A 57671-nucleotide genomic window follows, 5' to 3' on the forward strand; every position below is an offset into this window, starting at 1 on the left:
CCCGACCAGCGCGAACCCGACCACCACCACCACCGGCACCGGCGCCGCGAGCACGACCGCGAACCCGCCCACCGCCACCACCGAAGCCAGCCGCAGGAACGAAACCGCCCCGGCCCGCGCCACGATCCGGTCCGCGCCCAGCCGCACGACGATCATCGTCACCGAGAACGCGAAATACCCCAGCGCGGCGACCGCCGGCCCGGCCGCCGTCACCTCGCTCAGGTACACCGCACCCCAGCTGTTGACCGCCCCCTCGGCGACGAACCCGCAGAACGCGATCGCCCCGAGCGGCACCAGCGCCCGCCCCGGCCACGCGAACGCCGGCCCGCCCTGGCCGCGGTCGGGCCCGCGCAGGAACCCGGTCCGGACCGCCCGCAACGCGACCGCCAGCAGGACCCCGCCCGCCACCGGGAAGTGCACCGTCACCGGCACGTGCCAGGTCTCCACCAGCGCGTCGGCGCCGGATCCGGCCAGCCCGCCGATGTTCCAGAACGCGTGGAAACCGGCGAAGATCGGCCGCCCGTAGCCGTGCTCGACGCGTGCCGCGTGGGCGTTCATCGCCACGTCGAGCGTGCTGTTGCCGACCCCCAGCACCACCAGCGCCGCGACGAACACCGGCACGCTCGGCGCGATCGCGACCAACGGCAACCCGCCGCACAGCACGACCGCCCCCACGATGGCCGCCACCCGGCTGCCGATCCGCGTGATCACCGCGCCGGCCAGCAGCAACGCGACCACCGACCCGGCCGCGAGCCCGAACAACCCGGCCGCGAGTTGTCCCGTCGTGAGCCCCAGCCGGTCCTGCACCGCAGGCACCCGCGCCAGCCACGTACCGAACGCCGCCCCGCACGCCGCGAACACCACGGACACCGCCCGGCGGGCGCGCACGAGTTCCGCATCCATGATCAGTACGCTCGTACTCCAACCGGACTTGTCGTGCGGGCAACCCGGGGAACTCTATGGTCCAGCTGGAGTTCTGGCCTCCAGGACTGAGGCACTCCGCTGCGCCAGCTCTCTGATGTCCCTGCTGGGATCCCGCTCGGCCATGGCCCTGAGCAGTTCGGCGAAGCGTGGCCAGCCCGCGTGCATGATCGCCTCGATCCCGGCAGCTCGTACCTCCTCCGAGGGATGCTCGGCGGCAGCGAAGAAGGCACGTGCCCACGGCTCGGCGATCTCCGCCGGGGCGCCGAGTCCGGCCCGGATCAGAGCGGTCGCGTGCTCGCCTGGGTCCGACGCGGCGGACACGGCGCCGATCAGCTCCTGATCAGTCCACACGTCAAGTCCAGCCAACTCCAGGCTCGCCTCTGGCAGATGCAAGAAGTGAGCTGCGGCTTCCCGGCCGAGCATGCTCAACACGGCCACGTATGCGAGCTGACGCTCGGGGGCTTGGAACAGGGTGACGAACACCCCGGTGGTGAGCTGCCACGACGACCGTCGCGGCGTGCCCGTCGAGGGCTCGGCGGGCAGTTCTCCAGCGGAGAGCCAACCGACCTCGGCGGCACTCGCGGCGAACCGCTCCACGCAGTCGTACTCCCTCAGGACCAGCCGACGAGACCGGTGCAACCTCATGCCTAGCTCCTCGCTCACCGCCCGGGCGCCGCAAAGCCGTCATGTTCGCAGATTCCCGGTGGTCCGCCGTCATCGCCTCTCCGTCAGCCTCCGGCCGGAGAATTCCTGTGCGGCTGCGGACCGCCCTGACCAGTCGCCGGCCGTGATGAGCAGGACCGGGGCGAGCCAGGAGCAGCTCCGCACGGCTCGATCAGGCACCCCGAACGGAGATCTATTTTTCCGATCCGCGCCGCGAAGCGGAATTGTTTTCGTCGTTTACCGGGAATTGGGCCGGGTAGTCGCGCGGAACCGAGCGGAGGAGGAGGAATGACCCAGCAGACCAGCAGTTCGCCGCCGCAGGCGGTGCGCGAACAGGCCGCGGAATCGGGCAGCCAGGTGACCGGGACCGCTGCCGAACAGGCACGGGAAGTGGCATCCGAGGCGCAGCGGCAGGTGCGGAACCTGAAGGACCAGGGCGTCGATCAATTGCGTGCACAGGCACGCACCAGCCAGCAGAAAGCGGCCGGAAATCTGAATTCGATCGCGGATCAGCTGGACCGGATGTCGGAGCAGTCGGAATCCGGAATCGCGCAGGACATCGTCCGCGAGGTGTCGCAGCGGGCGAAGAAGGTGGCGTCCTGGCTCGATTCCCGCGAGCCCGGGGAACTGGCCGACGAGCTGCGCGGCTTCGCGCGGCGCAAGCCCGGCCTGTTCCTCGCCGGCGCGGCCGCCGCGGGGCTCCTCGCGGGCCGGCTGACCAGGGGCGTCGCCGCGGCGGTGAGCGAGCAGAGCAGCGGCGGCGCGCCGCAACCGCGCACTCCCACAGAGACGACGTATCCCACGGGCACACCGGCGGAGATGACGTACCCCACCGGGACACCGACCGAGACGGCCGTCCACCCGCCGACGACGGCCATGCCGCCGGAAGGCGCGTACCCCGGCGACTACCGCGGGCAGCACCGGGTGGAGCCGTCATGACGTATTCGCAACCGCCGGGACAGCGGCCGGATGTCGGCGACGTGTCGGTGGGACAGCTGATGAGCAACATCTCCCAGGATCTGTCCACGCTGATGCGGCAGGAACTGGAGCTGGCGAAGACGGAGATGAAGGCCGAGGCCAAGCAGGCGGGCAAGGGCGCCGGCATGCTCGGCGGCGCCGGTTTCGGCGGCTACATGGTGATGCTGTTCCTGTCGATCGCGTTGTGGTGGGCGCTGTCCAACGTGATGGACCAGGGCTGGGCGGCGCTGATCGTCGCCGGGGTGTGGGCCGTGATCGCGGCCGTGCTGTTCGCCCTGGGGCGCAACCGGATGCGCCGCGTCGAGCCGGTGCCCGAGCGGACCGTGGACAGCCTCAAGCAGATGCCCGACCAGTTGAGGAGGACGACGTGAGCACGGACCCGGACCGCCTTCGCCGGGAGATCGAAGGCACGCAACGGAATCTGGGCAGCGATGTGGACGCGCTCGCCGAGAAGGTCACGCCCAGCCGCGTCGTCCACCGGCGGGTGCACCGCGCGCGGGGCCTGGCGCGGAACATGAAGGAGCGGGTCATGGGAAGCGCTTCCGGCGGCGTGCGGACCGCGACCGACCGCATGCACCAGGCGACGGACAGCGCGTCGTCGACGGCTTCGTCGATGGCTTCGACGGCGTCCGACGCGGCGTCGTCGGTGGCTTCGACGGCGTCCGACGCGGCGTCGTCGGTGGCCGAACAGGTCCAGGACGCGCCGCGGATGGTGCGCCGGCAGACGGAGGGCAACCCGCTGGCGGCGGGCCTGATCGCGTTCGGCGCCGGATGGCTGGTGTCGTCGCTGATCCCGGCGAGCCGTCAGGAGCGGGAGCTGGCGGGGCAGGTCAAGGAGTCGGCGCAGGACATGGCGGGCCAGATGGGCTCGGTGGCGCAGGAAATGACGGAGAACCTGCGCGAACCAGCACAGGAAGCGGTCCAGTCAGTCAAATCCACCGCGAGCGAGGCCGCATCAACGGTCGCGGACGAAACGAAGTCCGCGGCGCAGGAGGTCAAGGACTCGGCGCAGAGCCGGTGATTCCGGAAGCGGTGCCTGGTGGCTCTCCGGCCACCAGGCACCGCCAGCCTCTACCGCCACCCAAGCAACCACGCCCCCCACACCACACGCCGCGCCAAGCGGCAGCCACCACCGCCGAGCCCGTCAATCCCCTCCTGCCGCCAGCCGGCGCCTACCCCGCTCCATCTTCGGTCGGGAACCACGCCCCCACACCACATGCCGGCCACGGCAGTACCACCCAAGCCGCAGCCAACCCTAGCCGCCAGCCGGCCCCTACCGCCGCCCCAACTCGGTCAGGAACCACACCCCCACACCACATGCCGGCCACGGCAGCGCCACCCAAGCCGCAGCCAGCCCCTCCGAGCTCGCCAACCCCTACCGCCGCTCCAGCTCGGTCAGGAACCGGTCCACCGTGCCGCGCCGCCGCGCCCCGTCGGTCAGTGGTTCGCCCACGATCCGCTCCGCCAGCTCCACCGCAAGCCGCCGCAGTTCGGGGCGCATTTCGGCGATGATGCGGCCCCGCTGCTCGGTCAGGTCGGCTTCGCCCTGCGCGATCAGGCGCCGGGCCTCCTCCTGCGCCTCCGCCCGCAGTTCGGCGCGCACCCGCTCGCCCTCCGCGCGGGCCTCCTCCCGGATCCGTGCCGCCTCGGCACGCGCGTCCGCGAGCTGGGCCCGGTAGCGGGTCAGCGCCTCCGCGGCCGCCGCCTGCGCCTGCTCCGCCTTCTCGATCCCGCCCTCGATCTTCTCCGCCCGCTTCTCGAACAAGGCCTCGAAGCGCGGCACGGCGAACTTCGTGATCAGGAACAGCAGCGCGAGAAACGCGACAAGCCCGAGCGCGAGCTCACGAATATCAGGCTGAACCGGATTCTCCACAGCGAGGACGATCATCGCCCGAACCTACCGAAAAGCCGGCCGCGGCGATATTTCGCCCAGTGGCCATTCACGACCGCCCCTCTGGCGAGAGCGCGTGCCGTCTCCAGTGCGGGCCCGGGGCTCCGAAGTCCAACTCGTTCTCGTCCAAGGCGTTCGCAACGGTCACGGAACCACCTGACGTGAAGGCGAGGTGCACGGCAACCGCACCTGTACCCAGGTCGCGCTGCTCGCCCTGCCATTCCAGCAGTGCCACCGACGAGAGGACCTGCCCATGCAACGCCGTCAACCGGTGGCACATGTCATCCCGCCAGGCGATCTGAAACATCGGGTCGGCCGGCGGGCGCGTGACCTGGATCGAGTTCCACGTGATCGACAGCTCATCGAACTTCCGATGGCTGATCTCGAGCTGCTCCCCGCCGAAGTCGAACACGACCGGGGCGTCGTTCCACCAGCAGTCACCATCGAGCTCCCAAGCGAGCCACGCCGCCGTCAACCGTCGCCCGACCAAAGCAGCGAGCCGGCGGCCGTGTTCCCAGCGAACGGCGGCCAAGCCGGACAACCACCGCGGCTCGAAGCCTTCCATACCCGGATTGTGACGACCCGCCGAATCGGTGTCGTCACCGGCCGGGCCGGAGACAAAAGAACGCCCCGCGGACCTATTTTCTCCAGGTCAGCGGGGCGTTTTCGCTGGTGTGGCGGGTGCAGGATTCGAACCTGCGAAGGCAGTGCCGTCTGATTTACAGTCAGATCCCTTTGGCCGCTCGGGCAACCCGCCATGGCCGGGCGTCCCGGCCGGGGACTAGCTTACCAACCCTCCGGCGGGCCTCCGACGGGGGTGGGGGCGGCGCTATGGTGTGGTCAGCCGACAAGCGAAACGACGAGGTAGGACACGTGGCGGATCCGTCATTCGACGTGGTGAGCAAGGTCGACCGGCAGGAGGTCGACAACGCCCTCAACCAGGCGGCCAAGGAGCTTTCCACCCGCTTCGACTTCCGCGGCGTCAACGCCAAGGTCTCCTGGGCCGGCGAAGAGGCCGTGACGATCGAGGCCGACACCGAGGAGCGCGCCAAGGCCGCGGTCGAGGTGTTCAAGGAGAAGCTGATCAAGCGGGGCATCTCGCTGAAGGCGTTCGAGGCCGACGAGCCCGCCGTGTCCGGCAAGATCTACAAGGTCAACGGCAAGATCCTCCAGGGCATCGCCGCCGACAAGGCCAAGCAGATCGCCAAGGTGATCCGCGACGAGGGCCCCAAGGGCGTCCAGGCCCAGATCCAGGGCGACCAGCTCCGCGTCTCCGGCAAGAAGAAGGACCACCTGCAGGACGTCATCGCCCTGCTCAAGGACAAGGACTTCGGCATCGCGCTGCAGTTCACCAACTACCGCTGACCGTCAGCTCAGCAGCAACGCGGCGTCCCAGGGGGCGGAGTTGCCGGCGTAGGTCGCCAGCGCCAGCGCGACTCCGGCGGCGCCCTGCAACAGGCCGGGGTCGTCCATCCACTCGCCGGTGTGCAGGCGGTGCCGGAAGCCGAACGGGGACGACGGGTCGAACGCGGCCAGGACCCGGTCGGCGATCCGGTCGGCAGGCACACCCATCCGCACGCTGATCTGCAGCAACCCGGCATCGCCGTGACACACGGTCGGGCCCTCCGCCGGGCCCGGCCTGCTCATGGCGGCGGCCGCCAGACCGGCGAGCCCCGCGTCACCCAGCTCCGCCGCGGCCAGGTGCAGCGCGTACGCCACCCCGGCCGTCCCGTAGCACCACGCCGTCCGCGAAGCCGGCACCGCCGAGCCCCGCACCTGCGCATCGAACCCGACGCGCGACGGCCAGCTCACCCCGGACTCGTCCGTCCACGACCACCGCAACAACCAGTCGGCGATCACGCGCATCGCGTCGGTCATGCCGTCGACCCGGTGGCCGTGCCGGTGGGCCAGTGACAACAGCGCGAGTGGACCACTGATGCCGTGTGCCAGGCCGGCGTTGAAATCGCCCCGGGGGTAGCGCTCGCGGTCCGCCTCGACCACGTACCGCTCCGGCGCGCACCACCACCCGGGCACCTCGTGCCCCTCCACCAGGACCGGCCGGGTCAACGCCACCAGACGCTCCAGCACGACCTCCAGCGCGGACAGGCACCGGTCGCCGCCCAGGGCGAGCAGCAGCCGGCCCTTGCCGGCGAGCCCGCTGATCACGTCGTAGTCCGACGCGGCGAGCCGATCGGCCCGGGGCCACGCCTCGCACACCTCGGCCAACGCCGCGCCGGCCTTGCGCAGCAGCCCGTCGTAACCGCCGCCGTGCGCGGCCCGGTGCACCAGGGCCGCGGGCACCACCGCCTCCGGCGCGACCTCGCCCGCGGCGGCCAGATGGGCACGGCTCACCGCGGCCCACGCGGGATCCCAAACGGACAGTGCCGTGTGCAGGAGGGCGATGCCCGGATGACCGTCCAGCAGACCCGGCCCGCGACCCCGCACCGAGCGGAGGCGATCCCCCACCTCGAGCGCGACCTCCCGGGCCCTCGCGCGACGAGCGACGTGCGTGGCCCTCATCGGCCGCGCCTCCTCCGGTCCGCGGACCGCTCCAGCTGTACTCACCGCCGCGCCTCGACTGGCCATACTCACCGCCGCACCTCCTCCAGTCCGCGGATCGATCCGGCAGCACTCACCGGCCGCACCCCCACCAGGCCACACACCGCCCCAGCAGCACTCACCGACCGCACCTCCACCAGGCCACCCACCGCCCCAGCAGCACTCACCGGCCGTGCCTCCTCCGGTCCATGCGCAGCGCCAATCCGCCGTGCACCAGCGCGTACACCTCCTGCTCCCGCGCCCGGTCGATCCCGAACAGGCGGTTGCAGTGCATGTGCGCCAGGCTCAGCGCGACCCGGCCGTGCTGCTCCGGCGCCAGCTTCGTCAGGTACTCCAGGACCGCCTGGCTCCGCTGCCTCCACGGTTGGTCCAGCGACGGACGACCAGTGGCGTCGACAGCGGCCGCGAAGGACTCCCGGCGGTCACGGGGCACGCCCCGCCGCAGGTCGAGGGGCACTGCCGCCGCGAGCCAGTCCAGGATCTCCGGAGGCTGTCCGAAATGCCGGACGAGGTCCAGCACGCTCAACGCCGCGAGCTCATCCGAATCCCGGTCGAGCATCGCGAGCGCGACCAGCGAATCCGCGTGGAACACCCGCTCGGCCCCGCCGATCGCGTCCGGGCCGCCGTACCGCTCGACCTCCGCGTCGTAGCTGTCCAGCACCAGCCGGGACAGCAGCCCCTCCGCCCGGAGCGCCGCCGCCCACGCGTGCAGGCGTGGCAACAACGTCGTCCACAACGTGTCCGGTTTCCCGGCGAACCGGATCCGGAGGTGCGGATCGGGATCGGCATATCGGACGAAGTGCCAGTCCTCCACGCCGGCGACCAGCTCGCCGAGCCGCGACTGGAGGATCTGGCGCTGCGCGGCGTCCCGGGCGTAGAGCTTGGCGTACAGCCAGTCGCCGCCGGGGAGCTGCAGCCGGTCGGACCGGGTCCGGGTGGCCGGAACGGGACGCGCGGCCGGCCGCTCCCCCAGCAGCTGGAACACCACCTCGCACGCGCGCCCGCCAAGCCAGCCGTCGTCCCGCGACAGGACCTCCTGGACCACCAGCCGCGGCGTCTTCCGCAGCTCCGCGCGGAACACCGCCAGGTGCCCGGGGTCGTCGAGGTCGATCGCGATCCGGTTGTCCGAGCTGGTCAGCTGCACCCACCTGGGCACGGCCCAACGCTGTCGCCAGTTTCGGACGGCGTCCGACCAGTCGGACGACGGGTCCAGCATCTCGCGGCTGGGCAGCCATCGCGCGGGCGCGAGCACGGTCCGGCCGTACCGGACCCGGGGCAGCACCGGAGCGGTCGACAAATCGCCCCACCGCCACGGCAGGCACGACGGGTTCTCCTGCTCCCCCAGCTCGAGCAGGAACCGCGCGACCGGCGGGACGTGCCCGCTGCGCGGGTTGAGCATCGAGCCGGAAACCGGCACAACGCGCCGCCCGGACGTCAGGTCGACGAGGTACAGCTCGTCCTGCGTCGCGCCGACGGCGAGATCGTCCAGCCGCAGGTCGCTCACCTCTGCGGTCGCCGGGCCACAGCTCACCGGGATGCGCATCGGGAGCCGCTGCGGCACTGCCGCGACGTTCGCCGAGCGCAACGTCCGCGGCCGGCACGCGACCTGTGCCGCTCCCGCCGGGGCACCGTCGCGGACCAGCGCCGTCAGTTCGGCGTCGAATTCGGGCATGAGGTGCGCGAACCGCGCGACCGTCGACCCCGCCTGCGGCGACCCGAAGTTCTCGCCGATGACCAGCCGGAACTCGCCCGCGCGCAACGCTTCCCAGCCGGGCGCGAGAACCTCCGCGCACAACTCCATCGACACCGGGCGGCGCGACGGCGGCTCCTCGGCGAGCAGGCCGACCAGCGACTCGTCGAGTTCGATCTCGTCCCGGCCCGCGCGCACGGCGGCCAGCAGGAGCTCTATCAACGCCCGATGCCCGGGACGATCCGGCCGCCGCGAGAAATCGGGCGCCCCCAGGCCGCGGGTATCGTCGAGCAGTTCCAGCACCGGCACCAGCCGGTCGCTGCCGTACCGCTCCAGAAAGCGCTTCCGGTACTCGTCCAACCAGGACGGTCCGGTCGTGCTCCCCAGGCGCCACAACACCTCCGCCGCGCGGGCGGCTTCCGTCCCGAGGGCGGCCGGCAGCGTGGCCGCGACATCCAGCCGCAGATCGGTCTGGATCACGTCATCCACGTCGTGCAGTGCACGCATCCGGGCCACCACTGCCCGCCGGCGGGACCGCCGGTCCTCGGCAGCCGTGTCGGCGTCCTGCAACTCGCTCAGAATCGCGCTCAACTCCGCGTGCATCGGATGTTCCGCCGGCACTCGGCCGAGCACATGGGCGAGCGGGTCGACGCAGTCCGGCGGCGGGTCCAGGTCGGTGAGCAGGACCCCCACCTCGACGAGCTGCCGCAGCACCCCGTCGAAACCGGTGCGCCGGAACCGCCGGCACAGCTGCTCGACCAGGTCCGGCCAGGCCACCGGCGCGGCCGCCATCTCCCGGACGGCACGCACGAGCGGCGTGAACCGGATCGAGGCTTCGCGACGACTTGCCCCCTCGTACCGCTCAGGCAGCACGAGCCGGTCCCCGCGGACGAAGCTGACGTTGTTGGCGACCAGGACTGTCCTGGTCAGGATCACTGGATCGGTTCGCAACCGTCGCAGGACGCCGTCCAGCCATTCGGCGTCTGTTCGACTGGTCGGACGGTGCTGGTCACCGGCCCGCAACTCGGGCTCGGCGTCCAATCGCACCGGCGCGACCCCGGCGAAGAGCCCGAACGGCGTCGGGCGGCTGGTCATGCGCAGGTGGTACTTCGCGAGGGCGAGCGCGGCGCGGCGGCGAACCTTGTCCCTGACCGGCTCGCCCCGGACCAGGCGGAGGACGTCGCGGGCCAGGCTCGGACTGGCCGTTTCGACCGCTTCCATCAGCGTTTCGTCCGCCGCGAGGACCTCCAGCGGCGGGATCGGCCCCCAGGTGCGGGGTCGCACCGCGGCCCGCAGCAGGGCCGGTCCGGCACACGTGAACATCGGTTCGCCTCCCGGCTGGACGGGTGGCGGGCCCCCGCGGACCCGCCACCCGGAACTCACGTCAGCAGGACGGCCACAGGGTGGCGCAGATGTCGCTGAAGCCGGACTTGTTCGTCAGCAGGTCCCCGTCCTGGGTCGGAGTCGCGATGCGGAGGTCCAGGTCGAAGTCCTCGGGAGCCAGGTTTTCCACGGAAGTTACCTCTCCTTCGTCGTGAACTGTGGCTTGTGCCACTGGTTTCTGAACGTAGGGGATCGTTCAACGATCCATCAAGAGGTTGATTCTCACGGGGTATTGCGCTACAAAGTGGGCTTTTGTCCGCTCGACCGTCACCCTGTGGTCTAATTCCGCTCCTGAGAGTGAGGGGGACGGATGCGCCGGATAGCCGCGCTGATGCTGACGTTGCTGGTCACGACGGCCGCGATGACGGTTCCGGCGCAGGCGGCGCAACGCACCGAGCTGGGCGTGGGCGCGTACCCGCGGGTCATCCGCCTGGAACACGCGCCGTTCCGGCGCGGGCGGATCGTCGCGTCCGTGAACAGCTGGGACGGCAGCGGCGCGTTCGCGCGGATCTACGAGAGCACCGACGAAGGCGCGTCGTTCCGCCAGATCGGCGAGGTCCGCGACCCGGAGGGAGTGCGGGGCGAGTGCTGCGGCAGCATCTACGAGCTGCCGCGACGCGTCGGCAGGCTGCGCGCCGGAACCCTGCTGTGGGCCGCGTCCTACGGGCAGAACGGCGGCGCCGACCGCCGCATGTCCATCCGGGTCTGGTCCAGTTCGGACGGTGGCCGGAGCTGGAGTTTCCTGTCCGAGGCCGTCCGTTCGCACAACCACGGCGGCGTGTTCGAGCCGGAGTTCACAGTGGACTCCGGCGGGACACTGTGGATGCACTACGCCGACGAAACCGAGGCACCGCGCCACAGTCAGGTGCTCAACCGGATCGCGTCGACCGACGGCGTCACCTGGAGCGACAAGCAGAGCACGGTCGCGATCTCACCCGATCGCGTTCGGCCCGGGATGCCGATCGTGCGTCAGCTGCCCGATGGTCGCTACTACTTCGGCTACGAGATCTGCAACTACGGCACGCGCTACTGCGATCCGTACTTCAAGATCTCCTCGGACGGCGCGGACTACGGCGACCCCGCCGATCCCGGCACGCGGGTGGTGACGGCGAGCGGCAACTACTTCCAGCACGCCCAGACCGTCACGGTGTTTCCCGGCGGACCGAATGGCGTTCGGTTGTTGATGGTCGGTCAGATCTACACCGACAGCGTCGGCCGCTCGCTACCGTCGAACGGCCAGGTGCTGCTCGCCAACGACAACTTCGGGGAGGGCAACTGGTACGAGCTGCCCGCTCCGGTGCACGTTCCGGGCGCCTACAACAACTTCTGCCCGAACTACAGCTCGTCACTGTTGCCTGTGGACAGCGGGCGAAACGTCCTCGAACTGGCGGCCGACTACGACGGCGGGGTGTGCAAGATCTACTTCGGCAAGGGACCGGCGTCCTGATACGCCTTGTCCAGCGCGGCGGCGAAGGTTTCGGCGGGCTGCGCGCCGGAGACCGCGTAACGGCGGTCGAAGACGAAGAACGGGACGCCGTTGGCGCCGAGCGCTCGGGCCTGGTCGATGTCGGCGCGGACCTCGTCGGCGTAGGCGCCTTCCTTCAGCACCCGGCGGACCTCGTCACCGTCCAGTCCGGACTCGGTCGCCAGTTCGACGAGCGAATCCTCGTCGAACACCGAACGCCGCTCGGTGAAGTAGGCGCGGAACAGCCGCTCCGCGACGACGTCCTGCCGGCCTCGCTCGCGGGCGAACTGCAGCACGCGGTGGGCGTCGAAGGTGTTGCCGATGACTCCGCCGTCGAGGTGGTACTCCAGGCCCTCGGCCGCGGCGAGGCGGGTCAGGCGCTGCTCGCTAGCGGCGAACTCCGCCTCGCTGATCCCGTACTTCGCGGCGAGGAGCGGCGCCTTCGGCTGCGGCTCGCGCGGGGCGGCCGGGTCCAGCTCGAAGGAGCGGAAGGTCACCACGACCTGGTCACGGTGCTCGAAGCCGGCCAGCGCGCGCTCGAAGCGCCGCTTGCCGAGGTAGCACCACGGGCACACCACATCGGACCAGATCTCCACCTGCACGCCCCGGGCGAACGCCGCCGGACGCGGAGTTATTCCCCGAACCGGCCGATCGGCCGCTTGGTGAGGACCTGCGCAGCGACCAAGCTGGCGGGCCGAGTGCTCGGCGTAAGCGATCATCAGCCACGCCGCCGGGCCCGCGTAACTCCGGTGAAGTAGCCGATCAGCCACGTGGCGAGCACCTGCGCGGCCCGCGCGGGGTTCTTCCTGTGGGTGATCACCAGACAGGGAGCGAACACCCGGCATCGGACCGGCCCTCTGCCCGGTTCTCGGCGTGGCGAGCGCCAGCCACTCCGACCGGGGGCTCTTCCACGAACAAGCCGATCAGCCACGCGGTGAGCACCTGCGCGGCGACCGAGCTGGCGTGGGCCGAGTGCTCGACGTGGTAGATCACCGGCCCCGCGGTTACTCCGCGAGGAAGCTGAACAGCCAGGTGGTGACCACCTGCTCGCATTCGAGTGGGCCTGCGCCGGCTGCTCGGCGTAGGCGATCCAGCCGCGCCACCGGACCCCGCGGCTACTCCACGAACAAGCCGAACAGCCACGTGATGACCACCTGCTCGCATTCGAACGGGCCCGCGCCGACTGCTCGGCGTAGGCGATCCAACCGCGCCACCGGACCCCGCGGCTACTCCACGAACAAGCCGAACAGCCACGTGATGACCACCTGCTCGCATTCGAACGGGCCCGCGCCGACTGCTCGGCGTAGGCGATCCAACCGCGCCACCGGACCCCGCGGCTACTCCACGAACAAGCCGAACAGCCACGTGATGACCACCTGCTCGCATTCGAGCGAGCCTGCACCGGCTGCTCGGCGCCGCAGATCACCAGCCGCGCCGCCGGTCCGCGCGGTTACTCCGCGAGCAGGCCGATCAGCCAGGTGGCCAGCACCTGCTCCGCGTCCGAGCGGGCCTGCGCCGGGTTTTCGGCGTGGGTGATCATCAGCGCCGCCTCGTTCACGGCGCTCAGTACGAGCTGGGCCAGCACCTCAACCGGCAGCGGCTTGATCAGCCCCTCCTCGACCGCCTGCCGCAGCACGGTGATGACCAGGCCGAGCCCGTGTTCGGCCTCGATTTCGCGCCACGTGGTCCATCCCAGCACGGCCGGGGCGTCGACCAGCGAGATCTGCCGGATCTCCGCGCGCTCGCACGCGTCGAGGAAGGCCTTGAGCGCGAAGAGCAGTCCCGTGGTGAGGTCCGGCGCGTCCTTGGTGGCCGCCTCGACCTCGGCGGTGACCTCGAGCTCGACCTGCTCGAACACGGCGCGGAACAGGCCCTGCTTGTCGCCGTAGTGGTGGTAGAGCGCGCCCCGCGTCACCCCGGCGGCCCGCACGATCTCGTCCGCCGGCACGGCCTGGTAACCGCGCTCGGCGAACAGCTCGCGGGCGGCCGCCATCAACGCGGCCCGGGTGCTCTGCGATCGCTCTTCCTGGGTACGGCGCACGCCCCTAAACTGCCATGACGCCCGCGAACGCCAGGATGTGCCGCACCAGCGCGGCCGGCTGGTCCTCCGGGACGAAGGCGTAGGAATCGGCGACCACTTCCAGACGGGCGTCGGGCAGCATGGCGGCGAGGCGCTTGGCCAGGCGCAGCGGGAACGTCCGGTCCTCGTCGGCCCACACGAGCAGGACCGGCTTGTCGAACGCACGCAGCTTCTCCGCGGCCTCCAGCGTGTACCGGGAGCGGACGGCGCGGAGGAACTTGCGCAGGTCACGGCGGATGGCCGCGTGGCGGTGGGCGGGCGCGAGGTAGGACTCGACGACGGCGTCGGGGATGGCGTACTTGGCGACCCGCCCGAAGACGAACGGGGTCCGGTGCAGCGCCTTGACCTGCAGCAGCGCGGCGAGCGGGCGCATCGAGCCGGGGATGCGGGCGTACGGGACGAGCGGTTTGAACAGCGGCGGGAAGAAGTAGTCGAAGCTGTCCGACGGGGTCAGGACGACGCGCTCGACCCGGTCCGGGCGGTGGGACAACATGATCTGGGTGAGGGCGCCGCCGGTGTCGTTCGCGACGAGGACGACGTCGCGCAGGTCGAGGGCGTCGAGGAAGTCCGCGATCAGGTCGGCGACGCCGGACGGGGTCAGGTCGGCGTCCGGGCGCAGCGGGACCTCGTGCGCGCCGAGCGGCATGTCGATGGTGAGGCAGCGGAAGCCGGCGTCGGCGACGTCCGGGACGACGTGCCGCCACAGGTTCGCATTGACGAAGACGCCGTGGACGAACACCACGGGACGCCCCTCCCCGCGTTCGAAGTAGCGAACGTCACCCTGCGGGAGGGTCACGCGCTTTTCCTGGCCGAGTGCTGGTGAGCGAGTCATGCCATGCAACATACATACAGACTGTATGTATGTAAATGCCGGAACACGCTAGGGTGGTTCCGGATCGATCCGGAGGGAGCTGGGGACATGAAGGGCATCGTGCTGGCGGGCGGCAGCGGGACGCGTCTGCACCCGATCACCCAGGCGGTGTCGAAGCAGCTGTTGCCGGTCTACGACAAGCCGATGATCTACTACCCGATCTCCGTGCTGATGCTGGCCGGGATCCGGGAGATCCTGATCATCTCGACGCCGGCCGACCTGCCGAACTTCCAGCGTCTGCTCGGCTCCGGCGACCAGTTCGGGCTGCGCCTGAGCTACGCCGAGCAGCCGAGCCCGAACGGCCTGGCCGAGGCTTTCGTGATCGGCGCGGACTTCATCGGCGATGACGACGTGGCGTTGATCCTGGGGGACAACATCTTCTACGGGCAGGGCTTCTCCAGGCGGATGCAGCAGGAGGTCGCCGCGCTCGACGGTTGCGTGCTGTTCGGGTACCCGGTGAAGGACCCGCAGCGGTACGGCGTCGGCGAACTCGACGCCGACGGCCGGCTCGTGTCCATCGAGGAGAAGCCCGAGCGGCCGAAGTCCAACCAGGCGATCACCGGGCTGTACTTCTACGACAACCAGGTGGTGGAGATCGCGCGCGGGCTCACCCCGTCCAAGCGCGGCGAGCTGGAGATCACCGACGTGAACCTGACGTACCTGCGGCAGGGGCGCGCGAAGCTGGTCGAGCTGGGGCGCGGGTTCGCGTGGCTGGACACCGGGACGCACGACTCGCTGCTGGAGGCCGGGCAGTTCGTCCAGGTGCTCGAACACCGGACGGGGGTGCGGATCGCGTGCCTGGAGGAGGTCGCGCTCCGCATGGGGTACATCGATCCGGAGGAGTGCCTGGCGCTCGGGCTGAAGCTGTCGAAGTCCGGGTACGGGGACTACGTGGTCGCGTGCGCCCGCGCCGCGGGGGCCGTCGGTTAGATGACTGTCAGCAGGCTCGTGCGCGCGGAGCTGGCGCGACACGACTGGGGCCGGCTGCGGTGCGGCTGCGGGGAGAGCGGCGCGCACCTGCCCGGGACGTTCGAGACGATCCTGGAGGCGGCGGAACCGCGCGAAGCCCTCGGCGCCCGGCTCGACAACCACCTGGAGATCAGCGGAAACCTGTTCGAGGTGGCGGTTCCGGCGGTGGAGGTGATCCTCGCCGCGCTGGCCGGGCCGCTGTCGGACTTCGCGCGGGTGGAGCTGCTGGACATGCTGGCGGTGCTCGTGTCCGGCGACTCGTACGCCGGCCAGCCGGCCGATCTCGGTGCGCAGTGCCGGCTCAAGGCGCGCAACGGGTTGTGGACCGTCCTGCAGGTGGGGTACGAGCACGAGGCGGAGACGGTCGCGGACATCCTGTGGGCGGTTGATCCGGACCAGCCGCGGAGCAGTCACCACACGATGGCGCTGGGGAAGCGGATCAAGCGGAAGCGCCGGTAGAACGGGCCGCGGGCTGTCGAGGCAGGCTGGTGCCGGGGGCCGGGCGGCTGGTGCAGTGGGCTTCGGGGTGCGGCGGGGCTGGGCAGAACAGGGCCGCGGCGGGCCGTCGAGGCAGGCCTGTGCCGGGGACCGGGCGGCTGGCGCGGCGGGCTTCGCGATGCGGCAGGGCTGGGCTGACTGAGCCGCGGCGCGCCGTCGAGACGGACCGGTGCCCGGAGCCGACCCGCTGACGCGGTGGGCTTCGACGTGCCGCGAGGTCTAGGCAGAACGGGGGCGCAGCGGGCCGCCGGAACACGGCGGCGCCTGGAGCCGAGTCGCTGGTGCGGTGGGCTTCGGGGGGCGGCTGCGCTCAGAACGGGCCCCGGCGGGCCATCTCCTCCAGGCGGCGGATGCGGTCCGCGATCGGGGGGTGGGTGGAGAACATGCGGGAGAACGTCTCGCCGGGGCGGAACGGGTTCGCGATCATCAGGTGCGACTGCGAGACCAGCTGCGGCTCCGCCACGAGCGGGGCTCGGCGCGTGCCGTAGTCCAGCTTTCGCAGCGCCGAGGCCAGGCCGAGCGGGTCCCCGGTCAGCGCGGCGCCCGACGCGTCCGCCTGGTACTCACGCGAACGGCTGACACCCAACCGGATGATGGCCGCCGCGATGGGACCGATCAGGATGATCAGCAGCGAGACCAGCGGGTTGTTGCCCTCGCGGTCGTTGCCGCCGAACACGCCGGCGAACATCGCGAGGTTCGCCAGCACGCTGACCATGCTCGCGAGCGCACCGGCGACGCACGAGATCAGGATGTCCCGGTTGTAGACGTGCGACAGCTCGTGGCCGAGCACCGCCCGCAGCTCGCGCTCGTCCAGCAGCTCCAGGATGCCGGTGGTGCAGCAGACGGCGGCGTGGCGCGGGTTCCGGCCGGTGGCGAAGGCGTTCGGCGCGGGGGTCGGACTCACGTAGAGACGCGGCATCGGCTGACGGGCCGAGGTCGCCAGCTCCCGGACGATGCGGTACATCACCGGCTGCTCAGGCTCCGACACCGGGCGTGCCCGCATCGCCCGGAGCGCCAGCGTGTCCGACTTGAAGTAGGCGTAGGCGTTCATCCCGAGCGCGAGCGCCAGCCCGATGAACAACGCGCCACGCCCGAACAGTGAACTGATCGCGATGATGATGGCACTCAGCAATCCGAGCAACAGCGCGGTCTTCAGCCCGTTCTGGTGCTTGTGCACGTGCCCTGCGCCTCCTTACCAACACTCGCTTTCCCAACGCACGAAAAGGAAGTGAAGTTCCGTCACGATCTCCGCACGGCCGAGCACGGTGGGTTACCGTGCGACCGGGTACCCGCGGACGCGGTGGGAAACCGGCGGGGATGGGTGGGTGGACAGGCGGCGGGTGGTGTTCGGGCTGGCGAGGGGACCCGGGCACGGCACGTGGGCGACCCGCCCGCCAGGGGGAAGGCCGGGATGGGCGCCGGCATAGCCAAAGCGAGGGGATGTTCCGGCTGGTGAGGGCCGTCGGGGCCTCATCGGCGCCCGGGCACGGCACGTGGGCGACCCGCCCGCCAGAGGGGAGGCTGACGTGGCCAGAGAAAGGGGATGTTCGGGCAGGTGACGCTCGTCAGGGGGCCTCATCGGCACGCGGCGGCATCTGGGCGGCCTGTGACGCCGCGATCAGTCGCCGGTCCATTCCGGGGGCCGCTTGCGTTCTCGACACGGGGCGGGACACCAATGTGATCGCGCCCGCGGTGGGGACGCTGGCTTTCGATTCGGATACATACCGGATGTATGTAGAACGGGCGCCCGGGGCGGGGCGGTTTGTTCCCCGCGGAAACCCCACTACGTAAGCGGTTTTCCGGCCGTCCACCGCCGTAACGATCTCCGACCGTCCGCCGACCTCTGGGTCAAGCCGGTGGCGGCGGGAGGAATTCCATGAAGATCAGCGTCTTCGGGCTCGGCTACGTCGGATGCGTGTCGGCCGCGTGCCTCGCCGGTGAGGGGCACGACGTGATCGGGGTCGACATCAACCCCGTGAAAATCGACCTCATCCGCCAGGGAAAAGCACCAGTGGTCGAGGAACGCATCGGCGAACTCACCGCCGAAGTCGTGGCCCGCGGTGCGCTCCGAGCCACCACCGACGTCGCCGAGGCGATCGCGCACAGCGAGATCTCGCTGATCTGCGTCGGCACCCCGTCGGCCCCCAACGGCAGCCTGTCCACCGCCTTCCTGGAACGCGTGACCGAGGAGATCGGCGGCGCGCTCGCCGGCAAGACCGGTCGGCATACGGTCGTATTCCGCAGCACCATGCTGCCCGGCACCTGCCTCGACCTGCTGGTACCGATCCTGGAGAAGGCCTCGGGCCGCACCGCGGGCGTGCACTTCGGCGTCGCCGTCAACCCCGAGTTCCTCCGGGAAGGCAGCAGCGTCAAGGACTTCTTCGACCCGCCCAAAACCGTGATCGGCGAGCTGGACACCGCCAGCGGCGACGCCGTCGCCGAGCTGTACGAGGGCCTGCCCGGGGACGTCTTCCGCGTGCCGATCCCGGTCGCCGAGATGACCAAGTACGCCGACAACGCCTTCCACGGCCTCAAGATCGGCTTCGCCAACGAGCTGGGCGCCATCTGCCGCGCCCTCGGCCTCGACTCGCACCGCGTGATGGACGTGTTCCTCGCCGACCGCAAGCTCAACGTCAGCCCCGCCTACCTGCGCCCCGGCTTCGCCTTCGGCGGCTCGTGCCTGCCCAAGGACCTGCGCGGCCTGGTCTACGCCGCGCACCGCGCCGACGTGTCGGTGCCGCTGCTCGCGCACGTACTGCCGTCCAACGAGGAACACCTGCGACGCGCGTTCGACCTGGTCGCCCGCACCGGCAAGCGGCGGATCGGCCTGTTCGGACTGTCGTTCAAGCCGGGCACCGACGACCTGCGCGAGAGCCCGCTCGTCGAACTCGCCGAACGCCTGCTGGGCAAGGGTTACGACCTCAAGATCTACGACGCGAACGTGAGCCTGTCCCGGCTGATGGGCGCCAACCGCGAGTACATCGAAAGCCGCCTGCCGCACCTGGGCCAGCTGCTCGCCGGCTCCGTGGACGAGGTGCTCGGCCACGCCGAGGTGTGCCTGATCGGCAGCACCGACCCGGCCGTGCTCGCCGCGCTGTCGAAGGCCGGCGACCGCACGCTGATCGACCTCGTCCGCCTGCCCGACGCGGCCGTGCGCCGCACCGAAGAAGGATACGTCGGCCTTGCCTGGTAAAGCACTGATCCTCGTCGAGAACCTGTCCGTGCCCTTCGACCGGCGGGTCTGGCAGGAAAGCACCACCCTGCGCGACGCCGGGTGGGAGGTGCACGTCATCTGTCCACAAGGGACGAAACGGGACACCGAACCGGAGGTCGTCCTCGACGGCGTGCACATCCACCGCTACCCGCTGACCGCGGCGACCGGCGGGCCGGCCGGTTACCTGCGCGAGTACGGCTCCGCGCTGCGGCACACGTTCCGGCTGGCCCGCAAGATCGGCCCGGTCGACGTCGTGCACGCGTGCAACCCGCCCGACCTGCTCTTCCTCGTCGCCCGGATGCTCAAGCGGCGGGGCGCGAAGTTCGTCTTCGACCAGCACGACCTGGTGCCCGAGCTGTACCTGTCCCGCTTCGACCGCGGCAGGGACCTGCTCTACCGCGGCGTGTGCGCCCTGGAACGCGCCACTTTCCGGGCCGCCGACGTGGTGATCTCGACCAACGAGAGCTACCGCGACGTGGCCCTCACCCGCGGCGGCAAGCGGCCCGAGGACGTGTTCGTCGTCCGCAGCGCCCCGGTCGTGGACCGCTTCCACCGGGTTCCGCCGGAGCCGGACCTCAAGCGCGGCAAGCCGCACCTGCTCTGCTACCTGGGCGTGATGGGCCCGCAGGACGGGGTCGACTACGCCCTGCGCGCGCTCGCGAAACTACGCGACGACCTCGGCCGCACCGACTGGCACGCGGTGTTCGTCGGCTCCGGGGACGCGTTCGAGGCGATGGTCGCGCTGTCGAAAGACCTCCACCTGGACGACCGGGTCGAGTTCACCGGCCGCATCCCGGATGCGGACCTGGTGCGTTATCTGTCCACAGCGGACGTCTGCCTCGCGCCGGACCCGTCGAACCCGCTCAACGACATGTCCACCATGAACAAGATCATGGAGTACATGGCGATGAGCCGGCCGATCGTGTCGTTCGACCTGCGGGAGGCGCGGGTTTCCGCGGGCGATGCGGCCGTGTACGCACCGGCCAACGACGAACTCGAATTCGCCAAGCTCACCGCCCGCCTGCTGGACGACCCCGCCGAGCGGGTCCGCATGGGCGAACTCGGCGCCGCCCGCGTCGCCGGCCCGTTGTCCTGGACCAATTCCGCGCGGGCGCTGCTCGCCGCCTACTCAGCGACCGGTCGGTGAATTGCCGACCGGCACCCGGAAATCCTGGTCGGAAAAACGCCTGGTCGCATTTTGGGAAAGCCGGTAACCAATCCGGGAATCGCCGCGACCTGTTTGTGAAAGGCCATCCATCCCGGCGCCGTCGGCGTCCGTGGTTCGTTCGAGGGGGCCCGCATTGGGTGACGACACCGTCCGCCTGTCCACGATCGGGCGGATCCTGCGCAACCGGTGGCGCGTGCTCGTGGCGCTGGCGGTGCTCGGCGCCCTGGTGGGGGCCGGCGCCTCCATGCTGTTCTCCCCTGGTTACCGGACCACCACCAGCGTTCTGTTGCAGGGCTCGCGGGACGAGAGCGAACTCCTCACCGAGGCGCAGGTCGCCAGCAGCTCGGTCGTCCTCGACCGCGCCGCCCAGGCGCTGGGCTGGGGCGTGAGCGGCGAGGAGCTGCGCGGCACCGTGAAGGCCGGGGCGAACCAGGCCAACATCGTCCAGATCGCGGCCACCGCGAACACCCCGGAGAAGGCGCAGGCTCTCGCCGACGAAGTCGCCGCCGCCTACGTCGCCTACACCGCGCAGCTCTTCGGCGGCACCGCGGACGCGGCGAGCCAGGTGGCCCAGGAGCAGGCGAACGCGCTGCGCCGGCAGGTGCAGGAGACCAACGACCGCATCACCGACCTCGCGGGGTCGGTGCGCACCCTGTCGGTGGAAAGCGTCGACGTCCGCACGCAGCTGGAGCAGCTGCGCAACGACCTGGCCGACGCGATGCTCAAGCTGGACCAGACCGACGAGACGATCAGCCAGACCAAGACCATCGTGATGGGCCCCGCGCAGCGCCCGGTCAGCCCGGCGGCGCCGACGATGGCGCAGTTCGTCGGCGGCGGCGCGCTCGCGTTCTTCCTGCTCGGCGTGCTCGGTCACCTGATCGGCGCGCGGGCGGACCGCCGGTTACGGGACGAGAGCGAGATCGGCGCCGCGGTGGGCGGCCCGGTGCTGGGCAGTGTCGACGTGCCGGTCGAGCGCGGCGGGCACCTGCCGTCCGGCGCCCCGCGGCACCGCTGGTCGCGCTGGCTGGGCACCGACCGGCCGTGGAACGAACCCGACCTGCTGCCGTCCGTCGACCAGGCCAGCCGGGAGATCCGCTACCGGCGGGCGCTGTCCCGCCTGCACGACGAGCCGCTGGTGGTCCTGGTCGTCGCGGACGACGACCCGGCGGGGCGGGCCGCGGCCACGCAGCTGGCGGCGGCCGCGAGCGGACCGGAACTCCGCATCGTCGTGACCAGCGCCCGGCGGCCCACCGTGCCCACCGTCGACGACGCGTCCGGCGCCGTGGTGGTCCAGGGCACCGGCACCCGGACCGGGTGGGAGCTGGTGGCGCTGGCCACCGCGTGCACGGACGCCGGTCTGCGGGTGCTCGGCACGGTCGTCGCGCACCCGGTGCGGGCGTCCCGGCGGCCGGTCGATGAGCTGATCGAGAACGACGCATTGGCAGGTTCGGCATGACGACGACCGACCGTCCACCGGCGGCCCAGCCGCTCATCGACCTCCACCGCCTGCTCACCGCGATCCGCCGCCGTCGCCGCCTGTGGGTGTCGACCGCGGTCCTGGGCCTGCTCGCGGGTGCGGCGTTCGCGTTCCTGACGCCGCAGAAGCCGACCGCGGTGACCCAGCTGATCGTGCTGCACGCGGCCGACCAGCCCAACGACAGCAAGAGCCTGATCCAGACCGACGTCGCCGTGCTGGAGACGAGCCGGATCGCCGGTGCCGCGCTGACGGCGCTGAACTCGACGGCCTCGCCCGAGCAGTTCCTCACGACCTACAGCGGTGAGGGCGTCACGAACAACATCATGCAGGTGACGGTCACCGCGCCGACCTACCGCGACGCGCTCGCACGGGCGCAGGCGCTGGCCGACGCGTTCATCGCCGATCACCGGCAGCGGTTGCAGGCGGCCGCCGACGCCGAGGCGCAGGCGTTGCTCGACCAGCGCGACGATCTGCAGCGCGAGCTGAACCAGGTGGACGTGCAGATCGTCGAGGCGTCCGGCCGCAACAGCCGCGTCGGCCCCGCCGAGCTGCAGTCCCTGTACGCCCAGCGCGCGGACCTGGCCTCGCGCGTCTCCGACTTCACCGGACGGGCCAACGAGGCGCGGATCGGCGAGCCGCAGCTGGGTGCGGGCACCCAGATCGTCGACGGCCCGCGCGCGGTCGGGTCGTCCGTGCTCGCCTCGGCCGTGACCACCGGCGGGATCGGCGGCGGGTTCGGCCTGTTCGCCGGGCTCGCGCTGGCCGCGGTGCTCGGCGTGGTGCGGGACCGCCCGGTGCTGCGCCGCGACATCTCCACCGAGCTGGGCGCGTCGGTCATCGGTGAACTGCCGCAGCCGCGCCGGTTGCGGTACGCCCGGTCGGACGCGCAGCGGGCCCGGGTCGCGGCGACGGTCGCCCGTGCGGTGACCGCCGAGGGCGGTCCGGTGTCGGTGCTCGAGCTGGGTTGTCCCCGGGTGGCCGCCACGCTCGCCCTCGAAGTGGCGAAGTACCTGGCGAAGGACACGAAGGTCGTGCTCGTCGACGACCTCCCCCACCGCGACCTGACCGCGGTGGCGGGCAAGGCACCGGCGGTGCCGGTCGTGGACGGCAGCGAACGACTGGACGACGGGCTGCGCATCGGCGTGGGGTCCGTGTCGCCGGGGACGGCGTGGACCGATCTGCGCCGGCTGGGCGCGGAGACCGTGCTGGTGGTCCGCGCCGGCAAGGCCAGCACGCTCTGGCTGCACACCGTCGCGCGGCAGCTGGCCGATCTGGGCATCCCGGTCATCGGCATCGTGCTCGTCGCGCCGGATCCGCGGGACCGCACCGACGGCACGTTGTGGGACGGCCTGCACACCGCGTTGCGGGGCCGGGCCACCTTCGCCGAGGCACGACGGGTCAACGGCAGCGCGAACGTCGACGACCACCCCACGACCTGGTTCGCCCCGCTGCCCGCGGCCGCCGCCGGCGAGCGGACCGCGACGCTGCAGCCGGTGCACGCCGAGCTGCCGACCAAGGAATTCACCCCGGTCACGCCGGCCGAGAACACGGAGGCACATGTGAACGGCAAGCGGCCCCTCGATCGCGAAGGCTGACCATGTGCGGTGTCGCAGGAACCTTTCGCTGGCCCGACGGCGGCCCGCTGACCGACCGGCTGACCAAGCGCCTGTCCCACCGCGGTCCGGACGGCGAGGGCCGCTACGACCACGGTGACGTGCACCTCGGCCACCGCCGGCTGTCCATCATCGACCTGTCCGAGACGGGCGCGCAGCCGATGGTCTCCGGCGGCCTCGCGCTGACCTACAACGGCGAGCTCTACAACGCCCCCGAGCTGCGGGCCGAGCTGGTGAGCAAGGGCGTGCGGTTCCGCGGCACCTCCGACACCGAGGTCCTGCTGGAGGCGTGGCGGCGCTGGGGTGTGCAGTGCCTGCCCCGGCTGCGCGGCATGTTCGCGTTCGGGATCTTCGACGAGCGCACCGGGGAGCTGTTCCTGGCCCGCGACCAGCTGGGCATCAAGCCGCTGTTCTACGTGCGCCGCGGTGGGGGAATCGCGTTCTCCTCCGAGCTGAAGGCGCTGGCCGGGGAGATCGGCGGGCTGCACGTCGACGAGACCGCGCTGGTCGCGTCGCTGCTGTACTACTGGGTTCCGGACAGCCGGTGCGCGTTCCGCGAGGCGCACAAGCTGCCGCCGGGCACCTGGATGCGATGTCGCGCGGACGGACGCGTCGACACCGGCCGGTACTGGAACCTGCGGGACGTCGCCACCGAGGCGCAGCACGGCCCGCCCGCCGACCTCGCCGCGGTCGTCGAGGACTCCACGGGCAAGCACCTGCTCTCCGACGTGCCGGTGGCGACGTTCCTGTCCGGCGGCCTGGACTCCAGCTACCTGACCGCGCTGGCGGCCCAAGACTCGCCCGGCATCTCCGCCTACACCATCGGGTTCCGCGCCGAGGACGCGAAGTTCGAGGCCATGCCGGACGATCTGCGGTACGCGCGGATCGTGGCCGAACGGTTCGGCGTGGACCTGCACGAGATCGAGATCGCGCCGAACGTGCAGGACCTGCTGCCGCACCTGACCTACCACCTGGACGAGCCGATCGGCGATCCGGCCGCGATCAACAGCTACCTGATCTGCCTGGCCGCGCGCGAGGCGGGCGTCAAGGTGATGCTGTCCGGGATGGGCGCGGACGAGCTGTTCGCCGGTTACCGCAAGCACCTGGCGAACCTGATCGCGTTGCGGTACCAGAAGATCCCGGGCGGGGTGCGGCGGCCGATCGAGTCCCTTGTGGACCGTCTGCCGGTGGCCACGTCCCGGCGCGGGTTCCGGTCCGTGCGCTTCGCGAAGCGGTTCCTGTCCTTCGCCGAGCTGCCCGAGGAGACCGCGTTCCGGCGCAGCTACACGATGTACGACCGCGACGAGCTGGCCGGCCTGGTCGCCCCCGACCTGGCCGGAGCCGTGGACGACGTGCTCACCGAGCACGCCGACACCTACCACGACAACCTGCTCGACGACTTCGTCAACCGCATGTGCCTGGCCGACGCGCGGATGTTCCTGCCCGGCCTGAACCTGACCTACACCGACCGCGCCACGATGGCCGCCTCCACCGAGGTGCGCGTGCCGTTCGTGGACGTCGAGGTGGTCAAGGCCGCGTTCAGCCTGCCCGGCAACCGCAAGATCGCCGGGCGGCAGGGCAAGGCCGCGCTGAAGGAAGCCGCGCTGTCGATCCTGCCGAAGGAGATCGTCCACCGGCCGAAGGGCCTGTTCAGCGCCCCGCTGCGGGCGTGGATGAGCCGCGATCTGGCGCCGCTGGTGCGTGAGGTCGTGCACGACGGCGTTCTCGTGAACTCGGGTTTCCTGCGGCGTGATGCGTTGCAGCGGCTCGTCGACGAGGACGCCGCGGGGCGGGAGGACCGGTCCAAGCACCTCTGGCACGTGTTGACCCTGGAGTACTGGTACCGCGGCGCGACCGAAGCCGGTGCGGCCGAGCGAGCAGCGTGAGGAGCCCTGGTGAAGCAGGTCGTACAGAACTACAAGAGCGGCGAGCTGGCGCTGCTGGACGTCGAGACGCCGGCGGGCAAGCCGGGCGGCGTGCTCGTGCGGTCCGCGTTCTCGCTGATCTCCACCGGCACCGAGATGATGAAGGTGTCCGAGGCGAGCATGTCGATGCTGGGCAAGGCGCGGTCGCGGCCGGACCAGGTCGCGAAGGTCGTGCAGAGCGTCGCGACCAACGGCGTCGGCGCCACCTATCGCAAGGTGATGAACCGGCTCGACTCCTACACCCCGCTCGGCTACTCGCTGTGCGGCGTGGTCGAAGAGGTCGGCGCCGGGATCGATGACGTCACCGTCGGCGACTTGGTCGCCTGCGCCGGGAACGAGCACGCGCTGCACTCCGAGCTGAACTGGGTGCCGAAGAACCTCTACGTGCGCGTGCCGGCCGGGGTCGAGCCGCGGCACGCGTCGTTCGCGACCGTCGGCGCGATCGCCATGCAGGGCGTCCGGCGCGGCGAACCGCAGCTCGGCGACACGGCGCTGGTCACCGGGCTGGGCCTGATCGGGCAGCTGGTCGTGCAACTGCTGGCCGCGTCCGGGGTGCGGGTGGTCGGGGTGGATCCGGACCAGGAGCGGTGCGCGCTGGCCGAGCGGCTGGGCGCGTCCGTGTGCGGGCATCCCGGTTCCGGCGACGTGGCGATCGCCGTCGGTGAGCTGACCGGTGGGTACGGCGTCGACCAGGTGTACCTCGCGGCGGGCGGCAGCACGAACGAGCCGGTCGAGCTGGCCGCGAAGCTCGCCCGCGACCGCGGCCGGGTGATCGACATCGGCAAGTGCCGCCTCGACCTGCCGTGGAACGCCTACTACGAAAAGGAACTCGACGTCCGGTTCTCCCGCTCCTACGGCCCGGGCCGCTACGACCCGGAGTACGAACTGGACGGCCGCGACTACCCGATCGGTTACGTGCGCTGGACCGAGCGCCGCAACCTGGAATGCTTCCTCGACCTGATCGCGCGTGGCCGGGTGGACGTCGAACCGCTGGTCTCGCACGTCGCGGACTTCGCCACAGCGGTGGAGACCTACCGCAGGCTCAACGAGGGCGAGCTCAAGGCCGTCGCCGTGTTGTTCCGGTACCCGGGCGTGGACACCGGCGTCGCCGAACCGGAGCTGACCGCGCGGGTCCCGGCCTCGATTCGCACGTCCCGGCGGATGGGCAGGGTGCGGACCGCGTTCATCGGCGCGGGCAACTACGCGTCCTCGATGCTGCTGCCGCACCTGGCCGAGCGCGAGGACGTCGAGCTGCGCCGCGTGGTCACCACGTCGTCGCTGTCGGGCGCGAACGCCAAGCGCAAGTTCGGGTTCGCCGAGGCGTCCACCGATGTGGACGCCACACTGGCCGACCCGGGCATCGACGCGGTGTTCGTGGTGACCCGGCACAGCTCGCACGCCGAGCTGACCCGGCGCGCGCTGCTGGCCGGCAAGGCGGTGTTCGTCGAGAAGCCGCTGGCGCTCACCGAAGCCGAGCTGGGCAAGGTGCTGGGCGCGGTCGAGGAGTCCGGCAACGACCGGCTGCAGGTCGGGTTCAACCGCCGGTTCGCGCCGCTGCTGCACGAGGCGACGAGCCACTTCGGCAGGCGCATCGGCCCGGCGTCGGTGCGGTACCTGGTGAACGCGGGCCGCCTGGACCACGGCAGCTGGTACAGCCAGGCCGGCTCCGAGGGCACCCGGTTCGACGGCGAGGGCGGGCACTTCATCGACACGGTGAGCTGGCTGCTCGGCGCCGACCCGGTGTCGGTCTACGCCTGCGCCACGCCGGACCAGCAGGACCTGCAGATCCTGTTGCGCTACCCGGACGGCTCGACCGCGGCGATCAGCTACGCCACCAGCGGTCCGGCGAGCTTCCCCAAGGAGACGCTGGACGTCGTCGCCGACGGCAAGGTGCTGAAGTTCGACGACTTCGCCCGCGCCTCGGTGTACGCGCGCAAGCGCTGGACCAGTTCGCGCATCCCGAAGGGCCGCGACAAGGGCCAGCACGCCGAGCTGGACGCGTTCGTCACCGCGGTCACCTCGGGCGGCCCGATGCCGGTGCCGCTGGAGTCGCTGGTCGCGACCACGCTGGCCACGCTCGCGGTGCGGACCAGCCTGGCCACGGGCGCGCCGGTCCGGATCGGGACGTCGGCATGATGGACCCCGGCTGGTACCTGCGGCGGCTGTCGCGGATGGGCCCGCGCGAAGTCGCCGGGCGGGCCGCGGACGTGCGGAACCGGCGCAAGCTGCGGCGCGCGTTGCCGGAGGCGTCCACTCCCCTGCCCGGCCGCCGCTTCACCGCCGTGCTGCCCGAGGACGTGCGGGTGCCGCCGGACGCGCGGGCACGCGTGCTGGAGACCGCGGACCGGCTGTTGGACGGCCGAGCCGAGTACTTCGGGGTGCCGCGCGACGACCTGGTGAACCCGGACTGGTCGGCCGATCCGAAGACCGGGCGGCGGGCGCCTGCCGACACGTTCGCCTTCGACATCCCGTACCGGCACGAGGACGTCGTGGGCGACATCAAGCAGATCTGGGAGCCGTCGCGGCACCAGCACCTCACCGTGCTCGCCACGGCCTACGCGCTCACCGGTGACGACCGCTACGCCGAGCGGGTCGCCGACCACCTGAAGTCCTGGTGGGCGGCCAACGCGCCGATGACGAGCGTGCACTGGGTCAGCGGGATCGAGCTGGGCATCCGGCTGCTGTCCTGGGTGTGGGTGCGGCGGCTGCTGCACGGCTGGCCCGGCGCGGCCGGCCTGTTCGAGGACAACCCCGAGGCGCTGCACCAGATCTGGCACCACCAGCGGTGGCTGGCGACCTTCCCGAGCCGCGGTTCGTCGGCGAACAACCACGTCATCGCCGAGGCGCTCGGGCAGCTGGCCGCGTCCTGCGCGTTCCCGTGGTTCCCCGAGTCGGCCGGCTGGCGATCGGCCGCGCTGCGGTCGCTCGACGAGCACCTGGCCGCCAACACCTTCGGCTCCGGCCTGAACCGCGAGCTGGCCACCGAGTACCACGGCCTGGTCCTGGAGCTGGGCCTGGCCGCGGCGGCCGAGGCCGGGGCGGCCGTGCCGGACTCGCTGTGGCGCACGCTGCTGCGCATGACCGACGCGCTCGCGGCCGTCGTCGACGTCCGGCTGCACCCGCCGCGGCAGGGCGACGGCGACGACGGGCACGGGCTGGTCCTCGACGGCCGCGGCACCGACCGCTGGTCGTCGCTGCTGGCGACCGGGGACGCCCTGTTCGGGCGCCTGGACTGGTGGCCGAGCCCGCGCGGCGGCGACGTTCGCACGCCGCTGCTCGCCGCGCTCGCCGGCCGGTTCGAGGCGGCGGACCGGCCACGCACCCGGCCGGACCACTTCGCCGACGCCGGGCTGACGCTGCTGCGCACCCCGCCCGGCGACGGCCGCGGCGAGATCTGGTGCCGCTGCGACGGCGGCCCGCACGGGTTCCTGTCGATCGCCGCGCACGCGCACGCCGACGCGCTGTCGGTCGAGGTGCGGCACGACGGCGTGGACATCCTCGCCGACCCGGGCACCTACTGCTACCACGGCGAACCGGAGTGGCGCGCCTACTTCCGGTCCACGCTGGGCCACAACACGGTGCAGCTGGACGACACCGACCAGTCCACTTCGGGCGGCCCGTTCCTGTGGACCCGGCACGCGACGACCCGCGTGCTGGCCACGCCCGGCGCCGGCGTGCTGCGGTGGTCGGCCGAGCACGACGGCTACCGCCCGGCCGTGCACCGGCGCACCGTCGAACTCGACCCGGGCGCGCGTGAGCTGCGGATCACCGACGAGATCACCGCCGGCCGGCACCACCCGGCGCGGCTCGCGTTCCACCTGGGCCCCCGCGTCTCGGCCGAACTGACCGGGCACGCGGCCGTGCTGACCTGGACCTCCGGCGGCCGCGAGCAGGCCGCCGTCCTCGACCTGCCCGCCGGGCTCACCTGGACCGCGCACCACGGGCAGACCGCCCCGCCGCTCGGCTGGTACTCGCCCGGCTACGGCCGCCGCGAACCGGCCACGACCCTGATCGGCAGTGGACTGGCCGGGCGCGGTGGCGCGCTCACCACCCTGCTGCGCTTCGCCCACTAGCCGGAGGTGGCAACGCCGTGCCCGCACGAACGACGACCCGACTCCGCCGGGTGCTGCCGGCCCTGGCGCTCCTGGCGGTGCCCGCGTGCACGTCCGGTCCGACCGCGGCCCCCACCGCGCAGGAGGGCGTGCCGAACCAGGTGGCGGCGGTGTGCGGCAACGCGGCACCCGGTCCGGCCACGCCCCCCGCCGGGGCGGTCGTCGTGGACCCGGGCCTGGTCAACGACCTGGCGATCAAGACCGCCGACAACCCGCCGGGCACCACGTTCTGGCTGGCCCCGGGCAAGCACGTGCTCGGCGAGGACCAGTACGACCAGGTCCAGCCGCGGACCGGCAACACCTACCTCGGCGCCCCCGGCGCGGTGTTCGACGGCCGCGGCGTCAACCGGTACGCGTTCGCGGGCACCGCCTCCGACGTGACGATCCGCCACCTGGTGGTCACCGGCTTCGACGCGCCGCTCAACGAGGGCGTGGTCAACCACGACTCCGGCGACGGCTGGATCATCGAGCACAACACCATCGAGGACAACCGCGGCGCCGGGCTGATGGCCGGGGCGCGGCAGCAGGTGCGCGCCAACTGCCTGCGCGCCAACGGCCAGTACGCGATGAACGCCTACCAGGCCGGCGACACCATCACCGGGCTCGTCGTCGAGGGCAACGAGATCACCGGCAACAACACCGACAACCTGGAGGCCCGTTACGAGGGCTGCGGCTGCACCGGCGGCATCAAGTTCTGGGCGGTCAACGGCGCCGACGTGCGCGGCAACTGGGTGCACGGCAACCAGGGCGTCGGGCTGTGGGCGGACACCAACAACAACGACTTCCTGATCGAGGGCAACGTCATCGAGGGCAACGGCGGCGCCGCGATCATCTACGAGACCAGCTACAACGCGGTCATCCGGAACAACGCGATCCGCCGCAACAACTGGGTCGAGGGCCGCTCCTTCGTCGACAAGGGCGACACCTTCCCCGCCGCGACGATCTACATCTCCGAATCCGGCGGGGAACCGCGGGTCCCGGCGCGCACCGACAAGATCGAGATCACCGGCAACGACCTGACCGACAACTGGTCCGGGATCACCCTGTGGGAGAACGCCGACCGCTTCTGCAACAGCGCGGCGAACACCTCGACCGGCTACTGCACCCGGCTGGTCCCGGACGCCGCGACGTGCGCCCAGCCCGCCATCGCCGGCGAACCGCTGTACTCCGACTGCCGCTGGAAGACCCAGCGCGTCGACATCCACGGCAACCGGTTCGCCTTCGACCCGGTGGTGATCGGGTGCCGGGCGATGTGCGGGCGCATGGCGGTGCTGTCCAACTACGGCACCTACCCGGACTGGTCGCCGTACAAGGCCGAGGTCATCCGGCAGGCGATCACGTTCGGGCAGGACAACCGGTGGCACGACAACACCTACGCCGGGCCGTGGAGCTTCATGGCGGTCGACACCGAGGGCGTCCTGGACACCGTGGCCTGGCAGGCGCCGCCCTACCAGCAGGACACCGGCAGCACGTTCACGCTCAGGGCGGGTGGCTGATGAGCATCGACACCGTCCGGCCCCGCGCGGCGCCGGAGAAGCCCGGCCAGGAGGCGTTCCCCCGCCTGCTGCCGGCGATCTGGGCGCTGCTGGTGTTCAACACGCTCGGCTCGCAGGGCGGGCAACTGCTGATCACCCTGCCGCGGACCGTCGTGCAGGTGGTCACGATGGGGGCGATCGTGGCCGCGTTCGGCCTCGCGCTGATCACCAACCCGCGCGTGCGGATCCGGCCGAGCGCGTTCCTGTTCCTGCTCACCCTGCTCCTGGCGGCGAGCATCGCGGGCAGCGCCCGCCTGGAGGCCGGTTACGGCTCGCTGTTCCGCTGCTTCCGGCTGACCCTGTTCGTCGCCACGCTGTGGCTGATCAGCCCGTGGATGGACCACGCGATCCGGTTCGTGCGGCTGCACCTGCGGGCCCTCATCGTGGTGCTGGTCCCGGTCGCGGTCGGCCTGTTCATCTCGCCGGGCAACGCGTTGCCCGCGAGCAACGACGGCCGCCTCAGCGGAACCCTGTGGCCGATGACCGCGCCGCAGGTCGGCGCCTACAGCGCGGTCGTCGCCGGGCTGGTCGTCCTGCTGTGGGTGAACCGCCACACCGACGGCCGCAGCGTGGCGTTCATCGCCGGGCCCGCGTTCGCGATGCTGCTGCTGAGCCACACCCGGACGGCGCTGCTCGGCCTGGTCGCCGGGCTGCTCGTGGCCGGCCTGTCGCTGTTCCTGACCAGCGTCCGGGCCCGCAAGATCTTCACGCTCTGCGCGGGCGCGGTCGCGCTGGCCGCGATCCCGCTCGGCCCGCTGGTGCAGACGTGGTTGCTGCGCGGGCAGGACGACGAGGCGCTGAGCAACCTCACCGGGCGGACGAAAGTGTGGGACGCGCTGCTGCAGGAACCACGCAGCTGGTTCGAGCAGGTCTTCGGCACCGGGTTGTCCAACAAGTCCTTCAACGGGTTGCCGATCGACAGCGGCTGGCTGGCGGTCTACCACGAGCAGGGCTACCTGGGCATCGTGCTGGTGGGGCTGTTCCTGCTGACGCTGGTGATCGTCGCGCTGTCCCGCCCGCCCTCACCGGCCCGGGCGTACGCGATCTTCCTGATCACCTACTGCCTGGTCGCCTCCTACACCGAGGTCGGGGTGGGCGACGCCTCGCCGTACCTGCTGCACCTCTTCGTCGCGGCGGCGCTGCTGTCCGCCCCGCGCGCCGCTCCACAAAGGACGGTTGTGGAATGAGCACTCCACCGGCCGGAAACCGTAACGCGCCCGGGCCCGCGCGCGACCTCAAGTCATCTCAGAGAGGTGGTCGACCGTGAGCCAGCCAGGGGTTCTGCTCGATCGCGACGGCACGATCATCGTCGACAGCGGATATGTCGGCTCGGTCGACCGGGTCGAGTTCATCGACGGGTCCATCGCGGCCATCGCCGCGCTCAACCGCGCCGGCATCCCGGTCGCGGTGGTCACCAACCAGGCCGGGGTGGCCCGCGGGTACTACGGCATCGCCGACGTGGAGCAGGTCCACAAGCACATGATCGCCGAGCTGGCGCGGCACGGCGCGCACGTCGACCTGTGGCTGTTCTGCCCCTACCACCCGGACGGCATCGTGGAGGCGTTCGCGCGGCGCAGCGCCGACCGCAAACCCGGGCCGGGCATGGCGCTGGCCGCCGCGGAGGCGCTGGACCTGGACCTGGCGGCGTCCTGGGTGGTCGGGGACAGCCCGGCCGACGTCGGGCTGGCGCGGGCGGTGGGCGCCAAGCCGCTGCACGTCGGGCCGCCCGGCTCGGCGGTGACGGGTGTCGACACGTTCCCCGATCTCGCTGCCGCCGTGCGGTTCATCCTCGGTGGCAGCACCGTCCCGGCGCCGCATCAGGAGAAGGCGCCGAAGTTCCCGGCCGCGAAGTTCCACCGCGCCGACTCCTACGGCGGCGCCTACGTCGCCGAGCTGGCGCGCGCCTTCGCCACCGTGGACCTGGAACAGGTCAGCCGCGCGGCGACCGTCCTGAACGCCGCCTACGACCGCGATTCGGCGGTGTTCGCGTGCGGCAACGGCGGGTCCGCGTCGATCGCCAACCACCTGCAATGCGACCACGTGAAGGGCATCCGCAACGGCACCGGCGTCACCACGCGGGTGCAGAGCCTGAGCACGAACGTGGAGTTGTTCAGCGCGATCGCCAACGACCTGGGCTACGAGCACGTCTTCGAGTACCAGTTGCAGTCCCAGGCGCGGCCGGGCGACGTGCTGATCGTCATCTCGTCCTCGGGCCGGTCGCCGAACATCGTGCGGGCACTGGACTGGGCGGCGGCGCACGACATGCCGACCATCGCGCTCACCGGGTTCGAGGGCGGGCCCGCGCGACGCCGCGCCGAGGTCTCCATCCACGTCGACTCCGCCAACTACGGCGTCGTCGAAGACGCCCACCAGGCGTGCATGCACCTGCTGGCCCAGTACGTCCGACAGTCGAGGATGACCCCAGATGCCGTTGTCTCGCAGACATTCTGACCGCATGCGCGTCGCGATCAACCTGCTCACCGACGATCCGGTCAACCCCTCGGGCGCGCACTGGTTCTGGACGCGCGTCATCCCCGAGATGACCGAGCTGCTCCGCGACGGCGAGTCGTTCCACCTCATGGTGAGCCCGAAGTCGCGGCCGACGCACGACTACGGGTCGAGCGTCGAGTACATCACCTATCCGTGGTCCAACGAGAAGCGCAACCTGCGCACGCTGTCGGAGCACCTGTACTCGCCGGTGCGGCTGCCGCTGAGCGGGATCGACGTGCTGAACACGCTGATGGCGCCGATCGTGAAGTCGGCGCCGAAGCTCGTCGTGCACATCAAGACGCTGCACGCGTACACCACACCGCACGCGATCTCACCGCCGGCGCGGCTGTACCGGCAGCTGAGCTACCCGCGCACGGCGCGGCTGGCCGACGCGATCATCCTCAACTCCCGCAGCCTGGTCGACGAGGTGCGGCAGTACCTGGACGTCGATCCGGCGAAGATCCGGCTCATCCCGGAGGCGGTGGACCACGACCTGTTCCGCCCCGGCGACCGGGACGAGGCGTTCGCCCACGTGTCCCGGCGCTACGGCGTGACCAGGCAGTTCGTGCTGTTCGTGTCGTCGCTGTGGCCGTACAAGAACTGCGAGGGCCTGATCCGCGCGTTCGCCGCAGCGAAATCCGACCTCGGGGACCGGCAGCTGGTCGTCGTGGGCCCCGGCCGGGACGTGGAGTACGTCGGGCAACTCAAGGCGCTGGCCGCGCGGCTCGGCGTGGCCGGCGACATCGTGTGGGTCGGCGGGGTGCCGCTGGAGGAGACCGTGCACTTCTACCGCGCGGCCGACGTGTTCGTGTACCCGTCGCACAACGAGACGTTCGGCCTGCCGATCCTGGAGGCCATGGCCTCGGCGTGCCCGGTGGTCACCTCCAACGTGACGGCGATGCCGGAAACCGCGGGCGGGGCGGCGCTGCTGGCCGACCCGGCGGACTCCGGCTCGATCGCCGACGCGATCGTCAAGGCCTGCGGCCCGGAGGGCGAGCGGCTGCGCGCCCGCGGACCGGAACGCGCGGGCGAGTTCACCTGGGCGGCCACCGCCGCGCGCACGCTCGACGTGTACCGGGAGGTGCACGCGCGATGAGGATCCTGGTCACCGGCGGCGCCGGGTTCATCGGATCGCACACCTGCGACCGGCTCGTCGAGCTGGGGCACGAGGTGACCGTGCTGGACGTGCTGGCCGCGCCGGTGCACCGCGACGGGAAACCGAACCACCTGACGCCCGGCGTGGAGTTCTACGAAGGCGACGTGCGCAACCGCGATCTGATGCGCAACCTGCTGCGCCGCGCCGACGCGGTCTACCACTTCGCCGCCTACCAGGACTACCTGCCGGACTTCGCGAAGTTCACCGACGTCAACGTCACGTCCACGGCGATGATCTACCAGATCGTGGTCGCCGAGAAGCTGGACCTGGCCCGGATCGTGGTGGCGTCCTCGCAGGCCGCGATGGGCGAGGGGCTCTACCGGTGCGCGGCGCACGGCGAGCAGACGCCGGACATGCGGCCCGAGGCGGCGTTGCGGGCGGGGCACTGGGACCTCGGCTGCGCGGTGTGCGGCGAGCCGCTGGCGATGCTGCCCACACCGGAGCGGATCGCCAACCCGCAGAACGCCTACGGCATGTCCAAGCACGGCGAGGAGGTCGTGGCGGTCAACCTCGGGCGCCGCTACGGAATCCCGACCGTCGCGTTGCGCTACAGCATCGTGCAGGGCCCGCGGCAGTCGGTCTACAACGCCTACTCCGGCGCGTGCCGCATCTTCAACCTGCACTACCTGCTGGGCGGCGCGCCGACGCTGTACGAGGACGGGCAGGCGATCCGCGACTACGTGAACATCCACGACGTGGTCGACGCGAACGTGCTGGTGCTCGCCGACGACCGCGCCGCCGGGCGAGTCTTCAACGTCGGCGGCGGAACCGGCTACACCACGCAGGAGTTCGCCGACATCGTGCGGCGCCAGTACCGATCGGACCGGCCGGGCCGGATCAGCGGCGAGTACCGCTTCGGCGACACCCGGCACATCACCTCCGACATCGACGCGCTCACACAGCTGGGCTGGTCCCCGAAGCGGACTCCCGCGGACTCCGTGGCCGAGTACGCCGACTGGTTGCGGGACATGCCGGGCCTGGACGAAATCCTCGCCGAGGCGGACGCCAAGATGCGGTCGCTCGGCGTGGTGCGCAAGGCGGGGACGTGAAGGCGTTCCTGCTCGCGGCCGGGCTGGGGACGCGGCTGCGGCCCCTCACCGACCACACGCCCAAGTGCCTGGTCGAGATCGGCGGGCGGCCGATGCTGGACATCTGGCTCGACGCGCTCGCCGCCGCCGGGGTGGACGAGGTGCTGGTCAACCTGCACCACCTGGCCCCGCTGGTGCGGGCGCACCTGGCGGACCGGCGCGGTGGCCCGGTCGTGCACACCGTCGAGGAACCGGAACTGCTCGGCAGCGCGGGCACGCTGTGGGCCAACCGCTCGTTCGTCGCGGGCGAGGACATGTTCCTGGCCCTCAACGCGGACAACCTCACCGACTTCGACCCGCGGGTCCTGATCGACGCGCACCGCACCGGCGGGACCATCGCCACGCTGTCGGTGTTCCACGCCCCCGATCCCACGCGGTGCGGGATCCTCACCGTTTCCGGTGGCCTGGTCACGGGTTTCACCGAGAAGCCGGCCACGCCGTCCGGTGATCTGGCGAACGCCGGGATGTACGCGTTCTCCCCCGCCGTGCTCGACCTGATCGGGCCGCCGCCCGCCGACATCGGGTACGACCTGCTGCCCGAGCTCGTCGGGCACGCGCGCGTGGTCTCCCTCGGCGACGCGTGGTTCCTCGACATCGGCACCCCCGCGGCGCTGGACCGGGCCCGCGACGAATGGCAAGGCAGGCGAGCGTCGTGATCATCACCCAGACCCCGCTGCGCATCGGGCTCGTCGGTGGCGGGACCGATCTGCCCGGCTACTACCGCGAGCACGGCGGCCGGGTGCTCAACGCGGCCATCGACAAGTACGTCTACGTCGTGGTCAAGCAGCGCTTCGACGACGAGATCTACGTCAACTACTCGCGCAAGGAGATCGTCTCCCGCGTCGAGGACCTGGAGCACGAGCTGGTGCGCGAGGCCATGCACATGACCGGGGTGCGCAGCGGCGTGGAGATCACCACGCTGGCCGACATCCCGTCGGCCGGGTCCGGGCTCGGGTCGTCGTCCTCGGTGACCGTCGGGCTGCTGCACGCGTTGTTCGCCTACCAGGGCAGGCAGGTGACCGCCGCGGAGCTGGCCGAGCGGGCGTGCGCGATCGAGATCGACCGCTGCCGCAAACCGATCGGCAGGCAGGACCAGTACGCGGCTGCCTACGGCGGGCTGTGCGACCTGCAGTTCGGGCCCGGCGACGCGGTCGGGGTCGAGCGGATCGACCTGCCGCGCGCGGACTGGCGGAAGCTGCAGGACGAGCTGATGTTGTTCTTCACCGGCATCACCCGCAGCGCGAACACGATCCTGGGCGAGCAGAACGCGAACGTCGGCGACCGGCTGCCGCAGCTGGGCCAGCTGCGCGACCTCGCGGGCGAGGCGGCGGACGGCCTGCGTGGCGGCGACCTGTCCGCGCTGGGCACCGCGTTGCGCAAGAGCTGGGAGGCCAAGCGCTCGCTCGCGTCCGGGGTGTCGAACCGGCAGATCGACGAGGCCGTGGACGCGGCACTGGCGGCGGGCGCGTCCGGCGCGAAGGTGACCGGCGCGGGCGGCGGCGGGTTCCTGCTGGTCAGCTGCCCCCTGGAACACCAGCGGGCGGTGCGCTCGCGGCTGGCCACGATGAAGGAACTGCCGATCAAACTGGAGCGGCTCGGGTCCCGGGTCATCTTCAACGTGCACCGCGACATCTGGAGCTGACCCGATGACGAAACCGGCCATCGACGCGCGCGTCGCGGCGGAGCCCGCGGACCGCCGCGACCGGCGACCCTGGCTCTGGCCGGTCGTGACGCTCGTGCTCGTCGCCGGGCTGGGCGGGGTGTGGCTGTGGTCCGGACCGGCGCCGATGTCCGCGCCCTGGGACGTGTTCATCCTGCTCGACGGCGCCTACCGGATGACCGGGGGTCAGGTGCCCAGCACCGACTTCGAGAACCCGATCGGGCCGCTGGTGTACGGGCTGGTCAGCCTGGGGATGAAGGTGCAGGCGGTCCCGTCGCTGACCGCGGTGGTCTACGCCGGTGCGCTCTTCCTCGCGATCACCGCGCCGCTGGCCTGGTTCGTCGCGCGCCGGCGGCTGCCCGCGGTGCACGCGGCCGGGTTCACGGTCTTCCTGGCGCTGCTGGTGGTCACGCCCCGCCCGCTCGGGTATTCGCCGTGGACCACCACGTACGCGATGCTCTACAACCGCTACGGCTGGGTGCTGTACGCGACGCTGCTGCTGCTCGTGCTGATCCGGCCGCGTGCGCCGCTCACCACGCGGCGCGTGGTCGCCGAGGGGCTCGTGCTCGGTTTCCTGCTGGGGCTGATGTTCTACTGCAAGGCCAACTTCTTCGCGGCCGGCGCGGCCGCGGTCGTGGTCGGTCTCGTGCTGGGCACGCTGCCCCGCAACCTCCGGTTCGGCGCCGCCGCGGTCGCGGCCTTCCTCGGCGTCGCGGTCGTCATGCGGCTGACGTTCGGCATCGGGATCGCCGGCTACCTCGCCGACCTCGTGCACGCCGGCGGTTCCCAGGGCGGGCAACGGCTCGGGATGCTGATGCGCAGCGCCGCCTACACCGCCCCGGTGCTGCTGCTCACCGCGGCCGTCGTCGTCGCGTTGATCCTCCGGGCACGCCGGCTGGAGCTGCCTTCGCGCCCGATCCTCAAGACGGCCGTGGCCGCCGGATACGTGTGGGTGTCCAGCGTGCTGGTGGCCTCGGCCAACACCGCCGAGCACGGCGATCTGCCTGCGCTGGTGGTTCTCCCGCTGCTGCTCCTGGTGGTCCTCGCGCCGAAGGTGCGGACCCCGGCGCTGGTGCTCGCGGGGGTGGCGGTGCTGGTGGCCGCGACCGCCGGGCCGATCGCCGGGAAGGACACCCTGGCGCTGGGCCGCGCCGCGAGCGAGCACGGTTACGTGGCGGCTCCGCCGGCGAGCCAGCGCATGGCCGCTCCGGGCCTGCGGGACTTCGTGGTTCCCGCCGACGCGCAGTGGCAGACCGCGTACCGCACAGCGAACGCCGTCCCGGCGATGATCAACGACGGCGTGGCGTTGCTGCGGCGGCACGCCGGGCCCGCGGACACGGTGGCGACGATCGCGTTGGCGAACCCGTTCTCGTTCGCGTTGTCCCTGCCGCCCGCGACCGGCGGCCCGCTGTGGTGGGACGTCGGCATCAGCTTCGACCGCTCCGTGCACCCGGACGCGGACCGGGCCTTCGGCAACGTGGACTGGGTGATGATCCCGCGCCTGACCGAGGGCCAGGGCTGCTGCGCGGAGACCGTCACCGCGCTGCGCGAGGTCTACGGCGCCTACCTCGCCGAGCACTTCACGGAGGCCGAGATCACCGCGGACTGGATCCTGCTGGCCAGGACGCGATGACTGGGCTGCGGAGATCACTCGTGCCGCGGCGGAACCCACCGCTGCTGCCCGCCCCCGCGGCACGGGTGCTGAACCCGGTCGCGGTCGCCGCCGCGCTGGTCGTCGTGCTGCTGGGCGTGCTCTACACCGGCCACAGCGAGCCGGGGTGGTTCGACGCGTGGGTGCAGCCGGCCGCGACCGAGTCGGTCGACGCCGCCTGGTCGGCGGCGATCGCGATCGACTTCTTCGGCGAGCCCAGGGGATCGATGGTCCTGACGGTGCTGCTGGCGGTGACGCTCACGGTGCTCCGGCGCTGGCGCGTGCTGGCGCTCGCGATCGCCGGTCCCGGGCTGACGGTCGCGGTGACCACGCTCGGGAAACCGTTGACGGACCGGACGATCCACGCGATCCACCTGTCCTATCCGAGCGGGCACACGGCGTTCGTCACGGCGGTGACGCTGGTGGTGGCGCTGCCGCTGGCCCGGCGGTGGCGCGCGGGTCCGGTGGTCGTGCTGGCGTGCGCGCTGGTGACCGGCTCCTACGCGGCGTGGGCGCAGGTCGGGCTGAACGCCCACTACGCGACCGACACGATCGGCGGGTTCTGCGCCGCGGTGGCGGTCGTCCCGGCGACGGCGGGGCTGATCGACCGGATCTGGAGACGGATGAGCGGAGAGCCGGATGGGCCGCAGGCTGTGTGACGAACGCGAGTACCCGGCGGCGCTGCTCGCCGCCGCGGCGTATCGCCTGCCGGGGACCGACCGGGCCATGCCGGCGCGACCGGTGCGCGCCGAGGACTGGCCGGGGCTGCTGGCGGCGGCGCGGAAGCACCGGATGACCGGGTTGCTGACCGCGGCGATCGCCGCGGGCGCGTTCCCGGCGACCGGTGCGCAGGCGCGGGAGGCGGCCTCCGCGCACGCCACCAACCAGATGCGGGTGCTGGTGCTGGAGCACGAGCTGCTGCGGATCCTGGACCTGCTGACCGGGGCGGGCATCGAGGCGCGGGTGCTGAAGGGGACGGCCGTGGCGCACCTGGACTACCCCGATCCGGCGCTGCGGTCGTTCAACGACCTCGACGTGCTGGTGCGGGCCGGGGACATCGACCGGACGGTGGCGGTGCTCGCGACGGCGGGTTTCCGGCGGACGCTCGCCGAGCCGCGGCCGGGGTTCGACCGGCGGTTCGACAAGGGCATGACGTTGCGCCCGCCCGCCGGGTACGAGCTGGACCTGCACCGCACGTTCGTGCTGGGCCCGTGGGGGCGGCGGGTCGACCTGGACGCGGTGTGGGACGCGGGGCAGGAGTTCGCGATCGGCGGGCGGGCGGTGCGGGCGTTGTCGCTGCCGAACCGGTTCCTGCACGCCTGCTACCACGCCGCACTCGGGGACTGGCCGCTGCGGCTCGGTTCGCTGCGGGACGTGGCGGAGATGCTGCGGGTGGTGGACGGGAACCCGGAGCCGGTGCGGCGGACGGCCGCGTCGTGGGGTGCAGAGGCGGTGGTGGCCGCCGCGGTGGCCGACACGGTGCGGCTGCTCGGGATCAAGGTCCCGGGCGAGCTGGCCCACTGGGCGGTCGGTTACATACCGTCCGCCCGGGACGAATCGTGGCTCGGCCTGCACACGACACCGGACAAGACGTTCGCGGCACAGGCGGTGGCGACGCTGCGGGTCCTGCCGTGGCGCGACAAGCCCGCGTACCTGCGGGCGCTGGTCTTCCCGGACGCTCGCTACACGGCCGCCCGGCACCGGAGCCCGTTGAGCCGGTTCACCTACGCCCTGCGCGAGGTGCGGAAGGGCTCCCCCACCGGGTCCCGGTGAGTCGGTGAACTCCGCCGGCTGTCGCCGCGCGGGATTCCGCGAGTCAACCGCTGGTCGCCAGCCAGGCCTGCTGCAGCAGCGTCATCGACGGCGCGTGCGGGCTCGGCGCGAGCCAGTTGTCCCGCAGCGCCGCCGGGTCCACCAGCTCCTCGTCCACCCCGCGACCGGTCCACTCGCGCGCGAACGTGCGTGTCCGGTCGGTGAACACCGCGCCCGTGAAGTCCGCTTTGCTGGTGCGTTCCAGGATTTCGCGGGGCAGCAGGTCGCCGAAGAGGTCACGCATCGTGGCCGTCCGGCCGCTCCACCCCCAGAACCCGGCGGCCCGCGCGATCGCCGCCACGAAGTCCGGCTCGGCGAAGGTCTGCACGTACCGGCAGTCCAGTTCGGACCCCAGCGCGCGCACCGTGCGGTAGCCCAGCCGCGCGCAGCGGCGCGTCGTGAACTGCCACGCGTGCCGGCCGGCGTGCAACTCGTACGCCGCCGCGTCCGCCGCGTCCCGTTCGGCGAGCACCTCCTCCGCCGCGGGCCGCAGCCACGGGCGCCGGTACCTCTCGCGCAGCGCCGCCCGCCGCCGAACGGACGCGGGCGCCAGCGCACGCACCGCGTCCGGAAACACCCGGGCCCGGACCCGCCCGCGTGCCTTGAGCACCTTGGTCACCGGCGTGATCCGCTTCAGCCCGAACACCTCGTCGCCACCCTCGCCGGTCAGCAGCACGCCACCGCGGGCCGCGTCCATCATCCGCCAGGTCGGCGCGAAGTTCGGCGGCCACACCAGCCCGTGCCGCCGCAGCACCGCCGTCGCGATCGGACCGACCGGATCGTGCTCGTCGCCCACGGTCAGCACGATGCGTTCGGTGACCCCGAGGTGCGCGAGCACGGCGTCCTGCCACGACGTTTCGTCCGACGCGGGCGCGGCCGGGTACCGCAGCGTGATCGGCACCGGCGGCGGCAGCCCTTCGCGCCGGGCCAGCGCCACCGCCGCGGCCAGCAGCGCCGAGGAGTCGCGCCCGCCGGAGAAGGCGACCAGGCACGGTGTGCGCGTCAGGTGCCCGAGCAGGATCCGGTCGAGCACCCGCCGCGGCTCGCCCGGATCGCCCAGCGGCAACGGGATGAGGTCGTACCCGTTGATCCAGCCGCCCGCGATCTTCAGTCCGTCCATTGTGTACAGCGCCACCGGGTGCTCACTTCCGCACAGCCGGCCGACGGGGACAGGCGATCACCCGACCACCTGTCCCCGCGACCGGGAAAACCATCACGAATACGCGTCGCGATCGCCGAGGATCGGTATCGCCCACGTCAGGTTGTCCGGGGACGAACCGAACAGATTTTGCTGTGTCAAGTCCATCACCGAACCCAACAGGGTGATTTCCGGGGTGGTGTAGGGCTCGCGCATGTGTTCACCTCCCCCCACTACTGGCCGGAACGGGAAAACCCGTGTCACGAGAAGGTCAGATCACCGAAGAGGGTGCCGGCGGCGAAATCGGCGTCGAGCCGCGTTCCCGCCGACTGACCCAGCGTGAGCTCGGACAACGTGCCGATGTCGTCGATGCCCGGTGCGGCGTATTCTTTCTTCATGTCACTCCTTTCCGTTGCTCGTCGACGAAGGAGAGCCGAAGGACCTCGACCGGGATTCGCCCGAATGACCCATTCCGTTACAACCGCCCGGAGAATGTGCTGGTGAAGTTGTCCAACCGGTACCGGAACAATTCCGGGAATTCGTTTCCCCGGCGGTACGATTCGGCGGTGGGGATCAGACGCATCGCGGCCACGCCGCGGTTGATCACGGCCGCGGCGCGGGAGGTCGCGGCGGCCGACCGCGCCGGCACGGCCACCGCGGCGGTCTACCAGGTCATCGGCGCGCTCGGCGCGCTCGGCGTGGTCGCGGCGAGCAAGCTCACCTTCGACGCGTTGCTGCAGCCGGAACACGCGCGCTTCGGCCTCACCGTTTCGTTGCTGGCACTGGCGTTCATGACCGCGCTGTCCGGTTCGGTCGGCGCCCTGCAGACCCAGCAGCACCGGCTGCTCGGCGAACGCGTCTCGCAGCGGGTCTGGGACCGGGTGCTGGACACCACCGCCCGCGCGGACCTGGTGACCTACGAGTCCGCCGGCTTCGCCACGTCGCTGGAACGCGTCCAGCAGAACGCGCTGACCCGGCCGTTCGCCGTGACCACCGCGCTGCTCGGGCTGACCGGGAGCCTGCTCGGGGTGGTCACGATGTCGGCGGTGCTGATCGGGGTCGAACCGCTGCTGGTGCCGGTCCGGCCCGGCGCCGGGCTGCCCGCGGTGCTGCTCGCGCGGTGGGCCAGCCGCACCGAGTTCGCGTTCGCCCACCGGCTGACGCCGCTGTTCCGCCGCCGCAACTACCTGCGCCAGCTGCTCACCCAGCGCCCGTACGCGGCCGAGCTGCGCGCGTTCCACTCGACGAAACCGCTGCGGGCGCGGCACGCCGAGCTCAACACCGAGATCAACGGCGCGCTGCGGCAGCAGGTCCGGCGGCGCCAGCTGATCGCCGGGCTCACCACGATCGGCGTCGCGCTGTCGCTGACCGCCGCGCTGCTGGCGATCGTCGGGCTGGTGCGCAGCGGCCGGATCGACCTGCCCGCGGCGGGCGCGGCCGCGATCGCGGTGCGGTTGCTGAGCAGCCAGCTCGGCACGCTGTTCACCTCGGTCGGCGGGCTGCTCGAATCGGCGCCGTTCCTGGCCGACCTCGAACGGTTCGTCGCGTCGGCCCCGCGCTCGACCGCCGCCGGGGAAAAGCGGCCGCTGCGGCGGGGCGTCGTGCTGCGGGACGTCGGCTTCCGCTACCCCGAGCAGGAGCGGCCCGCGGTCGACTCGGTGGACATCGAGATCGGCGCGGGCGAGGTGGTCGCGCTGGTCGGCGAGAACGGTTCCGGCAAGACGACGCTCGCCAAGATCGTCGCCGGGCTGTACGACCCGGACCGGGGCACGCGCCGCTGGGACGGCGCGGAGGCCCCGCCCGCCGACATCCGCGCGTCGGTGACGGTGATCTTCCAGGACTTCGTGCGGTACCAGATGACGTTGCGCGACAACATCACGATCAGCGACGGCGACCGCCCCGCCGACGAGGAGTCGGTGCACGACGCGGCCCGGCGCGCGGGCGTGCTCGGCGTGACGCGCGAGCTGCCGCACGGCCTGGACACGATGCTCGGCCGGGACCTGGACGAGGGTTTCGACCTCTCCGGCGGGCAGTGGCAGCGGGTGGCGCTGGCGCGGGCGCTGTACCGGGACACCTCGCTGGTGGTGCTGGACGAACCCGCCGCGGCGCTCGACCCGCGCGCCGAGCACGAGCTGTTCACCGACGTCCGGGCCATGCTCGGCGGGCGGGCCGCGCTGCTGATCTCGCACCGCTTCTCGAGCACCCGCATGGCCGACCGGATCTACGTGCTCGACGCGGGCCGCGTGGTGGAGTGCGGCACGCACGACGAGCTGATGGCCCGCGCCGGCCAGTACGCCGAGCTGTACCGCCTCCAGTCAGCGGCCTACCGCTGACCCACCCGCGAGTCCCACACTCAAGCACGCGAGTCCCACACTCAAGCACGCGAGTCCCACACTCAGGCACGCGAGTTCTGCGCTCAGGCAGGCGACTTCGCCGCTGCCGGCGCGCGGGGCGATCGGCGAACTCGCGCACCCGAACGTGGAACACGCGCGCAGGAACGTGGAACTCGCGTGCCCGAACGTGGAACTTGCGTGCGGGAACGTGGGACTCGCGTGCGGGAACGTGGGACTCGCGTGTGGGGTTAGGTGAGGGCCGCCAGGGTGTTGAGCACCTCGTCGCGGAACGGCGGCCCCCACGGCACCGTCGCCTCGAACACCGGCACCTCCGCCACCAGATCGGCCAGCCGCTGGAACGCGAAGTCCATCACCGCCGGATCGCGCCAGCCCAGCACCCGCGGGAACTGGCTCATCCGCACGAACGCCCGCGCCCCGGCCAGCCGCTCCACCGAAACGTCCACAACGGACCGACTTGGCCGCGGGATCACGCACGCGGCCAGCGGCAACGCGTTCGTGGACACGGTGGACCGCAACGCCAGCCGACCGTCGACGGTCGGCCGCACGTCCTCCTCGGCGGCCTCGTCCGCCAGTCCGCGCGCGGCCATCCGCAGCCGGTTCTCCGTGCTCCCCGGGTACACGATCCCGCCGGCATCGACGCGCAGCACGTCGTCGGCCACCAGATCGCACCCGAGCCCGCACAACGCCGCCGCGAGCGTGGACTTCCCCATCCCGGACGCACCCACGAACGCCAGTGCCCGCTCGTCGACCCGCACGGCGCTCGCGTGCAGCACCAGGTGCGAGTTCAGCGTCAGGTGCACGGCCAGCAGCGCGCCCGTCGCGAGCACGGTCAGCAACCCGTGATCGGCCGACGGGTCCAGGTGGTAGGTCACCTCACGCAGCAGCGGGTCGCCGGCGAACTCGCACAGCGACGGGTACCGCAGCACGGTCCGGTTCCCGTCCGTGGCGAGCGTGTAGAACACCCGCCCGTCCGGTTTCGCCAGCTCGGCCAGGCAGCGACCGGGCAGCTCCGCCCGGGGCACCGCGTGATCGGGCCCCCGGCGCAGCACCAGATCCGGCTCGCCGCCGTCGCCGGGTGGCAGCGCCAGCTCGACGTCGCTCCAGACGGTCAGCCCGTGGGCCCGGTAGGTGAAGTCCATTGTGGTCACCCCGCCGATCCGAGAACCGCGTACCGGGCCGCCGTGGGGTCCAGCGCCTTGCCGTCGATCTCCAGCCACGAGTGCGCGGCGAACCGGCCGTCCGCACGCCGCACGCCGATCCGCAGCACCGGCTCCAGGTCCCGCAACCGGTGCCCGATGAGCAGGCACTGGCGCAGGCAGGTGTCCCCGGCCGGCCACCGCGACACCACTAAGTACGAGGCCCGGATGGGCGCCCGCGACCACCGCGGCAGCACCGGCAGCTCGTCCGAGGGTGGTTCCGTGCTGGTCAGATCGCAGCGCACCCCCAACCGGCGGCAGGTTTCCCGCAGGTCCGAGCGCCGCAGGCCGAGCTCGATCCGCACCATCGGGGCAAGCGCCCGCAGCACCTCCCAGGCCAGCCGGGCCCGCCGCCGCCACCTCATGTCGCCTCCGCCAGCCAGGCCTGCTGCAACAGCATCGCGGTGGCGGCCGGCGGCTCGTCGGCCAGCTGCGCGGCCCGCAGCGCGTCCGGGTCGACCAGCGATTCGTCCACACCGGTGCCACCCCAGTCACGCGCGAACTCACGCGAGCACGCCCCGAAGCGGGAGGCGTTGAACCGCGCCTTGTCCCGCCGGGCGAGGACGGCCTCCGGCAGCACCCCGTCGGCCACCAGCCGGGTGCCCGCCGCGCGGGTCATCGGCCGGGTAGCCGCGTAGGACGCGACGAACGACGGATCGGCGAACGGCTCCACCAGCTCGCAGCCGTACTCCGCGGCCGCGTCGGCCCGCGTCCGGAATCCCACCGCGAACGCGCGTGTCGCCAACGCGGTGCGCACGCTGGTCTCCCACCGCAACGGGCGGTCCGCGGCCGCGCGCCACACCACGCGGCGCGGATCCGGCCGCAGCCACGGCATCGGCAGCGACCGGCGCGCGATCCGGCGACGAGCGAACGCGGGCGCCGCGCTCACGGCGAACCGCGCCCAATCGGCCCCGGTCACCCCGCGGCCACGACGGCGCGCCACCGCACGCAGCGTTCCGAGCCGGTGCCCGCCGAGCACCTCGTCCCCCGCGTTGCCGGTGACCAGGCTGCCGCCCGGCGCGTGCGACGCGAGCAGCATCGTGTTGCCCAGCGCCGCCGGATAGACCGGGCCGCGCGCACGCAGCACCGGCCGCACGAGCGGTCCGATCAGGTCCAGCTCGCCGGCGATGTCCCGGCGCACCCAGGAGTCGACGCCGACGTGCCGGATCACCACCTCCTGCCAGGCCGACTCGTCCGCGGCCGCGTCACCGGGGTAGCGGAAGGTCAGCGCGATCGGCGGCGCGAGCCCCTCGCGCGCGGCGAGATCGGCCGCGACCGCCAGCAGCACCGACGAGTCCCGCCCACCGGAAAAGGCGATCACACACGGCTCGCGCCGCAACGCCGGTCGCAGGGCGGTCCGCAGCGCGCGCACCGGGTCCGTGGGCACGCCGAGCGGAAACGGGGCGGCACCGAGGGGCTGACCGGCCGCGATGTCCAGTGTGGACAGCCGCGGCGGCGCCTCAGTGGAGGAGCTGGGCATCGCGGAGCCGGCCGAGGAAGGTCTCGATGTCACGGCGCGCGGTGTCCGCGTCGATCTCGTACTCGCTGGTGATCACGCCGACCAGGTCCTCGACCGACCGCTCCTCGGCGAGCAGCTCGAACAGCCGCGTGCCGACCCCGGTGATGGTGAAGTACTTCGAGGTCGACAGGCTGAGCACGATCGTCTCGTCACCGATGGTGCGAGCCGAGATGTCGGATGCCCGTACACGCATGGCGGCCCTCCCGGAACTGGCGGCTTACCAGGGGGTCGCGGACGACCACCGCCCTGTTACGCCGGACGCCCCCCGTCAGGCGTACGGCCGGAACACCGGCTTGACCGAGCGGCCGCCGATCCACGGCGTCGGGTCCTGGGCGTCCAGCGCCTTCCGGTACACGGTGCACGCCTGGGCCACCACGTCCACCGTCCGGTCGATGTCGGCCTCCGTCAGGGCGCTGCTCACCACGAACGACGGCCCGAGCACACCCCCGGCGACCAGCTGCCGCAGGAACAGCGTCCGGTACGGCTGGGACGGCCGCAGCTGCTCGTCGAGCGTGCCGAACACCAGGTTGCTCGCCCGGCCGCGCACCACGACGTGCTCGCCGACGCCCATCGCCGCCGCCACGTCCCGCACCCCGGACGCCAGGCGCTCGCCGAGCGCGTGCAGCCGCGCCGCGATGCCCTCCTGGACGTAGGTGTCCATGACGGCCATCGCCGCGGCCAGCGAGTGGGTTTCCGCGCCGTGCGTGGTGGACAGCAGGAACACCCGCTCGCGCGTGTGCCGCAGCCCGCCCAGCTCCATCAGCTCCCGCTTGCCGGCCAGCGCGGACACCGCGAACCCGTTGCCCAGGGCCTTGCCGAACGTCGACAGGTCCGGCGTCACCCCGTAGTAGCCCTGCGCGCCCGCCTCCGACCAGCGGAAACCGGTGATCATCTCGTCGAAGATCAGCACCACGCCGTAGGCGTCGGCCAGCGCACGCAGCCCCTCCAGGTACCCGGGCGGCGGCTCGACCGCGTTCGCGGCCTCCAGCACCAGGCACGCCACGTCGTGCTGCCGCAGGATCTCCTCGGTCGCGGCCAGGTCGCCGTACGGGAACCGCACGGTCAGCGCGCCGGCCACGTCCGGGATCCCGGCCGGCATGCCGGTGGTGCCGATGAACCAGTCGTCGGTGGAGAAGAACGGCTGGTCGGCGCAGATCGCGACCACCCGCCGCCCGGTCGCCGCCCGCGCGAGCCGGACCGCGGCGGTGGTGACGTCCGAGCCGTTCTTGGCGAACTTGACCATCTCCGCGGTCGGCACGGTCGCCAGGAACTTCTCGGCCGCGGCCAGCTCGACGGTGGAGGGCCGCACGAAGTTGCTGCCCCGGTCCAGCTCGCGCCGCACGGCCTCGACCACCCGCGGGTGCGCGTGCCCGAGACTCACCGACCGCAGCCCGGAGCCGTACTCGATGTAGGAGTTGCCATCCACGTCCCACACGTGCGCGCCGCGGCCGTGGGAGATGACCGGCGCCAGCCCCTCGGGGTACTGGTCCTCCCCCTTGGCGTAGGTGTGCGCGCCACCGGGCACGAGCTGGTGCAGGCGCTCGTTGAGCTCGGTGGACCGGGGCAGGAACTGGGCGTCCATGACTGTCACCTCAGGGTCTTCAGAACTTCGGCGAGCGCGGGCGCGCGCCGGTCGCGGTCGGAGGTCAGGGTGACCGGCAGCGGCCACGGGATGGCCAGGTCCGGGTCGTCGAAGGCGATGGTGACGTCCTCGGACGGGTCGTGCGGCCGGTCGATGCGGTAGGAGACGTCGGCGGGGTCGGTCAGCGCCTGGAAGCCGTGCGCGCAGCCCGCCGGCACGTACACGCTGACCTGGGTGTCGCCGGAGAGCTGGAAGTACTCGGTGTTGCGGAAGGTCGGCGAGTCCGGACGCAGGTCGACCACGACGTCGAACACCTCGCCGTAGGAGCACCGGACCAGTTTGGCCTCTCCGGCGCCGGAGCGCAGGTGCATTCCGCGGATCACGCCCTTGACCGACCGGGACAGGCTGTCCTGCGCGAAGCCGTCCGGGTCGATGCCCACGGAGGCGACGACCTCGCGGTCGAACGTACGCGAGAAGAACCCGCGCGCGTCGGCGTGCGGTGTCGGTTCGAACAACCACGCCCCGGCGATGCCGGGTACCGGTACGGCCTTCACGGCCGGCTCCCTTCGACGACGGATTCGGACATCATGGCGAACTGGTGCGCGAGCCGCTCGGTCGTCACACGATTGCGTTCCCCCAGTACGGCGACCAGCTCCTCCCGCCGGTCCAGCAGCTCGCGGAACCGCCGCACCAGCCGGTCGAAGTCCGGCTCCCGGGCGGACAGGGCGAACTCGCCGAGCCCCATCGCCTCCATCAGCACGTCGTTCTTGCGCGCGTAGCCCAGCGAGATCGCCGGCTTCCCGGTCTTCAGCGCGCACAGCACGTTGTGGTAGCGCGTGGCGACGACGACGTCCACCTCGGCCATCTGGCGCATGAGGTCGGTCAGCGAGGCCGGCGGTTCGGCGGTGACGTCGGCGTCCGCCAGCTCGGCGAGGATCTCGGCGACCACCTCGTCGTCGGCGGCGTCGCCGGTGAACAGCCGCACGGGCCGTCCCTCGTCGGCCAGCAGGCGCACGAACCGCTTCACGGTAGTCAGGTAGGCGCGGTTGATCTCGCCGGCCCGGGCCCGGTCGTCGTTGCCGCCGTGGAAGGACATGACCCCGACGCCGACCGCGCCGGACGAGGGCCGGGGCTCGGGATCGGCCAGCCCGAACGCCAGGTCCGGGAACACCGCGTCGGCGCGCACGTCGACGCCCATGCGGGCCATCGCCTGCCGCGAGTGCTCGTCCCGGTAGGACCGGTAGTGCGCGAGCCGCGCGGCGCGCGTGATCACCCACCGGGTGGCGCGCTGGCGGACCACGTCGGCGCCGACGTTGACGAGCGCGACCTTGGTGCCGGTGAGGCGGGCGGTCAGCCCGAGCAGCAGCAGCGAGTAGGGAAACCCCCAGGGCCGCAGCGGAAGCGTCGCCTCCAGCACTCCCATGCCGGGCACGATCACCACGTCGTGGCGGCGCACCCAGCGGCCGATCCACAGCGGGTCCGCGACCTTGCCGAGCACCTTGGCCGGCAGCGTCTCCGAGCGGAACCAGTGCAGCCGCCGCGCCGGGATGCCGTACCGCCCGCTGACCTCCTCCGGGCCGCCGCACAGGGCGTCCACGACCGCGTCCGGGTGCGCCCGCCGCAGGTGGTCCAGCAGGGCGGCCAGGGAACCGTCGTTGCCGAGGTTGCCTTGTCCCAGCAGGCCGAAGACGCCGACGCGCATCACTCGCCCCCGCGCCCGGCCACCACCGAGTCGACCACGACGTCCAGGTCGTTCTCGACGCGGGCGAACTCCTCCGACGGTTCCCGCCGCAGCGCGCGCCGGGCCAGCCACTCGCCCAGGTGGCGGTAGCACTCGCGGCGCTGCGCGGGTGTGATCGGCGCGCGCTGGACGATCCGGATCCAGCCCCACACGTAGCCGCCGAGCAGCCGGGCGGTCGGGTGCCGGAGCGGGTCGGCGCGCTTCGGGTCCAGGTTCGCGCAGCGGGACCGGATGGTCTTGTTGGCCCGCTCCGCGCGGTCCGGGTGGTCGCGCCGGAAGTACAGCAGCTCGGGGACCTGGTGGAACGGGCCCTGCAGCGCGATGTCGGCGACGAACGTCCGGTCGGCGTGGTGGTAGCTGTCGTGCGGCCGCACCCGGCGCAGCGCGGCCGAGCGGATCACCCCGTAGAAGTCGTCACCGCCGTCGGCGAACAGCAGCGCGCGGAACCGGGCCGGCGGGTGCGGGGAGTCCGTGGCGAGCCGGTACTCGAACGGCGCGGTCACCCCGCCCGCGCCGTCGATGATGGCCGTCCCGGCGTGCGCGAGGACCACCTCCGGGTGCTCGTCCAGCGCGTCCACGCACCGCCGCAGCAGGTCCCGCCCGTACAGGTCGTCGTGCGAGGCCCACTTGAACAGCTCGCCGCGCGCCTCGCGGAACACGAAGTTGTGGTTGGGCGCGGCGCCGATGTTCTCCGCCAGCGGGATGAACCGGATCCGCGAGTCCTGTTTCGCGAACCGGCGGCAGATGTCCGCGGTGCCGTCGGTCGAGGCGTTGTCCGAGATGATGAGCTCGAAGTCCTCGTACGTCTGGCCGAGCAGCGCTTCCAGGGACTCGGCCAGGTACTCCTCGCCGTTGTGGACGGGCAGTCCGATGCTCAGCCGGGGTGTGCCGGTCATGTGGTCCTCATTTCCTCGGATGTGACGGCCGGATCGCGTTCACGGAGGCAGGCCTCCAGTTCGAGCCACCGCGCCGCGGCGCCGAGCACGCTGCCGACGACGGCGCCCCAGCTGGAGCCGAGGGCGCCGCCCAGCGCGGCGCCGATCAACCCGCCCCCGACGTAGCCCGCGAACGTGACCACCTCGGCGCGCAGGCCGCGGCCCGCCGCGCCGAGCGCCCGCAACGCGGAGGAGGAGCCGGTGGTGAAGCTCGCGGCGGCGATGGCGAGCGTGGCCGGCAGGATCAGCGCGGCGGCCGACTCCCACACGTCGCCGAGCAGGTAGCGGCCGACGGACTCGGGCAGCAGCACCATCAGCGCCACGCCCCACGCCATCGCGGCGGCGGCCTGACCGCCGCCGAGCAGCAGGGCGAACAGGCGGAGCCGGTGCGGCCGCTCCCGGACCACCCGCGCCGCCTCGGAGACGGTGACCAGCGACAACCCGATCAGGACCGCCATGAACGGCCCGAGCAGCAACTGGGAGCCGCGGACCGCACCGACGTCGGCCAGCCCGGCGATCGCGCCCAGCCCGTACATGCGGAGCTGCCCGGACCCGGCCACCAGGACGTTCTCGGCGAGGAACCGGCTGCCCAGGTCGCGGTGCTCGCGCACCCACGCGCGCGCCCCGGTCCAGGTCGGCGTCATCCGCGTCTGCCAGCAGCCGTACAGCCCGGCGACCGCCGCCGACAGCCCCCACGCGAGCAGGAAACCGACCACGCTGCCGTGCAGCACCGCCAGGACCAGCGCCGGCACCAGGGCGGCCGTCCACACCAGGTCGTTGACGAAGGCCTTGTGCCCCTGCCCGGAGGCGAAGAACGCGAACCGCCAGCTGTCCTGCAGCATCAGGCCCGGCAGGATGACGCCGAGCGCGACGAACGCGCCGCCGACGGAGCCGCCGATCGCGATCCCCGCCAGCGCGCTCACCACACCGGTGCCGGTCCCGACGAGCAGCGCGGTCGCGGTGGAGCGCGCCACCGCGCCCCGCCAGAGGTCGGTCGCGACCCCGCTGAACCGGACGGCCAGCGGATCCGTCGCCAGCCCCCGGGACAGGCCGAGCACCACGCCGTAGGTCACCCAGGCGAGCGTGAAGACGCCGAACGCCGCCGCGCCGAGCGAGCGGGCCACGACGACGCCGACGAAGAAGTTGCTGAGGCTGGACACCGCCTGGTCGCCGAGGCCCCAGCTGAGCCGGCCGGCCATCGCGCGCAGCGGTGACCCGCGCACCAGCCGGTGCCGACCGGGCTTTCCCGTCACCGCCATCGCACTACTCCGCCACCGATCACACGAACCGCAGGGTGTCGTCGACCGCGCCGGCCTCGCGGTGCTGCTTCAGCCGAGCGAGCCGGGTGAAGCTGCGCTCGAACGAGGAGCGGGTCAGCCCGTGCCGCTGGTAGGCCTCGACCAGCTCGACCGCACCGTCCTTGACCGACCACTCGCAGGTGAAGCCGGGAATCGCGGCGCGGAAGCGGGAGAAGTCGACCCGGTAGGACCGCGGGTCGGCGCCGGCCTCGCCGGTGATCCGCAGCCGCGAGCCCGGCACGGCCTCGACGACCTGCTCGGCGATCTCGGCGACGGTCACGTTGTTGCGCTCGGTGCCGATGTTGAACGCCTTGTCGTGCACCGCTTCGCGGGGCGCTTCCAGCGCGGCGGTGAAGGCCCGTGCGATGTCCCGGGCATGCACCAGCGGCCGCCACGGCGTGCCGTCGGAGAGCACCAGCACCTCACCGGACAGGCACGCGTGCCCGACCAGGTTGTTCAGCACGATGTCCGCCCGCAGCCGCGGCGAGAAGCCGAACGCGGTCGCGTTGCGCAGGTAGACCGGGGAGAAGCCGTCGTCGGCCAGCGCGTGCAGGTCGTCCTCGACGAGCACCTTCGACTCCGCGTACGGCGTCACCGGCCGCAGCGGCGCGTCCTCGCCGACCAGGTCCGCGCCACCGGAAGCGCCGTAGACCGAGCAGGTGGAGGCGTAGAGGAAGCGGGACACCCCGGCGTCCTTCGTCAGCCGGGCCAGCCGGACGGCGGCCTTGTGGTTGATCTCGTAGGTCAGCTCGGGCGCCAGCGCGCCCAGCGGGTCGTTGGACAGCGCCGCCAGGTGGATCACGGCGTCCACACCGGACACCTGCGCCGGCGTGACGTCCCGCAGGTCCACCCGGTGCCCGGGCGGGTCGTGCGGCTTCGGGCCGAGCACGCACTCGTCGAACAGGCCGGAGTCGAGCCCGATCACCTCGTGCCCGGCGGCGGTGAGCACCGGGGCCATCACCGTGCCCAGGTACCCCTTGTGGCCGGTCAGCAGCACACGCATGGCTCAGCCCTCCAGCTGGAGACACAACTTCCTGACGTGGAAGGCCTCCGCGTACCGCGCCTCCCGGTCGTACCAAGGACGATGTCGCTGCGAGGGGTAGTGCCGTTGCAGCAATCCGGCTTTTTTCTCGGCGAGTTCGTCGCGCAGCGACACGTACACCGACGGTGCGCCGAGGTCGCCGTCCCCGAAGATCAGGTCCGGTTCGGTGCGCACCCGCAGCTCCTCGAGCGCGTTCTTGACCTCGTCCCAGTGCGCGCCCGGGCAGAACGCCGCGAGCGCCGCGCGTTCCTCGTCCTCGCGCTGGGTGCCGCCGCCGGAGAGCACCAGTGCGTCCACCCGCAGACCGGGCCGGCTCAGTGTGAGCAGGGTGCCGCCCGCGCCGATCGCGATGTCGTCGCAGTGGGCGCCGAGCACCACGATCCGCTCGAGCCGCTCCGGAACCAGCCCGGTCACGCCGGCACTCGGTCCTTGTCCCACAGCGCCCACGGGCGCACCCCGCGCGTGTAGCCCTCGTCCAGCGCGTACCGCTCCTTGACGGTGTCCGTCGGCTTCCAGAAGCCGCGGTAGGGGTAAGCCAGCAGGCGGCCGCGCTTGGCCAGTTCGGCGCACCCGTCGGCGACCAGGTCGCCGTTCTCCGGGATGTGGTCGAACACCTCCTGGCGCAGCACGAAGTACCCGCCGTTCTCCCACAGCGGCATCTCGCTCACCGCGGTGATCGACCCGACCAGGCCGCCCTCGTCCATCTCCACGCAGTGGAACGACGACTGCGGCGGCACGACCATCATGGACGCGCCCGCGTCGGACTTCGCGAACCGCTCGATCATCGACGGCAGCGGCGCGTCGGTGAGCACGTCGGCGTAGTTGGCCAGGAACATCTCGTCACCGCCGAGGTGCTCCCGGACCCGGCGCAGCCGTTCCCCGATCGGCGATTCGATGCCGGTCTGCACGAACGAGATCGTCCAGTCCGCGATGTCGGTGGACAGCAGCTCCGCCTTGCCGCCGCGCAGCACGAAGTCGTTGGAGGTGGTTTCCTCGTAGTTGAGGAAGAAGTCCTTGATGTGGTGGGCGCCGTAGCCGAGGCACAGGATGAACTCGGTGTGCCCGAAGTGCGCGTAGTACCGCATCACGTGCCAGATCAGCGGCCGGGGACCGACCATCGCCATGGGCTTGGGCACGTCGGAGGCGGTGCCGCCGCGCATCCGCATTCCGTACCCGCCGCAGAACAGGACGACCTTCACGTTGGGTTCACCTCGACGATCTCCAGGCGGGGTATGGGGAAGACCAGCTTGCCGCCCCACTCCCCGACGTAGGACAGCTGCTGGGTCAGTTCGTCCCGCAGGTTCCAGGGCAGGACCAGGACGTAGTCGGGCCGGTCCGCGGCGATGCGGTCCGGCGGCAGGATCGGGATGCGCGTGCCCGGCGTGAACCGGCCGTGCTTGTACGGGTTGCGGTCGACCGTGTACGCGAGCAGGTCCGGCCGGATGCCGCAGTGGTTGAGCAGGGTGTTGCCCTTGCCCGGCGCGCCGTAGCCGGCCACCGTGCGGCCCGTGTCGGCCGCGTCGACGAGGAACCGCAGCAGGTCGCGGCGCACCCGGGCGACCCGCGCGGCGAACTCGGTGTAGCCGGAGAGCTCGTGCAGCCCGGCGGCCTTCTCCCGGGCCAGCACGTCGATCACGCGGTGGCTCGGGTCACCGGCCGCTTCCACGGGCCGGGCCCACAGCCGGATGGAGCCGCCGTGGGTCGGCAGCAGCTCGACGTCCACAAGGGACAGTCCGCCGGAAGCGAGCGCCCGCTGCGCCGAAGCCACCGAGTAGTACTGGAAGTGCTCGTGGTAGATCGTGTCGTACTGGGTTTTCTCGATGAGCGTGAGCAGGTGCTGCACCTCGATCGACACCCAGCCGTCGTCGGCGACCAGCGCGCGCAGGCCCTTGGTGAAGCCGATGACGTCCGGGATGTGCGCGTAGACGTTGTTGGCCACCACCAGATCCGCGGGCCCGTGCTCGGCCCGCACCGCCGCGCCGGTCTCCGGCCCGAGGAACGCGGTCAGCGTCGGCACGCCCGCGTCCCGGGCGGCCTGGCCGACGTTCACCGACGGCTCCACGCCGAGGCAGCGGATGCCCTGTGCCACAACGTGTTTGAGCAGGTACCCGTCGTTGCTGGCGACCTCGACGACGAACGAGTCGCCGTCCAGCCCCAGCCGGTCCACCGCACCCGCGACGAACCGGCCCGCGTGGTCCACCCAGGATTCCGAATACGACGAGAAGTACGCGTATTCGGTGAACGTTTCCTCCGGCGTGATCAACGGCGGGATCTGCGCGAGCCAGCAGTCCGTGCACACCCGCAGGTGCAACGGAAAGGTATTTTCCGACTCGTCCAGTCGCGCTTCGGTCAGGAACGCCTCGCACGGCGGAGTCGCCCCGAGATCGACGACGCTGGCCAGCTGTGTCGAGCCACAGAGTCGGCAGGTGGTCATGCTCCTGATTCGGGAGACGCGAAGGCCCTGTTACAGACACCGTCCGCGTTTCGCCCACCGAGCCCGAAATGAGACCCGCGACCTACTTGCGGATCTCCAGCGTGCAGCACTTCGGACCGCCGCCTGCCTTGCGCAGCTCGGAGATGTCGACGAGCACCGGTTCGTAGCCGTGAGCCGCGAGCCGGTCGGCCAGCTCCGTGGCCTCCACCGGCAGCACCACGTTGCGCCCGTCGGACACGCCGTTGAGGCCGAAGCACTCCGCGTCGGCCGCCGTCGCGAGCACCGCGTCGGGGAACAGGCGCGCCAGGACGCGGCGCGAGCCGGCCGAGAACGCCTCCGGGTAGTACGCGATCTGCGCCGGCGTGGTGTCGGTCGCCTCGCTGAGCACGAACAGCGCGGTGTCCAGGTGGTAGTAACGCGGGTCGGTCAGCCGCAGCGACAGCACCGGCACCCCGAGCACCTCCTGGGCCTCGGCGTGCGCGGCGGGGTCGGTGCGGAACCCGGTGCCGGCCAGCAGCATCCGGCCGGTCCAGGCGAAGTCGCCCTCGGCCTCGTTCACGTACGACGGCATGACGACGTCGCGGTAGCCGTGCTCGACGAACCAGCGGCGGAAGTGCTCGGCCGCGGCGGTGCGCTGCGGGGCGCGGAAGCGGGCGCCGAGCACCCGGCCGTCGACGACGGTGCCGGAGTTGGCGGCGAAGACCATGTCCGGCAGCCCGGGCTGCGGCTCGATCTCCTCGACCGTGTGCCCGAGGCGGCGGTAGGTGTCGCGCAGCTCGCGCCACTGCTCCATCGCGCGCTCGGCGCTGACCGGCTGCGTCGGGTCCATCCAGGGGTTGATCGCGTACTCGACGGCGAAGAACCGGGGCGGGCACATGAGGTACCGGCGGGTAGTCGGAACCCGAGTCGTCATGAGTTCACGGTATGGCTCGATTCAGGGACAAGCAATCGCTGTTTCTTGCTCATTCACCTGCTAAACATTGCGTGTGAACACCCTCGATCAGCAGATCGTTTCGTGCCTCGTCACGAATGCGCGCGCCAGCTACGCCGAGATCGGGAAGGTCGTCGGGCTGTCCGCCCCGGCGGTCAAACGCCGGGTCGACCGGCTGCTGGAGACCGGGGTGTTGCGCGGCTTCACGGCGGTGGTCGACCCGGAGGCGCTGGGCTGGGGCACCGAGGCGTTCGTCGAGGTGCACTGCCGCGGCAACATCTCCCCGGCGCGCATCCGGGCGCGGCTGGAGCCGCTGCCGGAGGTGGTCGCCGCGTACACGGTGACCGGCGCGGCGGACGCCATCGTGCACCTGCGGGCCGCCGACATCCACCAGCTGGAGATGGCGCTGGAGCGGGTGCGCGGGCTGGAGATCGTCGACCGGACGGTGTCCACCGTGGTGCTGTCCCGTCTCCTTGAGCGCCCGCCCAACCCCACGACATGATGGCCGTCATGACCGAACGCATCGTGGCCGAACGGCGCGGACGAGTCGCGGTGATCACCGTCGACGCCCCGCAGCGGCGAAACTCGCTGACCCTGGCGCTTTCCACCGAACTGGCCCAGGCCGTCGC

General features: G+C 71.8%; 55 protein-coding genes and 1 tRNA gene (1 of these 56 running past the window's edge). 27 read left to right on the forward strand and 29 right to left on the reverse strand.

Going from position 1 to position 57671, the window contains the following annotated elements; genetic code table 11:
* On the reverse strand, positions 1-903 hold a 903-nt coding region (locus tag D0D28_RS20475; RefSeq protein ID WP_162831131.1), incomplete at its 3' end, for an MFS transporter.
* Positions 904-957: 54 nt separating this feature from the next.
* Entirely contained in the window at positions 958-1521 is a 564-nt protein-coding gene (locus tag D0D28_RS20480; protein ID WP_162831132.1) for a hypothetical protein, read from the reverse strand.
* A 354-nt stretch (positions 1522-1875) separates the two neighbouring features.
* Here D0D28_RS20480 and D0D28_RS20485 point away from each other — a divergent pair, with 354 nt between their 5' ends.
* The 3 genes from D0D28_RS20485 to D0D28_RS20495 are packed head-to-tail and all read left to right on the forward strand — an operon-like array spanning position 1876 to position 3586.
* On the forward strand, positions 1876-2526 hold the full coding sequence (locus tag D0D28_RS20485) for a hypothetical protein (protein ID WP_116111645.1): 651 nt from the start codon (positions 1876-1878) through the stop codon (positions 2524-2526).
* Entirely contained in the window at positions 2523-2936 is a 414-nt protein-coding gene (locus tag D0D28_RS20490) for a phage holin family protein (protein ID WP_094003828.1), read from the forward strand. The genes D0D28_RS20485 and D0D28_RS20490 overlap by 4 nt, the downstream gene beginning before the upstream one ends.
* Positions 2933-3586, forward strand: a complete 654-nt coding sequence (locus D0D28_RS20495; RefSeq protein ID WP_116111646.1) for a DUF3618 domain-containing protein — start codon at positions 2933-2935, stop codon at positions 3584-3586. The genes D0D28_RS20490 and D0D28_RS20495 overlap by 4 nt, the downstream gene beginning before the upstream one ends.
* Positions 3587-3940: 354 nt before the next feature.
* On the opposite strand, the gene D0D28_RS20500 is transcribed toward D0D28_RS20495, so the two are convergent.
* The 3 genes from D0D28_RS20500 to D0D28_RS20510 form a co-directional block, all read right to left on the reverse strand.
* On the reverse strand, positions 3941-4453 hold the full coding sequence (locus D0D28_RS20500; protein WP_116111647.1) for a F0F1 ATP synthase subunit B: 513 nt from the start codon (positions 4451-4453) through the stop codon (positions 3941-3943).
* Between the two features lie 52 nt (positions 4454-4505).
* Positions 4506-5021 carry a hypothetical protein gene (locus D0D28_RS20505; RefSeq protein ID WP_116111648.1) on the reverse strand — a complete coding sequence of 172 codons (516 nt, stop codon included), beginning with the start codon at positions 5019-5021 and terminating at the stop codon, positions 4506-4508.
* 110 nt (positions 5022-5131) lie between these two features.
* Positions 5132-5213, reverse strand: a tRNA-Tyr gene (locus D0D28_RS20510).
* 116 nt (positions 5214-5329) lie between these two features.
* Here D0D28_RS20510 and D0D28_RS20515 point away from each other — a divergent pair.
* Positions 5330-5821: a YajQ family cyclic di-GMP-binding protein gene (locus tag D0D28_RS20515; RefSeq protein WP_094003825.1), complete on the forward strand. Its 492-nt coding sequence runs from the start codon at positions 5330-5332 to the stop codon at positions 5819-5821.
* A gap of 3 nt (positions 5822-5824) precedes the next feature.
* Here D0D28_RS20515 and D0D28_RS20520 read toward each other — a convergent pair whose 3' ends face one another.
* The 3 genes from D0D28_RS20520 to D0D28_RS37380 all read right to left on the reverse strand — a co-directional run bounded on the left by D0D28_RS20520 (position 5825) and on the right by D0D28_RS37380 (position 10218).
* Positions 5825-6976 (reverse strand): lanthionine synthetase C family protein, encoded by a 1152-nt coding sequence (locus D0D28_RS20520; protein ID WP_162831133.1) that lies wholly within the window; start codon positions 6974-6976, stop codon positions 5825-5827.
* A 202-nt stretch (positions 6977-7178) separates the two neighbouring features.
* Positions 7179-10028 carry a lantibiotic dehydratase gene (locus D0D28_RS20525; RefSeq protein ID WP_116111650.1) on the reverse strand — a complete coding sequence of 950 codons (2850 nt, stop codon included), beginning with the start codon at positions 10026-10028 and terminating at the stop codon, positions 7179-7181.
* Positions 10029-10089: 61 nt separating this feature from the next.
* On the reverse strand, positions 10090-10218 hold the full coding sequence (locus D0D28_RS37380) for a hypothetical protein (protein WP_255407832.1): 129 nt from the start codon (positions 10216-10218) through the stop codon (positions 10090-10092).
* A gap of 180 nt (positions 10219-10398) precedes the next feature.
* Between D0D28_RS37380 and D0D28_RS20530 the strand changes: the two genes are divergently transcribed.
* Positions 10399-11535 carry a sialidase family protein gene (locus tag D0D28_RS20530; RefSeq protein WP_116111651.1) on the forward strand — a complete coding sequence of 379 codons (1137 nt, stop codon included), beginning with the start codon at positions 10399-10401 and terminating at the stop codon, positions 11533-11535.
* Here D0D28_RS20530 and D0D28_RS20535 read toward each other — a convergent pair.
* From D0D28_RS20535 to D0D28_RS20545, 3 genes are all read right to left on the reverse strand, one after another.
* Entirely contained in the window at positions 11508-12149 is a 642-nt protein-coding gene (locus D0D28_RS20535; protein ID WP_346009492.1) for a DsbA family oxidoreductase, read from the reverse strand. The genes D0D28_RS20530 and D0D28_RS20535 overlap by 28 nt on opposite strands.
* An 854-nt stretch (positions 12150-13003) precedes the next feature.
* Entirely contained in the window at positions 13004-13594 is a 591-nt protein-coding gene (locus D0D28_RS20540) for a TetR/AcrR family transcriptional regulator (protein ID WP_162831134.1), read from the reverse strand.
* 4 nt (positions 13595-13598) lie between these two features.
* Positions 13599-14465 carry an alpha/beta fold hydrolase gene (locus D0D28_RS20545; RefSeq protein ID WP_116111654.1) on the reverse strand — a complete coding sequence of 289 codons (867 nt, stop codon included), beginning with the start codon at positions 14463-14465 and terminating at the stop codon, positions 13599-13601.
* Between the two features lie 87 nt (positions 14466-14552).
* Between D0D28_RS20545 and rfbA the strand changes: the two genes are divergently transcribed.
* Entirely contained in the window at positions 14553-15434 is an 882-nt protein-coding gene (rfbA, locus tag D0D28_RS20550; protein WP_116111655.1) for a glucose-1-phosphate thymidylyltransferase RfbA, read from the forward strand.
* Positions 15435-15932, forward strand: coding sequence for a hypothetical protein (locus D0D28_RS20555; protein WP_116111656.1), 498 nt, complete (start codon positions 15435-15437; stop codon positions 15930-15932).
* Positions 15933-16281: 349 nt separating this feature from the next.
* Here D0D28_RS20555 and htpX read toward each other — a convergent pair whose 3' ends face one another.
* The gene (gene htpX / locus D0D28_RS20560; protein WP_116111657.1) at positions 16282-17148 is read right to left on the reverse strand and encodes a zinc metalloprotease HtpX; all 867 of its coding nucleotides are present in this window, start codon (positions 17146-17148) and stop codon (positions 16282-16284) included.
* Between the two features lie 699 nt (positions 17149-17847).
* Here htpX and D0D28_RS20565 point away from each other — a divergent pair.
* The 17 genes from D0D28_RS20565 (at position 17848) to D0D28_RS20645 (ending at position 40833) form a co-directional block, all read left to right on the forward strand.
* Positions 17848-19164, forward strand: a complete 1317-nt coding sequence (locus D0D28_RS20565; RefSeq protein ID WP_116111658.1) for a nucleotide sugar dehydrogenase — start codon at positions 17848-17850, stop codon at positions 19162-19164.
* Positions 19154-20332 (forward strand): glycosyltransferase family 4 protein, encoded by a 1179-nt coding sequence (locus tag D0D28_RS20570; RefSeq protein ID WP_116111659.1) that lies wholly within the window; start codon positions 19154-19156, stop codon positions 20330-20332. Before D0D28_RS20565 ends, D0D28_RS20570 begins: the two co-directional genes overlap by 11 nt.
* Positions 20333-20486: 154 nt before the next feature.
* Positions 20487-21809 (forward strand): exopolysaccharide biosynthesis protein, encoded by a 1323-nt coding sequence (locus D0D28_RS20575; protein WP_094003806.1) that lies wholly within the window; start codon positions 20487-20489, stop codon positions 21807-21809.
* The gene (locus D0D28_RS20580; protein ID WP_116111660.1) at positions 21806-23425 is read left to right on the forward strand and encodes a Wzz/FepE/Etk N-terminal domain-containing protein; all 1620 of its coding nucleotides are present in this window, start codon (positions 21806-21808) and stop codon (positions 23423-23425) included. Before D0D28_RS20575 ends, D0D28_RS20580 begins: the two co-directional genes overlap by 4 nt.
* 2 nt (positions 23426-23427) lie before the next feature.
* Positions 23428-25329: an asparagine synthase (glutamine-hydrolyzing) gene (gene asnB, locus D0D28_RS20585; RefSeq protein ID WP_116111661.1), complete on the forward strand. Its 1902-nt coding sequence runs from the start codon at positions 23428-23430 to the stop codon at positions 25327-25329.
* A gap of 9 nt (positions 25330-25338) precedes the next feature.
* Positions 25339-27504 carry a bi-domain-containing oxidoreductase gene (locus D0D28_RS20590; protein ID WP_116111662.1) on the forward strand — a complete coding sequence of 722 codons (2166 nt, stop codon included), beginning with the start codon at positions 25339-25341 and terminating at the stop codon, positions 27502-27504.
* Positions 27504-29441 carry an alginate lyase family protein gene (locus tag D0D28_RS20595; RefSeq protein WP_116111663.1) on the forward strand — a complete coding sequence of 646 codons (1938 nt, stop codon included), beginning with the start codon at positions 27504-27506 and terminating at the stop codon, positions 29439-29441. The genes D0D28_RS20590 and D0D28_RS20595 overlap by 1 nt, the downstream gene beginning before the upstream one ends.
* Before the next feature lie 17 nt (positions 29442-29458).
* Positions 29459-30976, forward strand: a complete 1518-nt coding sequence (locus D0D28_RS20600; RefSeq protein ID WP_205413315.1) for a right-handed parallel beta-helix repeat-containing protein — start codon at positions 29459-29461, stop codon at positions 30974-30976.
* Complete coding sequence (locus tag D0D28_RS20605) at positions 30976-32202, forward strand: hypothetical protein (RefSeq protein ID WP_094003801.1); 1227 nt, start codon at positions 30976-30978, stop codon at positions 32200-32202. The genes D0D28_RS20600 and D0D28_RS20605 overlap by 1 nt, the downstream gene beginning before the upstream one ends.
* 76 nt (positions 32203-32278) lie before the next feature.
* A complete protein-coding gene (locus D0D28_RS20610; protein ID WP_094003800.1) occupies positions 32279-33466 on the forward strand; it encodes an HAD-IIIA family hydrolase in 1188 nt (395 codons plus the stop codon).
* A gap of 4 nt (positions 33467-33470) precedes the next feature.
* A complete protein-coding gene (locus D0D28_RS20615; protein ID WP_094003799.1) occupies positions 33471-34601 on the forward strand; it encodes a glycosyltransferase family 4 protein in 1131 nt (376 codons plus the stop codon).
* Positions 34598-35710 (forward strand): SDR family NAD(P)-dependent oxidoreductase, encoded by a 1113-nt coding sequence (locus D0D28_RS20620; RefSeq protein ID WP_116111664.1) that lies wholly within the window; start codon positions 34598-34600, stop codon positions 35708-35710. The genes D0D28_RS20615 and D0D28_RS20620 overlap by 4 nt, the downstream gene beginning before the upstream one ends.
* On the forward strand, positions 35707-36405 hold the full coding sequence (locus D0D28_RS20625) for a nucleotidyltransferase family protein (RefSeq protein WP_116111665.1): 699 nt from the start codon (positions 35707-35709) through the stop codon (positions 36403-36405). The genes D0D28_RS20620 and D0D28_RS20625 overlap by 4 nt, the downstream gene beginning before the upstream one ends.
* Positions 36402-37391, forward strand: a complete 990-nt coding sequence (locus D0D28_RS20630; RefSeq protein WP_116111666.1) for a GHMP kinase — start codon at positions 36402-36404, stop codon at positions 37389-37391. The genes D0D28_RS20625 and D0D28_RS20630 overlap by 4 nt, the downstream gene beginning before the upstream one ends.
* A gap of 4 nt (positions 37392-37395) precedes the next feature.
* The gene (locus D0D28_RS20635) at positions 37396-39042 is read left to right on the forward strand and encodes a hypothetical protein (RefSeq protein WP_116111667.1); all 1647 of its coding nucleotides are present in this window, start codon (positions 37396-37398) and stop codon (positions 39040-39042) included.
* Between the two features lie 20 nt (positions 39043-39062).
* The gene (locus D0D28_RS20640) at positions 39063-39719 is read left to right on the forward strand and encodes a phosphatase PAP2 family protein (protein ID WP_116111668.1); all 657 of its coding nucleotides are present in this window, start codon (positions 39063-39065) and stop codon (positions 39717-39719) included.
* Complete coding sequence (locus tag D0D28_RS20645) at positions 39700-40833, forward strand: nucleotidyltransferase family protein (RefSeq protein WP_116111669.1); 1134 nt, start codon at positions 39700-39702, stop codon at positions 40831-40833. The genes D0D28_RS20640 and D0D28_RS20645 overlap by 20 nt, the downstream gene beginning before the upstream one ends.
* Before the next feature lie 43 nt (positions 40834-40876).
* Here the strand turns inward: D0D28_RS20645 and D0D28_RS20650 are convergent, their stop codons facing one another.
* The 3 genes from D0D28_RS20650 to D0D28_RS20655 form a co-directional block, all read right to left on the reverse strand.
* On the reverse strand, positions 40877-42007 hold the full coding sequence (locus D0D28_RS20650) for an asparagine synthase-related protein (RefSeq protein WP_240323278.1): 1131 nt from the start codon (positions 42005-42007) through the stop codon (positions 40877-40879).
* 78 nt (positions 42008-42085) lie between these two features.
* Positions 42086-42226 carry a hypothetical protein gene (locus D0D28_RS36230; RefSeq protein ID WP_167481515.1) on the reverse strand — a complete coding sequence of 47 codons (141 nt, stop codon included), beginning with the start codon at positions 42224-42226 and terminating at the stop codon, positions 42086-42088.
* Positions 42227-42270: 44 nt separating this feature from the next.
* The gene (locus D0D28_RS20655) at positions 42271-42408 is read right to left on the reverse strand and encodes a putative RiPP precursor (protein ID WP_115944531.1); all 138 of its coding nucleotides are present in this window, start codon (positions 42406-42408) and stop codon (positions 42271-42273) included.
* 168 nt (positions 42409-42576) lie between these two features.
* Between D0D28_RS20655 and D0D28_RS20660 the strand changes: the two genes are divergently transcribed.
* Complete coding sequence (locus tag D0D28_RS20660) at positions 42577-44343, forward strand: ABC transporter ATP-binding protein (RefSeq protein WP_116111684.1); 1767 nt, start codon at positions 42577-42579, stop codon at positions 44341-44343.
* Between the two features lie 248 nt (positions 44344-44591).
* Here D0D28_RS20660 and D0D28_RS20665 read toward each other — a convergent pair whose 3' ends face one another.
* The 14 genes from D0D28_RS20665 to ddaH all read right to left on the reverse strand — a co-directional run bounded on the left by D0D28_RS20665 (position 44592) and on the right by ddaH (position 57024).
* Positions 44592-45503 carry a hypothetical protein gene (locus D0D28_RS20665; RefSeq protein ID WP_116111671.1) on the reverse strand — a complete coding sequence of 304 codons (912 nt, stop codon included), beginning with the start codon at positions 45501-45503 and terminating at the stop codon, positions 44592-44594.
* A 5-nt stretch (positions 45504-45508) separates the two neighbouring features.
* Positions 45509-45925 (reverse strand): lasso peptide biosynthesis B2 protein, encoded by a 417-nt coding sequence (locus tag D0D28_RS20670; RefSeq protein WP_240323279.1) that lies wholly within the window; start codon positions 45923-45925, stop codon positions 45509-45511.
* On the reverse strand, positions 45922-47073 hold the full coding sequence (locus tag D0D28_RS20675; protein WP_240323280.1) for an asparagine synthase-related protein: 1152 nt from the start codon (positions 47071-47073) through the stop codon (positions 45922-45924). Before D0D28_RS20675 ends, D0D28_RS20670 begins: the two co-directional genes overlap by 4 nt.
* On the reverse strand, positions 47021-47272 hold the full coding sequence (locus D0D28_RS20680) for a PqqD family protein (protein WP_094003789.1): 252 nt from the start codon (positions 47270-47272) through the stop codon (positions 47021-47023). The genes D0D28_RS20675 and D0D28_RS20680 overlap by 53 nt, the downstream gene beginning before the upstream one ends.
* Before the next feature lie 75 nt (positions 47273-47347).
* Positions 47348-48661: a glutamate-1-semialdehyde 2,1-aminomutase gene (locus tag D0D28_RS20685; protein WP_116111673.1), complete on the reverse strand. Its 1314-nt coding sequence runs from the start codon at positions 48659-48661 to the stop codon at positions 47348-47350.
* 5 nt (positions 48662-48666) lie between these two features.
* Complete coding sequence (locus D0D28_RS20690) at positions 48667-49215, reverse strand: dTDP-4-dehydrorhamnose 3,5-epimerase family protein (protein WP_094003787.1); 549 nt, start codon at positions 49213-49215, stop codon at positions 48667-48669.
* Entirely contained in the window at positions 49212-50366 is a 1155-nt protein-coding gene (locus tag D0D28_RS20695; protein WP_116111674.1) for a polysaccharide pyruvyl transferase family protein, read from the reverse strand. Before D0D28_RS20695 ends, D0D28_RS20690 begins: the two co-directional genes overlap by 4 nt.
* A complete protein-coding gene (locus D0D28_RS20700; RefSeq protein ID WP_116111675.1) occupies positions 50363-51298 on the reverse strand; it encodes a glycosyltransferase family 2 protein in 936 nt (311 codons plus the stop codon). The genes D0D28_RS20695 and D0D28_RS20700 overlap by 4 nt, the downstream gene beginning before the upstream one ends.
* Positions 51295-52596, reverse strand: coding sequence for a hypothetical protein (locus D0D28_RS20705; protein ID WP_116111676.1), 1302 nt, complete (start codon positions 52594-52596; stop codon positions 51295-51297). Before D0D28_RS20705 ends, D0D28_RS20700 begins: the two co-directional genes overlap by 4 nt.
* 19 nt (positions 52597-52615) lie before the next feature.
* Entirely contained in the window at positions 52616-53638 is a 1023-nt protein-coding gene (locus D0D28_RS20710; protein WP_116111677.1) for an NAD-dependent epimerase/dehydratase family protein, read from the reverse strand.
* Positions 53639-53641: 3 nt separating this feature from the next.
* Positions 53642-54091 carry a PIG-L deacetylase family protein gene (locus D0D28_RS20715; protein ID WP_116111678.1) on the reverse strand — a complete coding sequence of 150 codons (450 nt, stop codon included), beginning with the start codon at positions 54089-54091 and terminating at the stop codon, positions 53642-53644.
* The gene (locus tag D0D28_RS20720; protein WP_094003781.1) at positions 54088-54876 is read right to left on the reverse strand and encodes a sugar phosphate nucleotidyltransferase; all 789 of its coding nucleotides are present in this window, start codon (positions 54874-54876) and stop codon (positions 54088-54090) included. The genes D0D28_RS20715 and D0D28_RS20720 overlap by 4 nt, the downstream gene beginning before the upstream one ends.
* Positions 54873-56111 (reverse strand): class I SAM-dependent methyltransferase, encoded by a 1239-nt coding sequence (locus D0D28_RS20725; protein ID WP_116111679.1) that lies wholly within the window; start codon positions 56109-56111, stop codon positions 54873-54875. Before D0D28_RS20725 ends, D0D28_RS20720 begins: the two co-directional genes overlap by 4 nt.
* Positions 56112-56193: 82 nt before the next feature.
* Positions 56194-57024 carry a dimethylargininase gene (gene ddaH, locus D0D28_RS20730; RefSeq protein WP_240323282.1) on the reverse strand — a complete coding sequence of 277 codons (831 nt, stop codon included), beginning with the start codon at positions 57022-57024 and terminating at the stop codon, positions 56194-56196.
* Between the two features lie 73 nt (positions 57025-57097).
* Here ddaH and D0D28_RS20735 point away from each other — a divergent pair, with 73 nt between their 5' ends.
* Positions 57098-57544 carry an Lrp/AsnC family transcriptional regulator gene (locus D0D28_RS20735; protein WP_094003778.1) on the forward strand — a complete coding sequence of 149 codons (447 nt, stop codon included), beginning with the start codon at positions 57098-57100 and terminating at the stop codon, positions 57542-57544.
* 8 nt (positions 57545-57552) lie between these two features.
* On the forward strand, positions 57553-57671 hold the 5' end (the start) of the coding sequence (locus D0D28_RS20740) for an enoyl-CoA hydratase (RefSeq protein WP_116111686.1). Its footprint extends 646 nt past the window's final position; 119 of the gene's 765 nt are visible here — the first part of the coding sequence; it begins with the start codon at positions 57553-57555; its stop codon lies beyond the right edge, outside the window.

Origin of the sequence: Amycolatopsis ruanii, assembly GCF_003385175.1 — a bacterium.
In the GTDB taxonomy this organism is placed as follows: Bacteria; Actinomycetota; Actinomycetes; order Mycobacteriales; family Pseudonocardiaceae; genus Amycolatopsis_E; species Amycolatopsis_E thermalba.

Coding starts and splice junctions, on each gene's coding strand:
- D0D28_RS20635 (WP_116111667.1), top strand. CDS start 37,396: ATGACGAAACCGGCCATCGACGCGCGCGTCGCGGCGGAGCCCGCGGAC.
- D0D28_RS20680 (WP_094003789.1), bottom strand. CDS start 47,272: ATGCGTGTACGGGCATCCGACATCTCGGCTCGCACCATCGGTGACGAG.
- D0D28_RS20595 (WP_116111663.1), top strand. CDS start 27,504: ATGGACCCCGGCTGGTACCTGCGGCGGCTGTCGCGGATGGGCCCGCGC.
- D0D28_RS36230 (WP_167481515.1), bottom strand. CDS start 42,226: ATGCGCGAGCCCTACACCACCCCGGAAATCACCCTGTTGGGTTCGGTG.
- ddaH (WP_240323282.1), bottom strand. CDS start 57,024: ATGACGACTCGGGTTCCGACTACCCGCCGGTACCTCATGTGCCCGCCC.
- D0D28_RS20555 (WP_116111656.1), top strand. CDS start 15,435: ATGACTGTCAGCAGGCTCGTGCGCGCGGAGCTGGCGCGACACGACTGG.
- D0D28_RS20525 (WP_116111650.1), bottom strand. CDS start 10,028: ATGTTCACGTGTGCCGGACCGGCCCTGCTGCGGGCCGCGGTGCGACCC.
- D0D28_RS20670 (WP_240323279.1), bottom strand. CDS start 45,925: ATGAGGTGGCGGCGGCGGGCCCGGCTGGCCTGGGAGGTGCTGCGGGCG.
- D0D28_RS20605 (WP_094003801.1), top strand. CDS start 30,976: ATGAGCATCGACACCGTCCGGCCCCGCGCGGCGCCGGAGAAGCCCGGC.
- D0D28_RS20615 (WP_094003799.1), top strand. CDS start 33,471: ATGCGCGTCGCGATCAACCTGCTCACCGACGATCCGGTCAACCCCTCG.
- D0D28_RS20490 (WP_094003828.1), top strand. CDS start 2,523: ATGACGTATTCGCAACCGCCGGGACAGCGGCCGGATGTCGGCGACGTG.
- D0D28_RS20655 (WP_115944531.1), bottom strand. CDS start 42,408: ATGAAGAAAGAATACGCCGCACCGGGCATCGACGACATCGGCACGTTG.
- D0D28_RS20530 (WP_116111651.1), top strand. CDS start 10,399: ATGCGCCGGATAGCCGCGCTGATGCTGACGTTGCTGGTCACGACGGCC.
- rfbA (WP_116111655.1), top strand. CDS start 14,553: ATGAAGGGCATCGTGCTGGCGGGCGGCAGCGGGACGCGTCTGCACCCG.
- D0D28_RS20485 (WP_116111645.1), top strand. CDS start 1,876: ATGACCCAGCAGACCAGCAGTTCGCCGCCGCAGGCGGTGCGCGAACAG.
- D0D28_RS20710 (WP_116111677.1), bottom strand. CDS start 53,638: ATGCGTGTGCTGCTGACCGGCCACAAGGGGTACCTGGGCACGGTGATG.
- D0D28_RS20700 (WP_116111675.1), bottom strand. CDS start 51,298: ATGACCGGCACACCCCGGCTGAGCATCGGACTGCCCGTCCACAACGGC.
- D0D28_RS20645 (WP_116111669.1), top strand. CDS start 39,700: ATGGGCCGCAGGCTGTGTGACGAACGCGAGTACCCGGCGGCGCTGCTC.
- D0D28_RS20565 (WP_116111658.1), top strand. CDS start 17,848: ATGAAGATCAGCGTCTTCGGGCTCGGCTACGTCGGATGCGTGTCGGCC.
- D0D28_RS20725 (WP_116111679.1), bottom strand. CDS start 56,111: ATGACCACCTGCCGACTCTGTGGCTCGACACAGCTGGCCAGCGTCGTC.
- D0D28_RS20580 (WP_116111660.1), top strand. CDS start 21,806: ATGACGACGACCGACCGTCCACCGGCGGCCCAGCCGCTCATCGACCTC.
- asnB (WP_116111661.1), top strand. CDS start 23,428: ATGTGCGGTGTCGCAGGAACCTTTCGCTGGCCCGACGGCGGCCCGCTG.
- D0D28_RS20685 (WP_116111673.1), bottom strand. CDS start 48,661: ATGGACGCCCAGTTCCTGCCCCGGTCCACCGAGCTCAACGAGCGCCTG.
- D0D28_RS20505 (WP_116111648.1), bottom strand. CDS start 5,021: ATGGAAGGCTTCGAGCCGCGGTGGTTGTCCGGCTTGGCCGCCGTTCGC.
- D0D28_RS20705 (WP_116111676.1), bottom strand. CDS start 52,596: ATGGCGGTGACGGGAAAGCCCGGTCGGCACCGGCTGGTGCGCGGGTCA.
- D0D28_RS20500 (WP_116111647.1), bottom strand. CDS start 4,453: ATGATCGTCCTCGCTGTGGAGAATCCGGTTCAGCCTGATATTCGTGAG.
- D0D28_RS20620 (WP_116111664.1), top strand. CDS start 34,598: ATGAGGATCCTGGTCACCGGCGGCGCCGGGTTCATCGGATCGCACACC.
- D0D28_RS20520 (WP_162831133.1), bottom strand. CDS start 6,976: ATGAGGGCCACGCACGTCGCTCGTCGCGCGAGGGCCCGGGAGGTCGCG.
- D0D28_RS20665 (WP_116111671.1), bottom strand. CDS start 45,503: ATGGACTTCACCTACCGGGCCCACGGGCTGACCGTCTGGAGCGACGTC.
- D0D28_RS20545 (WP_116111654.1), bottom strand. CDS start 14,465: ATGACTCGCTCACCAGCACTCGGCCAGGAAAAGCGCGTGACCCTCCCG.